This window comes from Halomonas colorata (genome assembly GCF_014897985.1).
GTDB classification, from domain to species: domain Bacteria; phylum Pseudomonadota; class Gammaproteobacteria; order Pseudomonadales; family Halomonadaceae; genus Vreelandella; species Vreelandella colorata.
In genome coordinates this window covers 56,773-113,359 of the sequence record NZ_JABUZA010000010.1, presented here as the reverse complement: position 1 = coordinate 113,359, position 56,587 = coordinate 56,773, and the positions used below count along the sequence as shown (strand labels likewise).

Sequence of the window (56,587 nt, the reverse complement as noted above, 5' to 3'; positions counted from 1 at the left end):
CCCATGGTGTTACAGGTGCCCGCGGAGCGCGACATGCCTGCCTCGGCAGCCATAAAGTCGTGCAGCGAAATTTCACCGGCTTTGACCTGCTCGGAAAGCTTCCAGACCACGGTGCCGGAGCCAATATCTTTGCCCTTGTGCTTGCCGTTGAGCATCGGCCCGCCGGTGACCACAATCGTGGGGATATCACAGCTCGCCGCGCCCATTAATAGTGCCGGAGTGGTTTTGTCACAGCCGACCAGTAGCACCACTGCATCAATCGGGTTACCGCGAATCGCCTCTTCCACATCCATGCTCGCCAGGTTGCGGGTAAACATGGCGGTGGGGCGCAGGTTCGATTCGCCGTTGGAGAACACCGGGAATTCGACCGGGTAGCCTCCCGCCTCTAATACCCCTTTTTTCACATGCTCGGCCAGCTTGCGAAAGTGGGCGTTGCAGGGGGTGAGCTCCGACCAGGTATTACAGATGCCGATGATCGGCTTGCCCTGAAACTCGTGGTCGGGGATGCCTTGGTTTTTCATCCAGCTGCGGTACATAAAACCGTTTTTATCGGCGGTGCCAAACCACTCGGCTGAACGTAGATAAGGTTTATTTTCTTTAGATACGTCGCTCATTATCTCTCCTTTACCACTCGTTGCCAGTCACTAAGTCTTTTTGTCGTTACCGTAAAAACATACGAACTGAATCAGATAATTAGTTAAACCAGAGTGAACACCAGCCAGGATAAGCCGAAGGCCATCAGCGATATGCCAATCGAAATCAGCGTCCAGGTTTTAAGCATGGTTTTAGTATCGACACCTAGAAAGCGCCCCACTAACCAGAATCCTGAGTCGTTAACATGGGAGTAGCCAATTGCGCCCGCAACGATTGCCACCGCAATACAGGCTGTCGCTAATCCTGAAAGAGAAGGGTCAGCCAACACGACGGGGGCCATGATGCCCGCAGCAGTAGTTCCCGCGACGGTCGCAGAGCCTTGCGCAATACGGATGACCGAAGCGATAACGTAACCGGCCAGAATAATCGGCAAACCATAATTTTGAAGGCTCGCCGCTAACGCATCACCGATACCGCTCGCGGTTAGTACGCCACCGAACATTCCCCCTGCACCGGTAATAAGAATAATGCTGCAAACGGGCGAAAGGGCTTTTTCAACGGTTTCATTAATAGAGCCAATGGCCTTGCGCGCTGGCGAGCGAATGACCAGCAGCCACATCGCTACACATGTACTGATCAACATGGCAATCGGTGTTTCACCGATCAATATCAAGCCTTGCAAGACCGGGTTTCCAGCATCAACGACGCCACCTTCAGACAGTGTTGTAAGACCGGTATTGAGGAAGATAAGTACGAGCGGCAATAACAACACTAAAAGTACGGTGCGAAATGCCGGGCGTTTATCGACGGGCATCTCTTCATTACTTTCGCCCATCAGGCTGGGGACAGGTTGAAACGGCATACGGTTAGCGAGCACAAGCGATAGACGGTAGCCCATCAAATACCAGGTAGGTAAACCGACAAGCAGCGCAATAAACAGCACTTTCCCAATATCAACCTGCAGGAAAACCGCCGCGGCTACCGGCCCTGGGTGTGGTGGCACCAGCGCATGCATGACCAAAAAGGCACCTGCCGCCGGTAAGCCGTAAAGCAATAGCGATGCTTTAAGCTCTCTTGCCACGGAATAAATGACCGGCAGCATGACGACGAATGCCGCATCAAGAAAAATGGGGAAGCCAAATAGCAAGCACGCAATTGATAAGCCCAAGGGAGCTCGGCTATGGCCGAATAAGCGAATCAAGGTATCGGATAAAACCTGGGCGCCTCCTGAAACGGCGACGATACGTCCCAGTACCGCGCCAAAACCAATCAATAGTGCAACGTTGCCTAAGGTGTTACCAAAACCACCTAAGAGCGTTGGAACTAAATCTTCCCCTGTAATGCCGGTTGCCAGTGCAGTACCAATACTCACGATCACCAGCGCGAAAAATGGATGAAGGCGTATCCGGATGATCAATACCAGCAAAATAATGATGGCGGAAGCTGCTATCAGCATCAGGGCAAGGGTAGAAGCCCCCAGTGCTTGAGTGGTTTCTAACATGGCGTTTTCCTAAGGTTTGTCGTTATTCATGCTGCGATATATCGCAGCTATCAAAGCAAACGCACTATAAGCAGCCATTCGATAACCAACAAATATATGAAACCTCTAAAATCAATATCATTTTAGTTATCTAGTGAGGCATAAGGCCTGATTTATGGGGCATAGCCGAAGAAGCCAGACATTCTTAGGTGAGACTAAAGTTGCTCCAGATCGAGGATAAATTAATGCCTTTACATCACGGAGTTATGTCTGCCTTGAGCATAGTCAAAGCGTAGTAGGCGATTAAGCAGACTATGGAAGCACGCCTAAGTCTCAGGGTTTGCTATGCACAAGGGCCGGGAAATATTGGACGTACGCCACCATGGCTCTTTGCAAGCACGATGGCGGCGTAAACAAGCGTTTATGAAGAGGTGTTCAGCAAGCTCACCCGGGCTTTATTAATGCAGATCATGCTGATGCCCTTTCTGATTTACGCTTTTGATAGAGATAAGCTTTAATCAACAGCGGTGAGCACCACAGCAAGATGACTGCAATGCCAAGCCCTGCACTGATGGGCCTTGCAAAGAAGCTGGTTAGGTCGCCACCGGTTCGCAGCATGGCGCTCATAAAGTTGTTTTCAACAACCGAGCCCAGGACCAAACCGAGTATGGCGGGGGCCATGGGGAAATCATTGACGGCGAGCAAATAGGCCACCAAGCCAACAATTAGCATTAACCAGATATCCACAACGCTATTGTTGATAGCGAAAGCACCCACAATGCAAAAGCACAATATAATGGGCATCAATACTCGGCTGGGTGTAAGGATGAAAAGTTTTGACAATCTAATGGCTATATAGCCAATAGGTAGCATCATCAAATTAGCCAAGATAAACACAATGAAAAGTGCGTAGATTAGGCCACTCCCATCCATAAAAATGGTGGGGCCAGGGTTCATCCCCTTCATATATAAAACGCCAATCACGATAGCAGTAATGGAGTCGCCTGGAATCCCGAAGACCAGAGCGGGCACCCATGCGCCACTGATTCCGGAATTATTGGCCGAGCTGGCATCAACAATGCCCTCGATATTACCGGTACCATATTTGGAACTGTCTTTTGACCTGCCTTTGCCCACACCATAAGAGATCCAGGCGGCGATATCCGCACCCGCACCGGGTAACGCGCCAATCATTGTGCCGATTGAGCTGCCACGCACCATATTGCGCCAATAACGTTTAATGTGCCTCGGCACATTGTGGAAAACACTATCCTTATCAACAACGCTGATGGTTTTTTTCTCGGATTTTGATCCGTAGTAACTCATCAGTTCATTGAGGGCAAACATACCGATCATAACGGGTATGAAGTTAACGCCAGCCATAAGATCGGGCACTCCAAATGTGAAGCGAGGAGCGCCACTCATCATATCCAGCCCTACCGTTGACAGCAGGACGCCAAACAGCAGTGAAAGAAATGCTTTTGTTCTAGAGCCTACCGAAATAAAAATTGAGCAGCTTAGCCCCAGCACCGCGAGCCAAAAGTATTCGAACGCACTGAACTTGAGCGCTACTTCCGCCAGTGACTGAGCAACAACAATCAAAATGATGGTGCCAAAAATACCGCCAAAAACGGAGCAGACCAGATTAATACCCAGCGCTTCCCTCGCCCTGCCTTTTTTGGCTAACGCATGCGATTCACCCACATAGGCAGCAGAGGCAGGTGTACCCGGTATATTGAGATACGTACCGGGAATATCCCCCGCAAATATTGCCATAGCCGATGTGGTTACAATGGCAGCAATAGCGGGAATAGTGTCCATATAGAAGGTTAAAGGGACTAATAGTGCGACAGCCATGGTTGCCGTAAGACCGGGTACTGCACCAACAAATATGCCAAATAATGAAGCTGCCAAGATAACCAAGATGGTATCAAAATTTAAAACCAGCCCCACTCCATTCATCAAGATATCCATGGCAGGCTACCCCCTAATAAAACCCCTTGCGGCAATGGAATAAGCAAATAGTGCGAGAAAATAAAATAAATAGCGGATGACATAACCACAGAGGTTATCAGGGCCACGTAAATCTTTGTTTTTCTCAACAACATGAGCAAAAACATAATGGCCGTTATGGTAAGCATTGCCCCCAGGTAATCGCTTGCCAGGATATAAAAGACAATCGCCACGGGGGGCAGCACCATCGCCCAGCTCATTTTTTCAGACGGCGAGGTAGCGAGTGTCGGATCGTCCTGTACTTCTTGAGCGGCCGCTTTTCTTCTCTGCCACAGCGCATTTAAGGTAAGTACCGCGCCGCCGATGCAAAATCCCCCTCCAACGAGGGAGGGGAACAGAGAAGGCCCATACTGAAGGCTGGGTAGAGTAGGAAATTGCTGGGCTGTGATAATTGTCACAATCCCTGCAATCATAAACCCTATGCCGGCGAAAACATCTCTCATTGTCATTCCTTAGTTAGCTAAGCCAACTTGTTCAACAATTTCACCGAGAATACCGTCCATCTCTTCCATCATTTGGCCAAACTCTTCCGCATTGCGCCACTCGGTTCCAAACCCTTGTTTATCCATGAATCCTTGATAGGTATCGCTGTTATAAGCGGCTTCCAGGGCTTCTTCTAGGGTTGCGACGACCTCAGGATCCATATTTTTGGGACCGACAATGCCTCGCCACGCACCCGTGTAATAGTCACTGTCAATTACCTCGCCAGCAGTGGGAATATCTGGAAAATTCGGTAAACGCTCTGGCGCCATGACCGCTAAACTTTTAACGCGACCCGCTTCAATCATTGAGCGTGCTTCGGGTACAGAGGTTGATACGACATCAATACCGCCAGATGCCAGCTCTACCATTGCGGGAGCGGACCCTTCACTAGGTATCCAAGTAACGTGGTCGGCGGACATATCCTGGTCCATCAAAAGACCTGCAAAGGCCAAGTGCCAGATACCGCCCTGCCCGGTACCCGAAGCATTAAAAGTACCTTTAGGCTCACTACGCATTGCATCAACCAGCGCTTCGAGGCTTTCATAAGGAGAATCAGTAGCTACCTGTATACCGGGGGAGTCATAATTAATTTGCGCAATTGGCGTAAAATCTTCGTAGGTTAAGTCGGTTAACCCCTGCCAATGCATGATATTCACTTCGACAGTTGCCAGGCCAAGCGTGTAGCCATCCGGCTTGGCATTAAGCATGGCCGTATGCCCAACAACGCCACTGCCCCCTGTTCGGTTAACCACGTTGACGTTCTGACCCAACTCCTCTTCCAAGGCGCGGGCAATAGTGCGCGCGGTTGCATCAGTACCGCCGCCTGCGGCCCAAGGCACAATCAGCGTAATGGGGCGTTCTGGATAGTCTGCCAGAGCTGAACCAGAAGCCACCATAACGGCTGCCGCTAGACTGGACGTAATAAGTGCTTTTAGAGAATGGTTTGTCATTATCATTTTAAATATCCTCTGGTAGTTGCTGGCTTACATTTTTTGGTTATAAAGACGGCTTAAGGCGTCTGAATCAGTACGTTCTGGTTGTCGGCTGAGAAGGCAGCTCTTTATAGCGGGCAAGCGTTGCCAGCGCCCCCTGACGAAGCAGGCTGATATCAATACCTACCGCAATAAACTGGCAGCCTAACGCCTGATAGCGACGCGCATCCTCCTCAAGCGGCGCCAAAATTCCTACCGGCTTGCCTGCTGCATGAACCGTTTTAATCACTTTCTGTATCGCACTTTGGACCTCGGGGTGGCCAGGATTGCCGGGGTACCCCATCCCCACCGAAAGATCTGCTGGACCAATAAAAACCGCATCGACGCCGTCGGTGGCGGCAATGGCTTCTGCCTGCTCAACGCCTTTAGGTGACTCAACCTGAACAATCAGGCAAAGCGACTCATGCGCCTTATTCAGGTAGTCGTCCACGCCATCCCATCGGGTTGCACGCACCAGCCCACCGCCCACACCGCGTACGCCATGCGGCGGGTAACGTGTCGCCCGTACCAGGGCAGCCGCCTGCTCAGCACTTTCCACCATCGGCACCATCAGTGTTTGCGTGCCGATATCCAGCAACTGCTTGATTAATGCGGGGTCGTGATTAACGCTACGCACAACGGGAGCAGATGAGTAAGGCGCCACGGCCTGCAGCTGGGCCAAAATAGTGGGCACCGTATTTGGGGCATGCTCGCCATCGATCAGCAGCCAGTCGAACCCGGTGTTAGCGATTATTTCAGCGGCATACCCCGTTGCAAAGCCAGCCCAGCAACCCCACATGGGTTCGCGCTTGATCAGCATGTTTTTAAACGGATTAGTGGGCAATTGCATGCATTGGCTCCTTTGCAAGGCGGATGAAAACCACTGACAAGATCATCGACATCATTAACTGGCCAAGTGTTATAAGCGCTGGCTGCTTAAACGCGAGATCTTCGCTTACGCCATCGCGCGAAGATGGCCTGTCTAAGACACACTCCCCCGGTGAGAGGGGAAGAAAGCAAGGGCCATCTAAACGTGGCAAATCAGAAAACAGTTACCTAATGGCGGTTTCTACAACAGATTCTCCTGTGAGAAACCGCCTCCATTGTCGTGCCTTAGTTAGCTAAGCCAACCTGTTCAACAATTTCACCGAAGACGCTATCCATCTCTTGCATCAGCTGCCCGAACTCTTCCGCATTACGCCATTCGGTACCAAAGCCTTGCTGATCCATAAAGCCTTGATAGGTATCGCTGTTGTAAGCAGCTTCTAAGGCTGACTCAAGCGTTGCCACTATCTCTGGGTCCATGCCTTTAGGACCGGCGATACCTCGCCACTCACCTACTTGATAGCTGCTGTCGATTAGCTCATTGGTGGTGGGAATATCAGGAAAGCTGGGAATGCGCTCAGGAGACATCACCGCAAAGCTTTTCACCCGGCCAGCTTCCATCATGGAACGGCCTTCGGGCACGGAGCTGGGTACGATATCAATTCCTCCGGATACCAGTTCTACCATCGCTGGCGCCGCGCCTTCGCTAGGAATCCAAGTAACCTGGTCAGCAGGAATATCCTGGTCCATCAAAAAGCCCGCAAAGGCTAAATGCCAAACACCGCCCTGACCGGTACCGGAAGCAGTAAACGTGCCTTTAGGCTCAGTACGTATAGCTTCGAGCAGCTCTTCAAGACTTTCATAAGGGGAATCTGCGGCGACCTGTATACCGGGGAAGTCATAGTTGATTTGCGCAATCGGGGTAAAATCTTCATAGGTAAGATTGGTTAGCCCCTGCCAATGCATCATGTTTACTTCACCGGTCGCCAGGCCAAGCGTATAGCCGTCTGGTTTGGCATTGATCATGGTGGTATGGCCAACAACGCCGCTGCCCCCGGTGCGGTTAACAACGTTGACGTTCTGGCCCAGCTCCTCTTCCAGTGCGCGGGCGATAGTACGCGCTGTCGCATCAGTGCCGCCGCCTGCTGCCCAAGGCACAATCAACGTAATAGGACGTTCTGGATAATCCGCAAGGGCTGCACCAGAGGCCACCAGAACCGCTGCCGCTACGCTGGAAGCGAGGAGTGTCTTGATCTTGAGAGAATGGTTTGTAATTGTCATATCCACTTTCCTTTCGTCGTTAACTGCCTGGATTTGATTATGGTTTTTTGAAACTGCCGGGTTCCATCCTTTATTGCGAACCTGCCAAAAACTTCCTTTATTTCTATTAAGCCGATAAACCTTATCTTTTAAAAAGCCTCATTAAGCATCTTGAAAAAGTCTTCTTTGGAAGGTGCACGTGGGTTGGTAGCCGTAGAGTGGTCTTCCAGTGCCCACTGTGCCACTTGGTTTAGATGTTCTTCTCTAACGCCCATTTCACTCAGGCTGGAAGGCATGCCCAGCTTAATATTGAGCTTTTCAAATGCTTCAGCTAAATCATCATCCTCGGCAAGTCCCATTGCGTCTTTTAGACGAGCAAATTTTTCCTCGCAATCGCGCTGGTTAAACCTTAGAACCGTCGGCATTAACACAGCATTGAGCGTGCCGTGGTGAAGTTTTAGCTCGTGCAGCCCGCCTAACGCATGGGATAGAGAGTGAACCGCCCCCAACCCTTTCTGAAACGCCATCGCGCCTTCCAGAGCCGCCATCATCATTTCATTTCTAGCGGTTAAGTTAGTGCCGTTTTCAACCGCCTCGACCAGATAGGCGCTTGCGCGCTTCAGGCCATCCAATGCAATCGCTTCAGCAGGAGGATTCACTTTAGGGCTTAAAAAGGTTTCAACGCAGTGAGCGATCGCATCCATACCCGTTGCGGCAGTCAGGAAAGGGGGTAAACCGAGCGTCAAACGTGGGTCGCAGATAGCCACAGCGGGAATCAGGTACGGAGAAAGAAACCCTAGCTTTCGGTCATCTTTCATGGTGATCAGAGAGGCTCGCCCCACCTCACTTCCTGTACCCGCCGTTGTCGGTACTGCAATCAGCGGCAGCACATCGGCATTGATCTTAGCGACCCCACCCTCGATCGCCGCGTACTGGCGCAATGGCGCGGGATGGTTAAAAAGTAAAGCGACCGCTTTAGCCAAATCAATGCTGGAACCACCACCTACGGCCACAATGCCATCACACTCATTTTCTCGCAGGAACGTCAGCGCTTGCTCTACGGCGACTTCAGTAGGATTGGAAGGCGTGCCATCGAAAACGCATGCCTGCTCATTAAAATCTACAGAAAGTTTTGCAGATTCAATTACTTGTGCAATAAGAGGAGTACTACTCAGCCCCTTATCAGTTACAAATAAAGGCCTTTTCACCTTAAGCAGCTGCAGCTCATTTGCTAGCTCTGCAATCGCATTCTCACCGAACTGAATTTTCGTTAAGTAGTTGATGATGTAGGGCATTTTCATTTCTCATTATTGTTTTGCTTGAAACCAAATATGCATTTTATTTAAAGGTGTCATACAGCATACCTGCATGACAATAGTTCAATGACATTTTTTTGGCCACTTATGTCTTTTTAAAGAAACATGAACGGATAATTCACATAAAAACATCATTAAATCATTAAGTTGCTCTTCATCCTTAGTAAGCAACAACTAATTCGCTGGCGACCGACCTCCCCTGTTCAAAAAGAGTAAATATTCAATATCTGAAAGCAATCTAGATCAAATGAACATTGCGTTCAATGATCATTATATAGGACGATAGTATAATCGACGTACACCGCTTAGTTGCTAAAGTGCATCAACAATGACCGCTTACTAGCTTGCGCATAGCTTTTACCTAAAAAGCCAATAATAAGTTTGAGGTAAACGATGGATCTCATTAACTCCCCGTCAGTTATTATTCAGCTCAATCCTCGGGATAACGTGGGCGTCGCCTCAAAAGCGGTACCCATAGGATTTCCAATAGATAAAAATGGCACGCTCGCAAAAGAAAATATCGATGCAGGTCATAAAGTTGCGTTAACTAACATCAATAAAGACGACGCCGTTTATAAGTACGGCCAACTTATTGGGATAGCGGCGCAGGATGTACAACCCGGTGAGCATGTACACACCCACAATCTCACCATGATAGAACTCGATTCTTCATTAAAAGATTTTCAGCCCCACCCGCAAACAGACACCACAAGTAGTTCACGCACCTTCCAGGGCTTTCAACGTGATGACGGTAGCGTAGGCACGCGTAACTACATTGGTATTCTATCGACCGTTAACTGCTCCGCAACGGTAGCGAAAGCAGCGGCAGATACACTCAACCAGTCTGACGAGCTAAGCCAGATGGGGTTCGATGGCGTTGTTGCGATTACCCATGGCTCAGGCTGTGCCATGAATACAGACTCAGAAGGCTTTGCCTTTCTTGAGCGCGTCATCGCCGGTTATGCCCAGCATCCCAATTTTGCCTTTGTGCTCATTATCGGCTTGGGCTGTGAGACCAACCAAGTCAAAACGCTCGTCGCAAAAAAAGGGCTAGAAGACGCCTCACGGCTTGCTTACTTCAATATTCAGGATGCGGGAGGAACCCGTACCAGCATTAAAACCGCCTGCGATCACATCATGCAAATGGCTGCTCAGCATGGGCAGATGCGGCGAGAACCTGCGCCCCTAAAGCACCTGGTGGTTGCACTGCAGTGTGGCGGCTCAGACGGTTATTCAGGGATTACGGCGAACCCCGCGCTTGGCCATGCGGCCGACCTTATCGTGCAACATGGGGGCAGCGTGATCCTTGCAGAAACCCCCGAGATTTACGGGGCTGAGAACCTGCTGATAGATCGCTCTATCAATGAAAATGTCGCGCAAAAGCTGCTTGATCGTATTACCTGGTGGAAGCATTACACCGAAATAAATGGCGCTGAATTAAACAACAATCCGTCACCGGGCAATAAAGCAGGCGGGCTTTCAACGATTCTTGAAAAGTCCCTGGGAGCCGTTGCAAAGGGTGGCAGTTCAAGCCTTAACGATGTGCTGCACTATGCCGAAAAGATAACCACTCGTGGGTTTAACTTTATGGATAGCCCGGGCTACGACCCCGTTTCTGTAACCGGGCAAATTGCCTCTGGGTCAACGGTTGTCTGCTTTACTACCGGACGCGGATCGGTTTCAGGTTTTAAACCCGCGCCCTGCCTGAAGCTCGCAACCAATACTTCCATGTATGAGAAAATGCATGAAGATATGGATATAAACTGTGGCGTTATCGTCGATGGCACTGCCAGTGTAGAAGAGGTCGGGGAACAAATTTTTGAGCGTATCATCGCCATCGCCTCAGGCGACATGAGTGCTAGCGAGTCACTGGGTTATGGTAGTAATGAGTTCGTTCCCTGGCTGGTAGGTGCCATTACCTAATATTTATTTAAGGGCAACTAACTACCTATGACACAAACGCTGCGCGACCAGCTCTATACGGCTCTTAAGCAGGGTATTGTTGGAAAGCGTCTGGAACCCGGCCTTGTGCTGCTTGAGGGAAATATAGCCGAGCTTTTTGGTATCAGCCGCTCCCCTGTTCGCCAAACGCTGAGCCGGTTACATGAAGAGCAGTATATCTGCCGCTTTGAGGGGCGCGGCTATCTGGTGGGCGCATCGCCGCAAGAGATAGTACGGCGCTCTCTCAGTGAGGGTGATTTCAAACAGCGCGGCTACGCCCCTAAAGTCGACCGCACCGTCTCCTGGCGGGCCCACATCGACAGCGTCGAGCATGCCATTGTTCTATGCTCGATAAAGGGCACCTTTGAACTCAATGAACTTAAGCTTTCCAAGTCACTGAATGTCAGCCGCACGGTCACCCACCAGATACTGCTCCATTTGCAATCTATCGGCCTGGTCGAAAAGTTTAAATACAATAGCTGGAATGTGGTTCCTTTAGATGACAAGCGGTTACACAATCTTTACGAAGCACGTCGTCAATTAGAGCCTTATATGATTGTACGTGCGACCGATAATATTTCAGAAAGCACACTCAACGGCTATATTGCCAAACTCAAGCATGCCGCCGACAGTTACCCAGATATTAAAGGCGAGTTACTGGATGAGTTGGAAAATGACCTTCATCATACCGCCGTTAGCTTGGGTGATAACCAGGAAGTAATGAATATGTTACGGCGCACGCATCCTATCTTATTAATCAGTAAGCATCTGCTTGGGCGGGTACTTAAACTTCCCGATCAAGATCCTTTTTTTGATGAGCACTTATGGGTATTTGAGAAAATGCGCCTGAAGCAACCCGCCCAAGCTGGAAAGCTATTAATGGCTCATTTGGAGCGCTCAGAATCTACCGTGCTTGATCGGCTTATTAACTTTCGAGATTCAGGAGACATTGAGGTGCCGTCTTATTTACGTGGATAGCTCAAGCTTAATAAAAACAACGTTAATTACATCCATATTAAAGTGTTATTGATATCTCTTTACATTATGAAAAACGGGCACTAACCAAACTAATGAAAACATCTGATAAAGCGGCTGAATAACGGCCACCAAAACTCATTAGCCCCAACCGTTAGAGGAACCAACAATGACAACTTCACGGTCTATCGGCTTTATTGGCACCGGCATTATGGGTGCTCCTATGGCACAGCGCTTGGCCAAAGCAGGCCACCAGGTGCGCGCCTGGAACCGGACAAAAAGCAAAGCCGACAGTCTGGAAACGGTAGGTGTCGAGACAGTAGAAAGGCCTGAACAGGCAGTCACCGAAAGCGATGTTGTGATCGTTATGCTCAGCTCGGGACCGGTGTGCGATGAATTACTGTTAGGTTCAGATGGCCTGCTCAACGCCATGCAGCCCGGCGCCACTCTGATCGTCATGAGTTCCATTCCGGTCGAGACGGCACGTCGCCAAGCTGAGGAGGCCGCAACCTATCAAATTCACTACTTGGACGCGCCGGTATCCGGCGGTGAGCAGGGAGCGATTGACGGCACTCTAGCCATCATGGCGGGTGGAGACGCGGCAAGCTTTAAAGCCGTTGAGCCCATCCTCCTATCGCTCGGCAGGCCGGTCCACGTTGGCCCAGCGGGCAGCGGTGAGCTGGTCAAGCTCGCCAATCAGATGATTGTGGCCAACACCATTGCTACCGTGGCCGAAGCCATCTTACTGGCAGAACAAGGGGGAGCTGACCCTACGCAGATGCTGAATGCGCTTGAAGGAGGCTTTGCCGACTCGACCATTCTGCGTATCCACGGCCAGCGCATGATCAAGGAGGATTTTACCCCCGGCGGGCCGGCGAAATGGCAATTGAAAGATACCCAGACCGCCATGGCCTTAGCCCAAGAATTGCAGCTTAAGCTGCCAGTCTCCTCGATGGTCAACGGGCTTTATGAAGCGCTTATCGCCCAGGGAGAGGGTGATCTTGACCATAGCGCCCTGATACGCCAGCTCAGACGTCATAATCAATAAACCATCTGTCCACCCATAACGCTGGGAAAATAAACACAATGAGCCAACATTACGATGTTCAGGAAATAACGCGATTCAGCACTGCCTTACTCGTAGCCGCAGGGCTTGATGATGATAAAGCCAATGCCGTCGCTGAAGTGCTTGTTGAAGGCGACCTGATGGGGCACACCACTCACGGGCTGCAACTTCTTGCGCCTTACCTTGAAGAAATACAGTCAGGCCGCATGCCGGTTACCGGGGATTATGAGGTCATCTCCAAACGTTCCGCCGTACAGACCTGGGATGGCCGCTACTTGCCCGGGCCGTGGCTGATTCTCAAAGCTATGGAAGCCGCGGAATCCATGGCGCGCGCCTGCGGTACCGGTACGGTGGTGATTCGGCGCTCCAATCATATCGCCTGCCTGGCCGCCTACCTAAAGCGTGCCACCGATCAAGATCTTGTGGTGGTGATCGAATCATCCGACCCGGCGACTAAATCCGTTGCCCCGTATGGCGGGCTAGAGGCGACCCATACGCCCAACCCAATCGCCGTGGGCTACCCGACTGATTCAGGCCCTGTGCTTTTGGATGTCAGTACGTCCATTACCACCAATGGCATGGTCGGGCGGCTTAACAAGCAAAATAGCCGCTTGCCTTATCCATGGCTTAAAGACAACCAGGGCCAGGCGACTGATCGTCCCGAGATACTCTTCGACGAGCCCAAAGGCAGCATTATGCCCATCGGCGGGCTGGACCATGGCCACAAAGGCTACGCACTAGGGCTCATGGTGGAAGCTTTGACCTCTGGCCTGGCAGGGTTCGGGCGCGTGCAGGCGCCTTCGCAGTGGGGTGCCTCGGTCATGGTGCAGGTGCTGGACCCGGAAGCTTTTGGTGGGCTTGAAGCGTTCAAGCGCGAAACCGGCGCGCTGGCCGATGCCTGTCGTAACAACCCTGTTGTCGAAGGTGATCCTCAGGTACGCATTCCTGGAGAGCGCGGGCTCGATTTACACAAGCGCTACTCACAACAAGGCGTTCCGCTTCCAGAGGGCGTTCCCGAAGCGCTTCATGATTGGTCAGAGCGTTTAGGCGTTGCTTTCCCTCAGGCACGCCAATAGCCGCTTTTTGCTTAGCTTTAGCGTCAGGGTCAGACAAGTGAGCGTTATCTAGGATGTCATCAAATAACTGATTGGAGGTCACCATGAAACAGGAACGTATCGGATTCATCGGGCTCGGCTTAATGGGTAAGGAAATGGCCCGCAACATAGTGCGTAACGGCTACCCGCTAAGCGTTATGGCGCATCGCAACCGTTCGCCTTTAGAGGTGCTATCTGCCGAAGGGGCTGTTGAAGTCGCAAGTGCTACCGAGATGGCCAAAAACAGCGATATTGTTTTTATCTGCGTCAAAACATCCGAACAGGTTAGCGAGATAGTAAACGGGGCCGATGGTTTGATGGCCGGGGCCCATGAAGGTCTGATTATCGTCGACTGCTCTACGGCTCATCCTGAATCGACCGAGCGCCTTGCTGAAACTGTCGCAGAGCAGGGAGTCACCCTGGTTGATGCACCGTTAGCCCGTACGCCGCGCGAAGCCCGTGAGGGGCGGCTCAACGTTATGCTGGGGGGCGATGCCTCAACGGTTACGCGCATTACGCCGGTCATCGAAAGCTTCGCCGAGAACATCTTTCATGTGGGTGCGGTCGGGTCAGCGCATAAGCTGAAACTGATTAATAACTTCCTGTCGCTGGGTGCTGCAGCGCTGGTTAGCGAAGCCGCTACCATGGCTGCCGCAATGGATGTCCCGCAGGAGAAGCTGCTGGAAATCTGTTCTCAGGGTGGTGCCAATAGCGCCATGCTGGCTCCGGTTATGGAGTGGGTGCTGCAGAAAGAGTGCACGAAACTGCAGTTCAGCCTTGGAAATGCAGAGAAAGACATGCGCTACCTGGCTGAAACGCTTAGCGATTACCGACTAACGTCCGACATGCTTCCCCCGCTGTGCGAGTTCCTTAAAAAGGCTCGAAATGACGTGGGGGAAGAGAGCTTTGTTCCCCAAGCTTACGACAGTTGCATGCAGCGCAATAAAATGGCTTCAGACGGCAACAAGCACTGAGATAGACCCTCGGCTACCTCGCCATCGCGGCTTAACTTTCCACCGCAACTCTTTCCACCGCGACTTGGTAGCCGTTCATTCTACAAACGCGTCGGTTGCCTCGCGGTGGCCATATAAAAACGCGTCAGCCACCTGGCGTAGTGGCGCGACATCCACGTCACTACGCCCACTAGCAACAAGCTCAACAAAGTGGTTATAAAGGCCGGCATACTCGCGTTCCTCCTCATCCACTATCAACTCGTCGTTAATCATCAGGCGCCGCCCACCCTGGGTCAGGCTCACACGGCCTTTATCCGTATCGACATGGATATCCCAGGTTTGCGGACCGGTTTGGCGAAAATCAAAGACCGCCTCAATCTTGGCACCGCCTGGGTCGGTAAAAGACAGCTCAGCGGCAATCGGGGTCTGGCAGTTAGTCGGCACCCATAACTGAGCCTGGCGCAGAAAAAACGCTTGGGGAAGAATGCTGGTGACGATTGAAAGCGCGTTGATACCTGGATCAAACACCCCCATCCCGCCCGGTTGCCATATCCACGCCTGACCTGGATGCCATACCCGCACGTCTTCTTTCCACTCGATCTCAACGCGCTGTACTTGGCACGCTGCAAGCCACTGTTTGGCTTGTGCAACGCCGGGGGCAAAGCGTGAGTGCCAGGCGGCAAACAGGCTAACGCCCTGCTCGGCAGCCAGCGAGATCAAGCTTTCCACTTCACTGAGTGTGGCCCCGGGTGGCTTTTCTAGCAGCACGTGCTTGCCACGCAGCAACGCCAGGCGTGCCTGAGAGTAGCGCAGGTGCGTCGGCGTACAGATTGCCACAGCGGTTATTTCAGGGTGGGCATCGAGCATCGCGCTTAGGTCTTGATAGGCAGGTACATCCGGCAATGTTGCGTGTGGATCTGCCGTGGCGACAAGCTGGCAATGCGGGATAGTGGCTATCGCCGGAAGGTGTTGGTCGCGAACGATTTTGCCCACACCCACTAGGCCGAGTTTGAAGTCAGACATGTGCTTGCCTTTGTTTTGATGTGAAAGGTTTTGATGTGAAAGCTTAACGAGAAATAGATTCAGGGAGCAGCGTGGGGCAGCTCAACGCTGCGCCCTAATGAGCTGACGCTATGCTCAAGCCCTAGCGCTTCTGCCGTGCCCGCCAATACCGCCTGAGCTGCCAGAAACGCCTCGCGGGGGCGGCGCAGCCGGATGCTTTCCATCAGTTGGCGATGACGCTCCAGGCTCTCTTCCGGGTCAGAGGCGCTTTCGTTCGACATCGAGACCAGCAGGTAGATAGAGGGCCGCAGGATATGCGACAGCTGCGCCCAGACGATATTATGGGTCGCCTTGAAGATTGCCTCGTGAAAGGCAATATCACATTCGCTGTGTAAGCGCCGCTCTTCTTGGCAGGTCGCATTGCGCAGGTTCTGGCCCAGCCCTTCAAAAGCCTCTTCAATGGCCACTAAGTCACGCGCCTTGGCGCGCTTGGCGGCGGTCATTGCCACATAGGGTTCAACATCCAGGCGAAATGCGAGGATTTCGCGCTGAATATCGGGATTGGGGGCCGCATAACGGGTCAGCCAGTCGGTCACCTGGACATCGAGAATATGCCACTCTGAGTACTCACGCACTTTGGAGCCGTGGCCAGAGATACGCTCAATAATGCCCGCCTCCACCAGTTGGCGCAGATCGCTACGCACCGCCGAGCGGTTGATGGCGAAGCGTTCGCATAGATCCAGTTCACGCGGCACAAAGTCGCCGGGGCGATAGCGCCCGCCGAAGATCTCCTCGGCGAGGTGTTCAGCGATACTGGGGCGAGCCGACGGCTTACTGAGAGATGATGTCACTGCGATAAGACCCTATTTCAATTCCAGCCAATCATAACGTACTTGACCGGTCTACGGTGACAGGCGGCGTCGTTTCGGCGACGGCAATAGTTTCAAGCCCGGCGCGCTGCCTAAGCTCCAGCCGCCGTTCATACAGACCTTTAGCGCTTAACGTGCCAAGCACCAGGGCGCCGCCCACCATGGCAACCGGTGCAGGCTGCTCAGCCAGAATCCACCAGGCAAGCAGCGTGCCCACCACGACTTCCAGCAACAGCAGCAAGCCGACTTCAGCGGAAGGCAGATACAACGGCCCGCGCTGCAACAGCGTGACGCCGCAAGGTACAATAAACAGGCAAAGCAATACCACCACCGCTAGCTGGTTCGTGGCAGGTAAGGACGGTTCGCTCCCCGCCAGCCAGAAAATCCCTGCTACGCTTCCCACAATAAGTCCGTTGAATACCAGCATCGGGCTCATATCCACCCCCGGCCGCGTACGGCAGAGGGTAAAGTTAATCGCCAGGGTCGTCGCCGTCACCAAGGCGAAAGCGTTGCCTACCCACGAGCCTGCGCCCGAGTCATCTAACGCAATCATGGCGACACCCGCCATGCACAAACAGATCGCAAGCCACGTGCGTCGAGGCAAGCGCTCTTTAAGAATGACCCAGGAGAGAATTGCTGCGATCAGCGGCGCGCTGGCCAGTATCATCAACACGTTGCCTGCCTTGGTGTACTGATTGCCAAGTACAAAACCGCAGGTGGTCAGGCTGAACAGTAGCGCCACGGCGATGCCGGTCCAACCACAACGGCGATAGGCCGCCAACGTACCGCGGCCATAGCGCGCCAGGGCGATGAGCAAAAACCCCAGTGCGGAGAGAAAGCCGCGCCACATGAGAATCTCGGCATCCGGCAGGTCGGCTACTTTGATCAACAAAGCATCCGGCGCCATGATCATCGCGCCGCCACCGGTCAACAGCAGCCCCTGCTGGCGATGCGCCAAGGCACTAAAGCGGCTCATGCTAGTGATTATCCCTAGGCGGATGCTGGCGGGCCACATCGCGGTACTTGGTCGCAGATTCTAACGTCATGCCGCGATCCAGCGGCTCGACCATGCTGCGCTGAATCTCTTGCCAAGGGGTCTGGTGGCCAGGGTAACGGTAGCCGCCCTGCTCGACCAAACGCTTGCGGCGGGCTTCCAGCTCACTGGCATCAATCAGCAGTTGCACCTCGCCACGTTTAAGATCAACCCGCAGCCGATCGCCGCTCTCAAGCAGCGCCAGCCCGCCCCCGGTGGCCGCTTCCGGAGACGCGTTGAGAATCGACGGCGAGCCGGAAGTGCCCGACTGACGACCATCGCCCAGGCAAGGCAGCGACTCAATCCCCTGTTTGATCAATGCCTCTGGTGGCTGCATATTGACCACTTCGGCGCCGCCGGGATGCCCTACCGGGCCAGCGCCCCGCATCACTAGAATGGTGCGGGCGTCGATATTCAGCGCCGGATCATCAATACGCGCGTGATAATCTTCTGAACCATCAAATACCACTACTTTGCCTTCAAAGGCTTCAGGGTCGCTTGGATCATTCAGAAAGCGCTCGCGGAAATCCCTTGAGATAACGCTGGTTTTCATCAACGCGGATTCGAACAGATTACCCTTGAGATTGAGAAATCCTGCATGAGCCACCAGCGGCTCGGCGTAGCGGCAAATCACGTCAGGGTCCTGGGTTTCCCGGCCCTGCAGATTATCGCCCAAAGAGCGACCATTCACCGTCAACGCAGCGCCGTGCAGCTTGCCGGCCCCCTGTAGTTCATGGAGGATCGCGGGCACGCCGCCCGCACGGTGAAACTCTTCACACAGAAACGCACCGGCGGGCATCACGTTGGCCAGCAGCGGAATCTCGTGGCCCAGGCGCTGCCAGTCATCGTTATTCAGCTCAATACCTGCATGGCGGGCGATAGCGTTAATGTGAACCGGCGCGTTGGACGAGCCGCCCAGCGCCGAGCAGGCCACGATGGCGTTCTCAAATGCTTCGCAAGTCAAAATATCCAGCGGGCGCAAGTCCTCCCAGACCATATCGACAATGCGCACGCCAGTGTCATAGGCCACCATCGCGCGCTCTTTATAGGGCGCGGGGATGACCGCCGAGCCCGGCAGGCTCATGCCCAATACCTCAGCCATGGAGTTCATGGTGGACGCCGTGCCCATGGTATTGCAGTGGCCAATCGAAGGCGCTGAGTCGCTGGCGCGGGAAAGAAACTCTGCGTAGTCAATATCCCCTGCTGCCAGGCGCTTGCGCAGCTCCCAGATAATCGTGCCCGAACCCACCCGCTCGGCGCCCCGCCAGCCGTTTAGCATCGGCCCACCGGACAGCACAATCGCGGGGATATTGACCGTTGCCGCGGCCATCAGTGCGGCGGGAGTGGTTTTGTCACAGCCGGTGGTTAGCACCACGCCGTCCAACGGATAGCCATGAAGCACTTCCACCAGCCCCAGGTAGGCTAGGTTGCGATCCAATGCCGCGGTAGGCCGACGCACATTTTCATGAATAGGATGCATGGGAAATTCGAACGGCACGCCACCCGCCGCGCGAATGCCGTCTTTGACCCGCTTAACCAAGTCAATATGGTGACGGTTGCACGGGGTTAAATCAGACCCCGACTGGCAGATACCAATAATCGGTTTACCGCTCGTCAACTCATCCAAGGTAATGCCGTAATTAAGATAGCGCTCAACGCACAGCGCTGTGGTGCCGGGGTGTTCAGGATTATCGAACCAGTAACGTGAACGTAACTGCTCTGGGGTTATTCGATGAGGGTTGGCCATGGCTACGCTCCACGCCTAAAGTAAAAGTAAAACGTCAGTAAGCATGCCTAAACCACACAATCGGCCCTACTAACATTCTCAATGAAATAATCTCCTTTAAACACAAGGAGAGGGTTGCCATGACGGTACGCGTTCTCCGTCGAATCGTCGATACATACAAAAGTATATGTTGAACATATACTCAAAACGTTAGACATTCAGTACAGGGCTGCGGCGCTTATCTGACAAGGGGGTGCCGCACAAGCATAACAACAACCACGTTGCAGCTCGCTTGCAAGACGTCCTTCGCGAAGCGGACTGCAGTACGCCAGGAGAGTGATAACGATGCATTATCTTTGGAAGCGCACCCTGTTAATGACCGGTGCTACCCTGCTCAGCTCAGGCATGGCTTACGCGCAAACGCCGGATCTTTCTGACCCGCCCGAGATCGAAGGCGGCGTTGTAGGCGACCACGGCAGCGTGACCATACGCATGGGGCTTGGCCTCGCCGAAACCTCGCCTCAGTACATTTCCAGCCAGTACTTTGCGGATATTCTCGACCAGCGCAGCGAAGGAAGAATCAGCGTCAACATCTTCCCCAACAGCCAGCTGGGTGATGACGTGCAGATGATGGAAATGCTCCAGACCGGTACGCTGGACATGACCTACCCATCGTCTTCCCCCGCTACCGGCTACGTTGAAGAGCTGTCAGTTTTCGATCTACCGTTCCTGCTTCCTACTCGTGAGGCCGCCATTGAGGCCATGCGTAGCGACGCCGCTCAAGAGATGCTCGACGCGTTTGACGGCACCGGCATCAAGGCACTGGCCTTTGCTGAAAACGGATTCCGTCAGCTTTCCAATAGTGCACGCGAGGTTGCATCGCCGGAAGACGTAGCCGGCTTAGACGTTCGCGGTCTTTCCGTACGCACCATGGAAAACCCCGTTCACCTGGCTATCTGGCAGGCACTCGGCGCCAACCCGACGCCCATGGCATTCGGCGAGCTTTTTTCGGCCATGGAACAAGGTGTTGTGGATGGCCAGGAAAATCCCTGGAGTACCATCCTGACGTCCAACTTCTACGAAGTGCAGGACTACGGCTCCGAAACACGTCACGTTTACACCCCCTTTATCAAGATGATCTCTCAGCGTACCTGGGATCGCCTTGACCCTGAGTATCAGGAGCTGGTCCAGGAAGCCGCCCTGCAGGCCGCCGATTATGAAATTCAGCTTTCGGCCGAGTACGACGATTGGGCACGCGACCAGCTTGAAGAGCGAGGCATGCAAATCACTCGCCTTAATGACGAACAGATAGGCGCTTTCCAGGAAGCCGTACAGCCGGTTTATGACGAGTGGGCACCACGCATTGGTGAAGACCTAGTGGCAGAGTTCCAGCGGCTCGCCGGTTCGACAGCAGCCCAATAGGTATCCGCTGATACTTCGGATTGCTCTCGTGCGCATTTTCCACGACTAGACCATGCAAGAGGCAAGCGTCTCTTGCATGGTCGTTACCTGTCTTTTCGGAGAGCTCATGGACAAACCTGATACTCCTATTCCGGATACCGCGGCCTTTTTTGACGACCCCCAGCGCGAACCGCTGGAGATCGATACTGAACAGCGCCGCGGTCCTGCACTGTTTCGTTGGTTGACACTGGCAATGGAGCACGCGATTGCGGCTCTGCTGGTAGCGCTCATTGTCTCGGTGTCTGCCAACGTGTTGGGCCGCGCCGTATTGAATCACTCGCTGCCCTGGGCCGATGAACTGGCACGCATGCTGTTTATCTGGCTGATTTTCCTGGGTGCCGCAGCGGCATTCGCCCGCTATGAGCATATTGCGGTGGATATCTTAGTGCGCAGGTTAAAACCGCGCGCCGCCCATGCGCTGTATCTTTTTCAGCATCTGGTGATCACCGCGTTGATGGGGGTCATTGTCTGGGGCGGATTCCTGGTGATGTCGCGTGCTTCCGGGCGCACCGCGATTCTTGGCGTGCCATGGAATATCGTCAATGTTTCGCTGGTACTTTGCGCCGCTTTTATTGCCGCCGTGGCTATCTGGCGCGCCTGGCAAAGTATTTTGCAGATACGCTCACCGAACGTCATGCCCACTGCTGATGGAGACCGCTAGACCATGCTATGGATTTTTCTAGGCATTCTGTTCGCCTCGCTGGCCTTGGGCCTACCCATCGCCTTTGGTTTGGGCGTTGCGGCCGTGGTGATGGCGCTACTTTCGGATATTCCTCTGTCCATCATGATTGAGCAGTCAATCCGTGGAGTAAACAGCTTCCCCCTGTTGGCCATACCGTTCTTTATCCTAGTAGGCGAAGTAATGAGCAACGGCGGCATTGCCCGCCGCTTAATGGAGCTTGCCGGGGCGCTGGTGGGCTTCGTACGCGGTGGCCTTGGCCAGGTCGCGATTACCGGTTCCATGTTCTTTGGCGGGATTAGCGGTTCTGCCGTAGCCGATACTGCTGCGACCGGCGCGATGATGATCCCGTCCATGACCAAGCAAGGCTATACCGCTCCGCAAGCCACAGCGATCAATACGGTCTCCTCGGTTATCGGCATTATTATCCCGCCCTCTATACCGCTTATTTTATTCGGCATCGTGACCGAAACCTCGATTAGCCGTTTGTTTATCGCCGGTATCGTACCGGGAGTATTGATTGGCTTCGGGCTGATGGCCACGACCTTCATTATGGCCACCATCGGCCATGCCGGGCAGACCCGCAAGTTCCGTTTTGATGTGCTGTGGCAGGCGTTCAAGGCGGCCTGGCTTGCCCTGGTACTGCCGGTAATCGTTATCGGTGGGATTATCGGCGGCGTATTTACCGCCACTGAGGCCGCCGTTGCCGCGCTACTCTACTCGCTGTTTATCTCGCTGGTGATCTACCGCGAGTTTCATATCCGCGAGCTGTGGGGCATGTTGATTCGTACCGCGCGATTAACCGGGATGGTCTTGCTTCTACTGGCGTTTGCCACCGTCATCGCCTGGTTTTTGACCATTAACATGGTGCCGCAAACGCTGGTTACCCAGGTCCAGGCAATCACCCAGGACCCCTTCTTACTGCTATTGATCGTTGCGGGTTTACTGCTACTCGTAGGGTTCGTAATGGACCTGACGCCCGCCATGGTAATCATGGCGCCGATGCTGACGCCTATCGTTACCTCGGTGGGCGTTGATCCGGTCTACTTTGGCGTGCTCATGGCGTTCATTCTGGGTATCGGCCTTTTAACACCGCCGGTGGGCACCTGCCTTTACGTTGGTTGTGGGGTCGGCAAGGTCTCCATGGAACAACTGGTCAAGGCCATGCTGCCCTACTACGCTGCCCTACTGGTGGTACTGGTTATCTTGATTGCCTTCCCCGGCATTGTGACGTGGCTACCTGATCTCACCGCTGTGCGCGGCAACTAATCACCGACATTATATAAGGAAATCACATGCGCTTGATCCAGTACCTCAACCAGAACCAAGTCCACGTCGCTCTGGTGGAGGATGCTCAGACCGTACGTCCCATCACGATCGAAGGCGGCACTTATGCATTGGCCAAGGCCGCTATCGCTGCTGGGGAGTCGCTTGAGCAAACCATTAAATCGCGGCTTAGCGACGCCCAGGTTGATTACCAGGCGTTGATCGACGAGCAGCGCCTGTTGCCGCCGCTTACCCACTCCGACCCTGCCCACTGCCTGGTAACCGGCACCGGCCTCACCCATTTGGGCAGCGCCGACACCCGGTCCGCCATGCATGCCAAAACCCAGGTGGCCGAGGAGGAGCTGACCGATTCGATGCGTATGTTCAAACTCGGCGTTGAAGGCGGAAAGCCCTCAGATAACACTGAAGGGTCTCAACCGGAGTGGTTCTATAAAGGCGATGGCGACTGCATCGTCGCGCCGGAAGCAGATATGCCTTCTCCCGCGTTTGCCCAGGATGCTGGTGAAGAACCCGAGCTTGCCGGACTGTATATTGTCGCTGATGATGGCACGCCGTGGCGGATCGGCTACGCTGTAGGCAATGAGTTTTCCGACCACGTTACCGAGCGTTTTAACTACCTGTGGCTGGCGCACTCCAAGCTGCGCGCCTGCAGCATCGGGCCTGAACTTTTGGTCGGCGAGCTTCCCGCACACCTTGAAGGCACCAGCCGCATCGTGCGCGATGGCCAAACGCTGTGGGAAAAGCCGTTTTTAACCGGTGAAGCCAATATGGCCCACAGCCTCGCCAACCTTGAGTACCACCATTTCAAATATCCCGGCTTCCGCCGCCCAGGCGATATCCACGTTCACTTCTTCGGCACCGCTACGCTTAGCTTTGCCGACCAGATCCAAACCCGCAATGGCGACCGCTTCGAGATTACGCTTAACGACTTTGGCCGCCCGCTACGTAACACGCTACGTATGCCAACCAATCACAAGCACGAGAAAACCACCATCAACGCGCTTTAACAGGAGGCTACATGACACTGCAAGGCACACTGCTTATCGGCCAACAGGCCGTCACCGGTTCTCAAGCCGATATTGTTGCCGTCAACCCCGCCACCGGCGAAACGCTGCCGCCGCGCTATCCCGGTGGCAGCCGCGCTGAGGTTGAGAAAGCCTGCCAGCTTGCCGAGACGGCATTCAACCAGTACCGCGAAACGTCCCTTGAAGCGCGCGCTCACTTCCTGGAAACCATTGCCGATGAGATTGAGGCCATTGGTGCTGATTTGACTCAGCGAGGTGTGGCGGAAACCGGCCTGCCTGAAGCACGCCTTGAAGGCGAGCGTGGCCGGACCTGCGGCCAGCTACGACTGTTCGCCTCGGTGGTACGCGCAGGCGAATGGCTGGATTTACGCTTTGATCCGGCGCAGCCTGAGCGCCAGCCCATGCCGCGTGCCGATTTACGCCAGCGCCATATTCCTCTCGGCCCCGTGGCCGTATTTGGCGCCAGCAACTTCCCGCTGGCCTTCAGCGTTGCCGGGGGCGATACCGCCTCGGCACTCGCGGCGGGCTGTCCGGTAGTGGTCAAGGGGCATTCTGCCCACCCCGGTACTTCTGAGCTGGTAGGACGCGCGATTCAACGCGCCGCGGCCAAGTGCAAAATGCCAGAAGGGGTCTTTTCGCTGCTGTTCGGTTCAGGCCGTGATATTGGCCAGGCGCTTGTCTCGGACCCGCGTATTAAAGCGGTCGGCTTTACCGGCTCGCGTAGCGGCGGCATGGCCTTGATGGCGACGGCTCAAGCCCGCCCCGAGCCGATTCCCGTTTATGCAGAGATGAGCAGCATTAATCCGGTATTCCTGTTCCCCGAGGCACTGAAAGCCCGTGGTGCGAAAATTGCCGAAGGCTTTGTGGCCTCGCTGAATATGGGCGCAGGCCAGTTCTGCACCAACCCAGGCTTGGTGATTGGTCTTAAAGGTGCCGATCTGGATGCGTTTGTTACTGCGGCTGGAGAAGCGGTTAAAGCCAGCGGCGCCCAAACGATGCTGACGCCCGGCATTCATGAAGCGTACCAAAGTGGCGTATCCGCCCTTTCGGGCCAGCCAAGCGTGAAGGAAGTGGCGCGCGGCCAGGCAGGCAGCGGCCCGCATAGCTGTCAACCAGGCCTGTTTGTGGCTAGCGCCCAGGATTTTCTGACCGACGACGCCCTACAAGGCGAAATTTTTGGCGCGGCCTCGCTGGTCATTGAGTGCGCCGACGCGCAGGAGATGCAGCGTGTCGCAGAGCAGATCGAAGGCCAGTTGACCATTACCCTGCAAATGGACGATAGCGACCTGGAGGCCGCCAAGGCGTTGCTGCCGACACTCGAACAGCGCGCCGGCCGCCTACTGGCCAATGGCTGGCCTACCGGGGTTGAAGTGGGTCACGCCATGGTGCATGGCGGGCCTTTCCCGGCAACGTCTGATAGCCGCACTACGTCCGTCGGCAGCGCTGCGATTTATCGCTTCCTGCGCCCAGTGTGCTATCAGGACCTGCCTGCTGGCTTACTGCCTGAAGCATTGCGCGACGATAACCCGTTTAACGTTTCGCGACTGGTCGATGGCAAGCGAGAGGGCTAGCCCCGACAACGCTAAGAAGCATCCGATAGGCGTTTTTTAAGCTGCCTATAGGTGCCGTAGTGACGGTCGAGGTGGCGCCGCATGGCCGCCTCGGCCGCATCGGGGTCGCGGGACTCGATAGCTTCGATGATTTCAGTATGAGCAGCAGTGGCCGCCTTATCCTCATCCTTTTGCTGTAATACCAACGCGCGTCGATCATCTAGCCATTCAGAAAGCGCCACGTGAATAGCATCAAAGATCGGGTTACGGCCAATACTCGCCAATACGCCATGAAAGTCGTTATCGGAGCGCTTGAAACGAGCCTCATCACCAATAGCATCACAGTTGGCTGACAGCGCATCGCGCAATCGCGCTAAATCCTCATCGCTTGCGTGGCGCGCAGCATGTCGCGCCAGCGATATCTCGAACATCGCCCGCGCTTCCTGAAAATACTGCTGCCCATCAGGCTTGGAAAGCAATTGTCGGGTAACGCCAGAAAGCCTCGCCATGACGGCTTCGGCGGTAGGTCGGATCACCCTGGCACGCGTACCGCTGTTGATCGCGATTAGCCCAAGCTGCTGCAAATGGAACAGCGCTTCACGCACGGCGGGCCTGCCCACACCAAACTGCTCCATCAATTCCCGTTCTGAAGGCAATTGATCATTTTCGCTTAGCCGCCCCTCAAGAATCTCCGCCTCGAGCTGTTCGGCGACCTGCTCAGACAGCGTTTTACGCTCGATCCGGTATCTGCTCATAGGCAGTTACTCCTGGTTAACCTGGAATTCACCGCCACTTTACTGCATTTCCCGTTGCGATCCTTCAACTGTACCTTCAATCGAGTCGAGATAGCGGCGCTAGCTGGTACTGCTTGGCGATCTCTGCATAGGCCGACTGATTGGCAGAATCCAGTGGAATGCCGTCTGCATCGCGCTGCGCCTGACAGCGCCATTCACGATCACCTGGCGCCATTACCCGCGCGTCTGGTGTAGCAGGCTGGGCCCGGAGATCCGCTAAATATTCAGCCAGCCCGCGTGCAAAAGTGCCTTCTTCCACAAACGCATCGGGTTTCATCGCTAAAAAGAAATGCCCTACGCCCCGTGGCGTCGACATATCCGGCCCGACCATGGGTAAAAGTTTGAAGCCGTGCTGCATTCCCGAGAGCATCGAACTAAGTATCTCGACCATGCCACCCAGCCCTGCGCCTTTAAACCCAAAGCTACTGCCTCCTAACGGTAGCAATGCGGCAACCTCGCCAGGTACGCGGCTCACTTTACCTTCAGCATTAGCAGCAACCTGGTCCGGCAGCTCGCGACCAATCGCCCCGAACTGCCGCACGCGATTCCAGGGAATCGAGCTGGTCGCCATATCCAACAGGTACGGTGCGCTTCCTGCCACCGGTGCCGCAAAGGCGATGGGGTTAGTACCGTGAAAGGGTTTGGCTCCGTCATGGAGCAGCACGAACGGATCCGAGTTACAGAACGCCATGCCCAGGAAGCCCTTTTCGGCCGCCGCCAACGCATAGCACCCCGCTGCGCCAAAGTGCGATGAGTTTCCAACCGCCACAGCCCCCATTCCCACTTCCCCGGCCATCGCCATAGCATGCTCGATGGCGGTGTAACCTGCCAGGTGGCCTAGCCCATCATCGGCATCTAAAAAGCCCGTTGCCGCCAAGCGCTGGTGAAACACCATGTCAGGCGCGCCGTTGATACGTCCACCTTCAAGTGCCTGTAAATAATGCGGCAATAGACGCAGCCCATGGCTATCGGTGCCCATCCGTGAAGCGGTTACCAACGCGCGGCTCACGGCATCGGCAGATGCTTGATTGGCACCGGCTGCGGCAAGGGCCGCTTGCATAAAGCGCGTTAAATCCTCACGGGTAACGCGAAAATCCAATGACGTATCGGTCATCAAACAATACTCCAAAGCTTAATATTGTTGTTAACGGCTAATCAGCCGGTCGTGCTCAACGGTATATCAGCGTGGGAAGCCACATGGAAATAGCCGGAATAAAGGTCACTAATAACAAGCAGATCACCAGGGGAATCAGAAACGGAATGGTTCCTCGCATGCAGCGCTCAAAGCTGACATTGGATACTCGGGAAAGTACGTAGAGCACCATGCCCACCGGTGGCGTCAACAGACCAATCATCAGGTTGAGCACCATGATTACCCCAAAGTGAACGGGATCGACACCCACGGCCACCGCCATGGGCAACAGGACCGGCACCAAGATGGTGATCGCGGCGATGGTTTCCATAAAGCAGCCGACAATGATGAGTACAATGTTGGCCATCATCAGTACGGCGAGTTTGCTATCGGCAAACGGCCCCATTAGAGCAATCACGTTCTGGGTGACTTGGTTACTGGTGAGTATCCAGGCAAATATTGATGCGGAAGAGACAATCAACAAAATGACCGCGGTTGTCTCGATGGTTTCCATACTTACTTTTAATAGCTTACGCCAGGTCAGGGTGCGGTAAACCACGACACCCAGTATCAGCGCATAGAACACCGCAGCGACCGCCGCCTCGGTAGGGGTAAATGCGCCGGTAATAATACCGCCCACGATAATAACGGGCGTCATCAGTGATAGGAAAGCCCGCTTAAAGGTATGCCCAAGTACGCGCATCGAAAATACCGCGTCACGCTGATAGCCCCGGCGGCGCGAGATGATAAAGATCATCAGCATTAACATCACCCCCATTAACAGCCCAGGAATTAATCCGGCTGCAAACAGTTGGCCCACAGAGGCTGATGCCATAACGCCGTAAATGACCATGGGTAAACTAGGCGGGATAATCGGCCCGATGGTGGATGAGGCCGCGGTAATACCCACCGCAAATTCCTCATCGTAGCCCGCATCTTTCATCGCTTTGACTTCAATCATGCCAAGGCCACCGGCATCCGCCACGGCCGCCCCTGACATTCCAGAAAACACGATACTGGCGCCCACGTTCACATGCCCCAGCCCACCGCGCATCCAGCCCATCAGGGCCTTGGCAAAATTGAAGATCCGCTCCGTGATGCCGCCGTTATTCATCAGGCTGCCAGCAAAGATAAAAAACGGAATGGCTAAGAGTGGAAAGCTGTCGATGCCGTTGATCATGCGGTGCGCTATGACGATGTTGGGCACTTGGCCTGTGATTAGTACAAACATCAGGCAGGCGCCCGCCAAGCTAACCGCAATGGGAACCCCGAGCACCAACATTGTGAATAACGCAAAAAACAAGAAGCCGAGGTGATAACCCATCAGCGGTAATATTACGCAACCCAGCACGGCCAGTGCCGAAAGCAGTGGCGACACTAACGGTTTTTGCCAGCGCATCATGGAAATTCGGGACATAGCAGGCCTCTCGATAAAAATGGCGTGACGGGAAACCACTTTTCAAACGACATCGGTACGATCCCGGTACTTCAGATAAAGCCGCTGGATGGTACGTAGCGCCATCAATACAAACGCCGCACAAACCGTGAAATAGATGATGCTCTTGGGCAGGTCGACCGACACCATCAGGCTATTGGTGCGTGATGCCAGCTGATAGGCGATCCACGCCATCACTATATAAAAGCCAAGGCTTACCAGACCCACCAAGCGCTCCAGTAAGCGTGCCTGCCACTCCGGCATGTAATGGTAGAAGAACTCCACCATGATGTGGCTGCCGTTGCGGGCGGCCATTACGCTGCCCAAAAAGCCAACCCCGATCAGCAGATAACGGGCAATTTCCTCGGTCCAGCCGATAGAGCTGCCCAGCACATAGCGGCTAAAAAACTGAGTGAATACCACTAGAATAAGTGCCCAGAACAGCGTCAGGGTCACGAAGTCTTCAATTCGATAATCACTCAGTTTAAAGGGGGAATCGTCGAAGGCGGATTCAAAATCCACCATCGGATCAATGCTGGGCGGTGCATCTTCGCGTGCGTCACTCATGGCACAATACTCCAGACACTTCGCTAAAAAGTTAGCGAAGTGCTCGCTGAGGTTGGATTATTGGCCGATAGCCTGTAGGCGATCGTAGATTTCCTGATCCCAGGTGGCGGCATTGCCGTTATGAGCGGGTACAACGGCCTCCCGGAAGATGTCGCGATCCACTTCGTTGATGGTATTACCCTGCTCCTCAAACCAGGCGACCAACTCTTCCTCAGCCTGCAGGATATCTTGGGTGTTGTTCTCAGCGGCTTCCTGGAATACCTCGCGGAATATTTCCTGATCCTCTTCACTCAGCTGGTTCCAGCGCGGCCCGCCTACGATCGTGATCAGCGAGTCGGTAATATGGCCGGTCAGGTTGATGTAATCCTGTACCTCATGAAACGCCTTGGCGCGGATGGTTGGCAGCGGATTTTCCTGTGCGTCGACCACGCCTTGCTGCAGGGCCAGGTAGACTTCATCGAAAGCAATCGGGGTGGGGTTAGCGCCTACAGCGTTAGGCATCATCATGTACATCGGGGCGTTGGGCACACGTATCTTGAGACCTGCCATATCCTCGGGTGTATTGACCGGTGTATTCGACGTTACATGGCGTTCGCCATAATAATTGAGCGCCAGTGGCACGTTACCGGTGGCATCCTGGTAGCCCTGGGCAATTTCCTGGAACAGGTCACTGTCAGCAAAGGCCTGCCAGTGATCAAAATCACGGAACATATACGCAGCCCCCGCAATGCCGATTGGCCCATAACCGCGGCCAGCAAACTGCGTGCCGGTATAAATGACATCCACCGTGCCTAGCCCAAGCCCTTCGTTAATGTCTTCTTCTTTACCCAAAGAAGAGGCTGCGTATACCTGCATGGTGTAACGACCCTCGGTACGCTCTTCAATTTCATCTGCCGCCCACAGCGCCCATTTATGGAAGGGTTCTGACGTTTCATAAACGTGGGCAAAGCGCAGGTTCTCGGCGGCCTGTACAGCACCGGCCACACTGATACCTGCAGTAATTAGCGTAGCGGTTAACAGGCGAGACATGGCTAGGTGGTATTGGCTTTTGTAGCGCATCTTATTTTCCTCACAACCATTGGATTTATTGTTGGTTATTTGCGAGTAGCACTTGCGAATAGCAATAGCGGATGTAACCGACCATCTTGCTGTATACGTATCATACCAGCAGTTTAAAACCTAGCTGGTGGCCTTCAATTGCGCAACTACCTTCATCTAAACAGATTTGCCTATCGACCCGAAATGTAGCGGTGCGCTAGAGTAAGTTATGCTCTGGTATACCTGTCATACAGAACAACATCTATAACAACCGTCTATAACAACCATCTGTAACAACATAGGCGACACGGTATCAACGGCCGGTCGCCTGAACATCAGGAGGCGCTCATGCAACCACTATCTCTGACCGATACCCTTCCCACCGACCTGGATAACGCCCTGCTTGTGGGCCGCGTATGGCTGGATGGCACACACCCGGGCCCCGCATTGGTTACGGTGCACGAAGGCAACGTCATCGATATTACAGAGTTTGGCCCCACCATGGCTGACCTGCTGGAGCGTGACGATGTGCTGGAGGTAGTGCGACGCGCAGAGGGTGCATCGCTGGGCAGCATCGAGACGCTGCTGGCGAATTCCCAACAGGCTCAACCACAAGCGCCCTACCTGCTCGCCCCATGCGATGTTCAGGCTGTTAAAGCCTGTGGCGTCACCTTCGCCGTCAGCTTACTTGAGCGGGTAATTGAAGAGCAGGCAGGCGGCGACCCGGCGAAAGCCGTTGCCCTGCGCGATGACCTGCAGGCGCTGATTGGCACCGATCTTTCCAAGATTGCCCCCGGGTCTGAAGAAGCCATGGCGCTAAAAACAGCGCTTCAGGCGCGCGGTGGCTGGTCGCAGTATATGGAAGTGGGTATTGGCCCCGATGCGGAAGTGTTTACCAAAGCCCAGCCGCTTTCTTCGGTAGGCTTTGGAGCATCAGTAGGATTGCATGCGTCTTCACAGTGGAATAACCCCGAGCCCGAAATCGTGCTGGCCGTGGACAGCCGCGGTCAGGTACGCGGCGCCACCCTGGGCAATGATGTCAACTTGCGCGACGTTGAAGGGCGCAGCGCCCTACTGCTTGGCAAGGCGAAAGATAACAATGCTTCCTGCTCGATCGGCCCGTTTATTCGCCTGTTTGATGATCACTTTACTATCGATAGCGTGCGCAACTGCCAGGTCTCGTTGCGTATCGAAGGCGAAGACGACGACTTTTTGCTTCAAGGTGAAAGCGATATGCGCGAGATCAGCCGCGACCCGCTGGATCTGGTAAGTCAAACCATCGGTGACCATCACCAATACCCTGATGGTTTCATGCTGTTTTTGGGCACGATGTTCTCACCCATCAAAGACCGTGATGGCAAAGGCCAGGGCTTTACCCATCATCTCGGTGATCGCGTGACCATTTCCACTCCAGCCTTGGGTTCCCTGGTTAACCCGGTGGGCAGAAGCGATCAGCTGCCGCCCTGGACCTACGGCATTCGCGAACTGATGCGTCACTTGGCCCGCCGCTGATCTTCACTGCCTGAATCACACCCTAGGAGAATGCAATGACAACAATTACACACATTGAGATCCAGGATATCCGTTTCCCCACCTCGCGCTCGCTCGATGGCTCGGATGCCATGAATGCTGCACCCGATTACTCAGCCACCTATGTCATTCTGCATACCGATGACGAAAGCCCGGAAGGTCATGGTTTAACCTTTACCATTGGCCGGGGTAACGAGATTGTGGTCACTGCCGTGCACTCCCTGGCGCCGCTGATCGAGGGGCGCACGCTTTCCTCGATTATCGACAATATTGGCACGTTCTGGCGTGAGCTTACCGGCGACAGTCAGCTGCGCTGGATTGGCCCCGATAAAGGTGCGATTCACTTGGCCACCGCCGCTATCGTCAACGCCGTGTGGGATATGTGGGCAAAGCGTGAAGGCAAGCCAGTATGGAAGCTGCTGGTGGATATGACTCCGGAGCAGCTGGTGCGCTGCCTTGATTTCCGCTTTGTCACCGATGCGCTAACGCCTGAAGAAGCAATTTGCCTGCTGCGCCGCCAGGCTCCCGGTAAAGCGGCGCGTGAAGCCGAAATGCGCCGCGATGGCTACCCCGGCTACACCACTTCCGCAGGCTGGCTTGGCTACAGCGATGAAAAAGTGCGCAGCCTGGCCCGGGAAGCGTTAGCAGAGGGCTGGACTCACTTTAAGCAGAAGATTGGCGGCGATATTGAAGAAGATGCCCGCCGTGCAGCGCTACTGCGAGAAGTGATCGGCTGGGACAACGTGCTGATGATGGACGCCAACCAGGTGTGGGAGGTCGACGAAACCGTCGCCAAGATGCGTCGCCTGGCCGAGTTTGACCCACTGTGGATCGAAGAACCCACCAGCCCCGACGATATTCTGGGTCACTCGGAGATCCGCCACCGCGTCGCGCCTATCGGGGTCGCCACCGGCGAACACTGCCACAACAAAGTGATGTTCAAGCAGTTCTTCCAGGCGGACGCCATTGACTACTGCCAGCTGGACGCTGCCCGCCTGGGTGGCCTCAATGAAGTGATTCTAGTCGTGCTGATGGCCGCCAAGTTCGGCGTACCGGTTTGCCCACATGGCGGCGGCGTTGGGTTGTGCGAATACACCCAGCACATCTCGCTGTTTGACTACATCGCCGTATCCGGCGAGCTTGAAGGGCGTGTGCTTGAGTATGTGGATCATCTCCACGAGCACTTTATTGACCCGGTAGTGATCAACCATGGCCGCTATCAGGTACCTGAGGCACCGGGCTACAGCATTGCCATGCATGCCGAGTCCCAGGCACAGCATCGCTATCCAGAGGGTGCTGCTTGGCAGGAAGCGGACCAATGACAGACACTAATACCTTTCTAAATGAACTCACCAGCCTGCTTGGCGAGCGAGGCCTGCTGCGCTCGCCAGATGCCATGGTGCGCTACGTCAGCGACTGGGCGGGCGATACACTGGGCATGCCACTGGCCGTAGCACGCCCGGCAGATACAACAGAAGTCGCCGAGGTTGTCAGGCGCTGCTACGCACAAGGTATCGCGATGACGCCCCAGGGCGGTCATAGCGGTCTGGTGGCAGGCGCCCTGCCCGCCGCAAACGGTCAGGAACTGGTGATTAGCCTGGAGCGCATGAATAGTGTGCGCGCCATTGATCCGATCAATTTCACCATCACGGTGGATGCGGGCTGTATCCTTGAAAACGTCAAGCTGGCAGCCTTTGAGCATGACTGCGAGTTTCCGCTTTCGCTCGGCGCCCAGGGCAGCTGCCAGATTGGCGGCAATATCGCCACCAACGCAGGCGGGCTCAACGTGCTGCGTTACGGCATGATGCGCGAACTGGTGCTTGGCCTTGAGGTCGTGCTGCCGGATGGGCGCGTGCTGGATAGCCTGAATGCTCTGCATAAGGACAACCGCGGTTACGACCTTCAACAGCTGTTTCTGGGTAGTGAAGGCACGCTGGGAATCGTCACGAGTGCTGTACTCAAACTCTCGCCGCGGCCTACCCAGAACCGCACCGCCCTGCTCGGCCTGCCCTCAGTACAGGCGGTGATCGACCTATATGGTTTAGCACGACGCGACTGCTGCGACTTGCTGACGGCTTTCGAGCTCATTCCCCGCCGCTGCATTGAGCTTGCGATAGAGGCAACGCCCGAGCTACGCGACCCGCTGGAAGGCGCTTACCCCTGGTATGTATTGATGGAAGTGGCGGCTACGGGGCGGGTGGATCTAGGCGCCATGCTGGAGCAACTGCTGGAAACCGGTATGGCGCGTGAGCTGGTGCTTGACGGGGCGCTGGCATCAAGCGAGACCCAGTCCACGCAGCTGTGGCAGTTTCGTGAAAGCATGCTGGAAGGTCAGAGGCGACGCGGCGAGCACTTACGTACCGATATCTCGATACCTATCTCAGCCATTCCTGACTTTGTCACTCGCGCCAGCGAAGTAGTAATGAGCGCTTCCCCCGAATGCGAGATTATTGCTTATGGGCACGTGGGCGATGGCAACCTGCACTTCAATATCCTGCCGCCCACTGCGCTTCCTGACGGAGATAAAAAAGCCCATCTGCACGCCCTGGAAGAGCAGCTTTTTGACGTGCTCGATGAGTTTCATGGCAGCATCAGCGCTGAACACGGCATCGGGCGCACCAAGCAGGCGGCCTACCTGGCACGGTTATCGCCTATCGAGCGGGAGTTGATCAGCGGGGTTAAAAACCTGTTCGACCCGAAAGGGCTAATGAATCCGGGGCGTATTCTGCCTACCCCTTCTACCTAAAAGCATCCACCGTAAACGTACACCGCCCCGCAGGTTAACCCTGCGGGGCGGTGTACGTTTATCGATATTCACAATCTTTTAGTAGCCCATCACCCCAGGCAGCCAGGTGGCCAATCCTGGCACAGCAATCAACAATAAAATCGTCGCTATAATAGGCAGCAAAAACGGCAGCACCGCTTTGACCACCTGGCCGTAACGCAGCCGGGTAATGCCCACCATCATGAACAGCACCGTGCCGAACGGCGGCGTGATCACCCCAACCGACAGGGTAATCACCATCACGATACCGAAATGCACCGGATCCAAGCCTGCACTCAACGCCGCAGGCACCACGATAGGGGTAAAGATCAGGATGCTTTCAATCACCGACATAAAACAGCCAATCAGCAAAAAGAACAGCGCAAAGCAGATCAGCAGTACAATAGTAGGCATATCGACACTGGCCACCTGACCGGCCAACGCCTGCGGAATGCCCATACGCACCAGAATCCAGCCATAGAAGCTTGATACCGCAATGATCAGCAGAATGACCGCGCTGAACATCAGCGTACGCCGAAACGCATCGTACAGGTTCTTCAAGCTCAGATCGCGATAGATTACCCCACCTAATATCACCGCATACAGCGAGGCAATTGCGCCTGCTTCGGTGGGAGTGAAGAAGCCTCCCCAAATACCGCCAACGATGATCGCCGGCATCATCAAGGGTAAAATGGCCCGCTTGCCGGTTCGTACAACCTCACCTGAATCAAACGGCACGGGAGCAGGCATTACAACTTTCCCCGTAGCGCCAAGTAAAACGGTCATGCCCATGAGCAACAGCGCCATTAAAATACCCGGCACAAGCCCCGCCATGAAGAGCCCACCGATGCTTACATTGGCAAGCCAACCGTAAACCACCAGCGCAATACTCGGTGGCAGGATTGGGCCAACGACACTCGAAGCCGCGGTAATCCCGGTCGTATAGTCGAGCGCGTAGCCACGCTCCTTCATCGCCTTGATTTCGATACTGCCAAGTCCGGCGGCATCAGCCACCGCAGTGCCGGACATGGTGGCAAAGATGGAGCTCGCCACCACGTTGGCGTGACCCAACCCGCCTTTGGTACAGCCCACCAGAGCCGTTGCAAAATCAAATATCCGAGTCGTGGTCGACCCCAGGTTCATGATGTTGGCCGCCAGGATAAACAACGGAATCGCCATCAAGGTAAAGTTGTTAAGCGTTTGCACCATGCGCAGTGAAAGCAGCTCAACCGGCAAGCCGCCGGCCCCGGTTACCGCCAGCGCAATAAACGAGGTGACCCCGATCGACACCACCACGGGCAGGCCGATCATCATCAAGAACAGCAGCCCGCCGACGAATATCGCAAGTTCCATCATGGCGTTATTTCCTCGTGCTCGGGTTTATTCAACCACGTGACGGGGCCACGCAAGGTTTGCCAGGTGGCAATCAGCGCCATGGCAACAAAACTGAATAACAAGCCGTAATAGAGATAGGAGAAGCTGATACTCAACGAGACCGTTTTATTGTTGGCGCTCATATCGGACATGATCCAGGCGCCCCAGCTGGCCAGCGCAAAAAAACCGACCGAGATAATAGCCGTCAGCCGATACTGCACCTGATGGCCCAGCGCACTCAGCCGATGACTAAACAGATCCACAACCAAGTGGTCGCTGCGTACCCAGGCGGAGATCGAGCCGAAACCAATGGCGTAAATGGCCATCAGCGAAACGACTTCCTCGCTCCAGGGCATGCCCCAGTTGAGCAGATCGCGGGCAATCACGGCGGTCACGATCAAGCCTAAAATGCCGACCAGTAGCGCCACACCCACGGCATCGCATAGGCGGGTGACATAGCGCAGGACATAAAAAGCCAAACGATCGGCTCCGTTTGCGGGTGGCAGTGCTCCATCCACAAGATAACTCCTTACCTAAGACGGTGGCGGCATCACAATGCCGCCACCTGATGATGATCAGTCGCTTACTTGGCTTGCGCTGATTGCGTCGTCGCGTACACCGTCGGCCATTTCTGAAAGCACACGATCAATGGCGGGCATGGCCGCTTCGCGGAAGGCTTCAATATCGGGCTCAACCACCGTCATACCCTCTTCCTGAAGAGCAGTCAGGTAGAAATCATCCAGTTCGCGCTCTTGCTCGGTGCCATAGGCGCGTGCGACATCAATCGCCTCAGAAATCAGCGTCTGATCCTCTTCCTCCAAGCCGTCCCACCAGCGCGCGCTGGCAACCCAGCTCCAGGGGAACTGCACGTGGCTGGTGGTAATGAGGTAGTCCTGCACTTCCCACAGGCGCCTCGTGTAGGGCGAAGAGAGCGAATTCTCATGACCGTCGACCTGACGGGTCTGCATGGCGAGATAGATTTCTGGCGCGGGCACGTTCACCACCTGCGCGCCCAGTTCTTCCCAAACCGCTAGCCAGATCGGCAATGAAGGCAGGCGTAGACGGAAGCCCTGTAAATCCTCAGGCGTATGGATCTCTTTATTAGCCGTCATATGACGCGGGCCACGATGCTGAACACCTAGAAACTTGAGGCCGCCCTGCTGTTCTGCCCGCTCGATTAGGGTTTGACCCGATGGACTATCGATATAGCTATCCACCTCATCCCAGGTCGTGAACAGGAAGGGCACGGTAATGGCGTCGTACTCCGGCGCGTATTGCTGGCGCCAGTTACCCCCGGTAAGTGAAAGCTGAGTCTGGCCCAGATTGAGCAGCTCCAGTACGGAATCTTCACCGCCCAAGGAGCCCGCCAGGAAAGGCCGCACGTTGAAGCGCCCCGGCGCCTGCTCTTCCAGGTACTCCGCAAAGCGTTCGACCGCCGCGCTTTCAGAGCCGCCTTCACTCATGGTGTTGTTAACTTGAATTTCAATCGGGTTGGCCAGCGCGAAGGGAGCAACCGCTAAAATGCCTAACGCAGTCAGCGTGGCAAGCAGTGATTTTTGCATGAGATGTTCTCTCTCAATTTGTCGTTATAGGCAGGAGGTTACGATGTTGTCCATATCGATCTTGAAACAAGCCGCCGATACGCTCAAATCGACGTTCGAGAAGGCAGACTTCGTTAAATACGATGGTTAGAGAACCCATGATAGCGGGCGTTTGCGGGCTTCAACGAATCAGCATACGACTAAAGATTAAGAAGCACCGCCAGCTGTTAGCCAGGTTTACGCAACGGCTAGCCTGTAAGGAAGGACTCAGCACATCAACGAGCTTTCTCCAAACGCGAAACCTAACGGTGTGCGCCGTGTTAACAAGGCGTTGCCTCAGCCTTAACCAAGTGATCCACTAAATGACGGGCAGTGGCCGGTAGCGTGGCGTAGCGGCGCATACCGATCACCAGCTCACGCTGCGCCCAGGGGTCACTAAGCGGAATGCTTTTTAACTCCAGATCGCCCAGTTCACGATAGATGGTTTGTTCAGGCAGTATGCCCACGCCCATCCCGTGATGAATCATGCGGCAAATGGCATCGAAGCTACGCACCTGAATACGCATCCGCAGTGCCTTGTCAGCAATATTGGCTTGCTCGTGCAGCAGCGCTTGCAGCGAGGCATCCTGCTGGAGGCCGATAAAATCGAAGTCGAGCGCTTCATTAAAGGCAATGCTTTCACGCGTGGCGAGCGGATGGCTGCCAGGCGTCACCAACACCAGACGATCATGCCGGTAAGAAAGCTTCTGAAGGTCAGGTGCCGCGACATGCCCCGCGAAGATGCCGATATCGGTCAATCCATCGCGCACGGCGGCCACAATTTCACTACTTACCCGTTCCTGAAGGTCAATTTTGATATCGGGGTAATGGCGCGAGAAGGTGCTGAGATCCTGGGGGAGAAACGCAATAATGGCCGAGGTGTTGGAGTGGATACGCACATGGCCGCGCACTCCTTCACCATATTCGCTCAGTTCCGCTTCCAGGCGCTCGATATTATCCATAATGCGCCGCGCATGGTGCAGAAATGCCTGACCTGCGGGGGTTAGCTCAACGCCTCTGGGACGACGATACAGCAGTGTTGCCCCCACTAATGCCTCAAGGTCGCTAATCCGTTTGCTTACCGCAGCAAGCGCCAGATGCTCACGCGCGGCGGCGGCGGTGAGACGCCCTTCGTCGGCCACAGAAATAAACAGTTTAAGGGTGACAAAGTCGAAGCGGCGCATGGTGATATCTCTTAACTAACGGTCTGCCCATGCTAGCGTATACCTTCGCAAGCCACGAACCCTTTGTTGCCCATTGCCTAATTGTCGCCTCTAAACAGCTACCCCATGCTGGCGCTCACCGCGAATAACGATAAGTAGAGGAGAGCCTTAATGAATGCTCCTGAAGCACGCAAGCTTCCCTTACAGGGCCTAAAGGTGCTTGAGCTAGGCCAACTGATTGCCGGCCCCTTCGCCACCAAGCTGCTGGGTGAATTTGGCGCTGACGTAATCAAGATTGAGCCCCCCGGCACCGGCGACCCGCTTCGCAAATGGCGAATGATCGAAGACGGCACCTCGCTCTGGTGGCACGTGCAGACCCGTAACAAGCGCTCAGTAGCGCTGGATTTACGCAGCGAAGAGGGCCAGGCCCTGGTGCGCCAGCTTGCCGCCGAGGCAGACGTGGTCGTGGAGAATTTTCGCCCCGGCACGCTGGAAAGTTGGGGGCTGGGTTGGGAAGCGTTATCTACCCTCAACCCACGGCTGATCATGGTGCATATTTCAGGTTACGGGCAAACCGGCCCCTACCGCGATAAGCCTGGCTTTGGCGTGATTGGCGAGGCAATGGGCGGGCTGCGCTACCTTACCGGCCAGCCGGATGAGCCATCCGTGCGCGTAGGTGTCAGCATCGGCGACTCGCTTTCCGCGCTCTACGCGGTGATCGGCACCTTGCTGGCCCTTCAGGAGCGCAACCGAAGCGGCCTGGGCCAGGAGATCGACGTCGCGCTTTATGAGTCGGTGTTTGCCATGATGGAAAGCCTGCTGCCGGAATTTGATGCCAGCGGCCAAATCCGTGAGCCCAGCGGCAGCGCCCTTCCCGGCATTACGCCATCCAACGCCTATCGCTGCCTGAACGGCGACTATGTGCTTATCGCAGGCAATGGTGACAGCATCTTCAAGCGCTTGATGGGCGTGATTGGCCGCGAAGATTTAGCCAATGACCCCGCGCTTGCCCATAACGATGGGCGCAGCCAGCAAGCCGCCATGATCGATGCAGCCATTGAAGCCTGGACGCTAGAGCGCCCGCGCGATGCCATTCTACAGGCCCTGGACGATGCCCGGGTGCCCGCTGGCTACCCCTACACTGCTGAAGATATCGCCGTTGACCCCCACTACCTGGCGCGGGAGATGATCCAAACCTTTACCCGCCCCAATGGCCAGCCGCTCAAAGTGCCCGGCGTACTGCCCAAGCTGAGCGCCACGCCCGGGCGTCTGGGCAATGGCGGTCCGAGCCTCGGTCAGCATACCGACGACGTATTGGACGAGCTGGGGATAGATCAGGAAACCCGCACCAAACTGCGCCAAGCAGGCATCATTTAAGGAGTTTGTTATGAGCCAGTTATCACCATGCCCTTTGAAAATCGAAATCAATGAAGTCGCCCCGCGTGACGGCCTGCAAATCGAGGCGCGTTTTGTACTCACACAGGACAAGATCCGCTGGATTGACGCGCTCTCCACCACGGGCCTCAAGCGCATCGAAGCGACGTCGTTTACCTCCCCCAAGGCGATTCCTAACCTGCGCGATGCTGCCGACGTTGTTACCGGCATTCAGCGCCGGGAAGGTGTGGACATCACCGTGCTGGTACCCAACGTAAAAGGTGCCGAACGCGCGCTTGCCTGCAACGTTGATGAGATCAACCTGGTGATGTCGGCAAGCGATAGCCATGGCCTGGCCAACCTGCGCATGACGCCCGAGCAATCCCTCGAGCAGTTCGCGGCTATTTTGGACGTGACTCAGGGCAGCGGCGTGTTTATCAACGCCTCACTCTCAACCACGTTTGGTTGCCCCTTTGAAGGCGAAGTGCCCGAAGCGCGGGTGCTGGAACTGATTGAAAAGCTGATTGCGCTGGGCATCCAGGGTGTCACGCTGTGCGACACCACCGGCATGGCCAACCCGGCCCAGGTCAAACGCCTTTGTGAAGCGGTGCTTGAACGCTGGCCCGAAACGCCGTTTACCCTGCATTTTCACAACACCCGCGGCATGGGGCTGGCCAATGCTCTGGCAGCCTGGCAGGCAGGCATTAGCCGCTTTGACTCAGCGCTCGGTGGCCTGGGCGGCTGCCCCTTTGCCCCCGGCGCCACCGGCAACGTATGCACCGAGGATCTAGTACATATGTTTGAAGCCATGGGCGTGGACACCGGCGTTGATCTGGATGCCCTGCTGGACGTCGCCGCCGCCCTCCCCGAACTTATCGGCCATGAGGTGCCCGGACAGGTGGTGAAAGCGGGTAAATCTACCCGGCGTTATCCGATGCCAAACGCCCGTGCCTGAACATAGAGCCTACGCAGGTCCCACTACGTGCTTCACCTCAAGGTAAGCGCTTAACCCCCAAGGACCGAGTTCGCGGCCGATGCCACTTTGCTTGAAACCGCCCCAGGCGGTTTCGGGCAGTACCAGCTGTTCGCTGTTGTACCAGATGCTTCCCGCCTTGAGCTTCTTGCCAATACGCTTTGCCCGCTCGGCATCACCACTAATTACCGTGGCTGCCAAGCCATAGGCACTATCATTGGCGAGTGTAATAGCCTCTTCTTCACTGGTAACGCTGCGTGCGCAGAGTACGGGGCCGAAGATCTCCTCCTGCCATAGGCGGCTCTCGACCGGTACGTCGCGGTAAAGCGTCGGCGCTAGAAAGTAACCTTGGTCAGGCAGCGTGCGGTGTTGCCTATCGCGTACCGCGGTTAGCCCTTCCTCTACCGCAGTGTCCAAATAACGTTGCACCGCGTCGCGCTGCTTGGCACTGGTCAGCGGGCCAAGATCAGTGCCCTCGACCAGCGGGTCGCCTAGGGTTAAAGCATCCATACGCTCGGCGAGCGCTGCATAGAGCGCTTCGGCGACGTTTTCGTGAACCAGTAAACGTGAAGTTGCGGAGCATATCTGCCCGGCGTTGAAGTAAATACCCGCCATTACCCAATCAGCGGCTTGGTCGGGGTCGGCATCTTCCATCACGATAATCGGTGATTTTCCACCGAGTTCCAGGGATACGCTGGCGGTGCGAGCGCTGGCGGCGTGCATGACCGCCTCGCCCACCCGGTTGCTGCCGGTAAAGGAAATTTTATCCACGCCTGGATGATTCGTTAGCGGTACGCCGATGCCTTCGCCGTCACCGTTAAGTAGGTTCAAGACACCAGCAGGCAGACCAATTTCCAACGCGATCTCAGCCAGCGCCTGCTCGGGCAACGGCACCACCTCTGAAGGTTTCAAGATGACCGTACAGCCAGCGGCTAACGCAGGTGCGAGCTTCCAGGCGCTGGTGACCAAGGGAAAATTCCACGGAGTAATCAGCCCGACCACGCCCACAGGATCATGGTAAGTGCGTGCTTCAACACCCTCCATTTCTACATCTACTCGCTCGCCTTGGCGGGCGTCCAGCGCGTTTGCCCGCTTGGCGTAATAGCGGTAACAGGCAATCGCATCTTCCAAGTCGATTCCGGCTTCCGCTAACGGCTTACCGTTATTAGTCGCTGAAAGGGTGATTAACGACGCTCGACGGGCTTCCAGTGCATCGGCAAACCCTTCTAGATACTTTGCACGTGCGGCACCACCCAGCGATTGCCAAGCAGGCTGCGCCTGTTGGGCAGCGTGCACCGCTGCATCGACATCGGCCTCATCCCCAGCGGTTACTTGGGCAATACGCTCTTCACGGTAGGGGTTCATCACGTCGAGCAGGCAGGTGCCCTTGGAAGCAACCCACTGATTATTTATAAACTGCTGTTTGAGTAGCTGCATGGAAATGTCCTAGTCAGAAATCGCACGCTGCCAGGCAGCGGCATCTATTTCGATCAGTAGTGGTCCGTTGGGTACGCGGTCAATTAAGGCCTGGACAAGCTCGGCAGGGCTTTCTACCAGTACGCCAGGGCAACCAAAACCTTCAGCCAGGGTGAGAAAGTTAGGCGCCTGAATATCCACGCCTAGACGCGCCACGCCATTGGCGTCCATATAGCGGCGAATCTCTTCGTAACCGGCGTTGTGCCACAGCACGATCACTACCGGGAGGCGCTCTTCTACGGCGGTTGCAAGTTCTGAGAGGGTAAACATCACCCCGCCGTCTCCCACTAGCGCTATCACCGGCAAATCAGCTCTCGCTAGCTGTGCACCTAATGCGGCAGGCAACCCGTACCCTAAGGTGCCGTACCCCGTTGACGCGTTGAAATAGCGCCTCGGCTCTGGCTGGCTGACCAAATGGTTGCCTGCGTATACAGGCGCGGTGGAGTCACCTACCAAAATAGCGTCAGGCAGATGCTCGGCTAGCGTGTGATAAAGCGGCACAAAGTCGCTAAACGCCGGATCATTGACAAGGTCGAGCGCATTCAGTGCAGCGGCAGTTCGCTCAGCGCCGTTACACTTCAACGGTTCAGGGATATGGCTAAGCAGCAGCTCCAGACTGCGCCCGGCATCGCCCACCAAGCCAAGCGTCGTTCGCTGGTTACGCACCAGCTGTTCGGGGTCGAGATCGATCCGAATCAGCGCGCCGTTAAGATGAAAGCCATCATCAAACACTACGTCGTAGTCGGTTTCACCCAACTCAGTGCCCACCGCCAGAATCACATCCGCGTTTGCGGCAAGCTCACGCACCGCAGGCAACGCGGCGTTAGCGCCTAAATCCAACGGGTGATTACGGCCCAGCAGGCCTTTAGCGTTAATCGTGGTCACCGTGGGCGCATCCAACTGCTCAACCAGGGCGCGTGCGGCCTGCGGTGCTGAAACACAGCCGCCGCCCAGTAGCACCAAAGGCTGTTTCGCCGTTTGCAGTAAGCGAGCGGCCTCGCCAAGCCCCTCGGGGTCGGGCGCGGCGCGATAAAGCATTGGCGCCTGCCACGTGAGCGGCGCATTAACCGGGGCGTTAAATAAATCGATGGGGATTTCAATGTGCACCGGCCCCGGTCGCGCGCCGTTAAAGACGGCGAAGGCGCGGGCCAGCACGTCGGGCAAAGTCTTGGCATCTAATAACGTATGGCTAAAGCGTGCCACACCGCTGATCATTTGCTGCTGGCTGGGCAGCTCATGCAGCCGCCCTTGGCCAAGACCCAGCGTATCGCGGCGGTTAACGCTTGAGATCACCAGCATCGGAATTGAATCCGCCAGGGCCTGGCCCATGGCGGTGGCGATATTGGTCATACCTGGCCCGGTTATAATCAGGCAAACGCCGGGCTTGCCGCTTGCCCGGGCATAGCCGTCGGCCATAAAGCCTGCGCCCTGCTCGTGACGCGGAGTAACGTGCTGTACATCGCTACCTTCCAGGCCTCGATAAAGCTCGACGGTGTGCACGCCGGGAATACCAAACAGTGCACGTACGCCATAAGTGTCGCGCAGCAGGTGGATTAGCAGCTCGGCACAGGTCAGTGTCTTGCTAACGCTCATAAATAGTCCCTTAAAAGAAGAACGTATGGGCCATAAAGGCGATGATCGGCAGTGTGATTGCAGTGCGCAGTAAAAACACCACGACCAGCTCCCAGAATTTGATAGGAATCTTGGACTTGAGCAGCAGCGCGCCGATTTCAGACATGTACACCAGCTGCGTCATGGAGAGGCAGGCAATCACAAAGCGGGTCAGCTCGCTTTCAATATTGGTGGCCAGCACGGCGGGCAGGAACATATCGGCAAAGCCTACTAAGGTCGCCGGGACAGCGGCCTGTGCTTCAGGAATGCGCAGCAGTTCAAGCACCGGCACCATCGGATAGGAGAGCCAGGTAAACAGCGGGGTAAACTCAGCCAGAATCAGCGCCACGGTGCCGATAGCAAACACCAAGGGAAGCAACGTCAGGAAAATATCGATCACGTTGATCAGCGCTAATTTCGCAAGCGCTTGAGGTCCAGGAGCGCCAGCGGCACGGCGGGTAGCTTGCAGAAGGCTATAGCGGAAAAGGCCGACGTTTTCGGTACGCTCTTCGCTTATCTGACAGCCTACCGGCTCGTAGTAGTCATTGGATTTAAGCGATAGTGGAGGAATACGCGCCACCACCACCGCCGCGATTAACCCAGAAACCACCACGGTAAAGTAAAAGGGTACGAAGAGGTGGTTAATGCCGACAAAGTTAGTGACCAGCAGGCTAAAGGCGATAGAGGCAACGGAAAAGTTGGTCGCAATCACCGATGCTTCGCGGCCATTGTAGTAGCCCTGCTCATACTGCTGGGCGGTGATTAAAACGCCCACGGTTCCAGAGCCCATCCAGGACGCTGTTGCATCAATGGCACTGCGCCCCGGCAGGTTAAAAATCACCCGAAACGGTTTACGCACGATGCTGCCAATAAACTCCATAAAACCAAACTCGACCAGAAACGGCAGCAGAATGGCGGCGAAGAAAAAGAAGGTTAGTAGCACTGGCGCCAGGTCATTGAGCATGACACCGCCCGTAAACGAGGCGGTGACAAATTCCGGGCCGACCTGGAAATAGGTCATCACCACAAAGACGGCCCCTAATAGACGCATGGCGACCCAGATAGCGCCCACATCGAACATATCCTTAAAGTGGCCATTTTGAGCCCACGCTGGTTTTGCTGCTTTAACATATAGCGTCACTGCGACCGACAGGAGTAGTACCGCCATGGCAATGGCAGGTAATGCCTCACCCAGCAATGACTGCAGACCATCGGCCAACACTCCCATGCCGATATTGACGGAATCGCCTATCTGAAAAGGAATGAGAAACAGCAAAACGCCGATGACCGAGGGGATCAGGAACTTCAGCAAATGGTTACGAGGTATTGGCGCCGACGACGCGGGGCCATCTGATTTCACTTGGGAATACGACATACGGTTCACCTGTTGGATGTGATTATTGGAGGTGGGCTGGCGGCGTCCTGAAGGGAGGCGAGGCCTCCCTTGCTGTCTCTTGTCATAGCGCATTTATTAGATAGCGCTTTTAAATCACTAGCTAAGCGGTAGTTCAATCGCCCTGCTTGACGCCCGGCAACACGCAGAGCATTTCATACAGCAGCGTGGCGCCCATTAGCGCGGTGTTACCGCTAGCGTCATACGGTGGGGAAACCTCCACCAAATCGCCGCCGACGATGTTCAAACCTGCGGCACCACGAACAATTTCAAGCCCTTGGGCCGAGGTCAGCCCGCCCATTTCCACCGTGCCGGTTCCGGGGGCAACCGAGGGGTCCAGACCATCGATATCGAAGCTGATATACACTGGTGTATCCCCCATCTGTTCACGCACCTCTTCCATTAGTGGCGCCAACGAGCGGTACCAGCACTCCTCTGCCTGCACCACACGAAAGCCCTGGTCACGGCACCAGTCAAAATCTTCGGCGGAGTAGCCCGTGCCCCGCAGACCAATCTGGACAACCTTGTTAGCCGCTAACAATCCCTCTTCCTGAGCGCGGCGGAAGGTAGTGCCGTGGGCAATCGGCTCATTAAACATGTGTTCATTCACATCCGCGTGGGCATCGATATGAATCAGCCCGACCGGCCCATGCTTCTTGGCCATGGCGCGCAGAATCGGCAGCGTCATGGTGTGATCACCGCCCAGGGTCAGCGGAGTACAGTTGTGGCTAAGTACGTCATCAAAAAACGCAGTGATGATGTCGATGCTTTTGGGAAGATGAAAGGTGTTGATCGGCACATCGCCAATATCCGCCACCTGCAGGCTTTCAAAAGGTGCTGCACGAGTCGCCATGTTATAGGGGCGAAGCATGCGAGACTCATCACGAATCTGGCGGGGTCCAAGACGTGTCCCGGGGCGGTTAGAGGTGCCAATATCCATTGGAATGCCAATAAACGCCGCATCCAGGCCAGCCGCACTCTCTTGCGTGGGTAGGCGCATCATCGTGGCAGGCCCGCCGAAACGCGGCACGCTGTTACCGCCCAATGGCTGATTGAATTCAGACATGCTTATCTCCTTGGCTTTATGAATATTGGCGCGTTACCAAACGCCTTGTTTGAAAAACCTGCTTATTTATAAAGCTTGGCTGTAAAACTGATTGGTAAAGACACTGCATATGGCATGCCAAGTCGATAAAGCCAGTAAACAGGCGGCTGCTTACATCTCTTAATGCAAAAGTGAATCCAAAGAGCGTAAAATTAATTCAATAATGAATCGACAATACAAAAATGAATCAGCAAAGGGCCTTCTGATGAGCGACATCGACAGGCATGTACTGCAAACTATTGTGGAAACCGCTAACGATCACTTCTTTATCGTCAGCGGCAATGGGCAAATAGTGGATATCAGCCCAGGGGCAGAAGCTGTTTATGGGGTATCACGGGAAGAGCTGCTTTCCAGTAGCGTTCAGCAGCTACAAACCGCTGGCGTGCTCAAACCGTCTATCAGCATGGAAGTAATGCGGACACGCAGACCTGCGCAACTTATGCAGGTAACGGGAACAGGACGCCGCGTTATCGCTGAAGCCTACCCCGTTTTCGTCAAAGGCAAGCTAGAGCGCATTATCAGCCGCTCACGGGATCTAACGGATCTACAGCTGTTACAAGATGAGTATGCGCTGCTTCAAAAACGCTTTAGCGAACACTTAAAGCGCAGCCAGATAGCACCGGATGCGGATGAACAGGCCTTGGATGACGCGCTGGATAATCTACAGGTGCGCAGTAACGTAATGCGCGAAATCGCTTTACTGCTTAAGCGCGTTGCTCCGTCAGATGCCAATGTGTTGATGCTCGGTGAATCCGGCGTAGGGAAATCGGCCTTTGCCAAACAGCTACACCGTTGGAGCCAGCGCTGCGATGGGCCTTTTATCGACGTTAACTGTGCCGCTATCCCTGAGAACCTTTTTGAATCCGAGATGTTCGGCTACCAGCCTGGCGCATTCAGCGGTGCAGCGCGGCAGGGTAAAGCCGGCTTGTTGGAGCAGGCCGAAGGCGGCACGCTGTTTCTCGATGAAATTGGTGAGCTACCTCTATTGATGCAGACCAAGCTGCTCAAAGTAATTCAGGATGGCAGCTTGACGCGATTAGGCGATACACGACCACGTCGCGTGGACTTCCGCTTGGTGGTTGCCACGAATCAGGATTTGGCTAAGCAAGTAGAAGCTGGCCTATTCCGTCTGGACCTCTACTACCGCCTTAACGTGATTCCGGTGACATTGCCGCCGCTTCGCGACCGCCGTGAAGATATCCCCGACCTTGTCGAAGCCTGTTTGAAACGACTTAATCAACGCTATGGTCGCCATAAAATCCTCGATACCCGCGCTTGGTCAACCCTGATGGGTAGCGAATGGCCGGGCAACGTGCGTGAACTCGAAAACTGGCTGGAAAGAGCTTGGCTTTCAAGCCCCACCGATCAAATCGAGACACCCCATGTTTATCCTCCCACCGAGCAGCCTCTGGCAAACGTAACGAATACCTCTGTCTCTTCGTTAACGTCGCCCATTGAATCTCACGAAACACTCAAAGAGTATTTAACACGGCTGGAACGGGAAACGCTGCTGCAGCTTAGCGCTACGTTACCCAGCACCTACGCCATCGCGGATCGCCTAGGAATCAGCCAATCCAGCGTGGTACGACGAATGCAGCGGTATGCCATTAAAATCAGCAAGTGATTTTGCCTGACACAGTCCCGCCATATAAACGTCACACAACAGCAACATTTTCACCGCAAGCTGGCCAACAATAGATAACCGCTGGTGGTATAGATATGAGCCTGTGTGTATGAGCCAATCGCGTATCCGCCTGGAGCGCGTTACTAAACGCTAGGGTGCGACGGCCGCTGTCGATGAGATTTCTTTTGAGGTGACGCCCGGGCAGTTTGTCATTCTGCTCGGGCCGTCAGGCTGTGGAAAATCTACCACGCTGCGCATGATTGCGGGCCTGGAGGAAGCAAGCGACGGGCAGATCCATATCGGTGAGCGCGACGTTACGCGCCTGCCGCCGGGTGATCGCGGTTTAAGCATGGTATTTCAGTCTTATGCCCTGTTCCCACATTTAAACGTTGCCGACAACATCGTGTTTGGCCTACGCAGTCGCAAGGTGCCCAAAGCTGAACAGCGCGATCGGCTGGCCAAGGTGGCCGAGCTTGTCGACCTTACCGATTATCTGAACCGTAAACCGGCTCAGCTTTCCGGTGGCCAGCGTCAGCGGGTGGCGCTTGCCCGCTCGATTATTTCTGAACACCCGATCTGTTTGATGGATGAGCCGCTCTCCAATCTGGATGCGCGGCTGCGCAGCGATATGCGCCGGGAAATCAAGGCGCTACAAAGCCGCCTGAATATGACGGTGATTTACGTGACCCACGATCAGGTCGAGGCCATGAGCATGGGGGACCGCGTGATTCTTATGCAGCACGGCCGCATCGTTCAGGATGGGTCGCCTGACGAGCTTTATAACCAGCCTGCCAGCGCCTTTGCCGCTAGCTTTATAGGGAGTCCTGCCATGAACTTGTTACCACTTGTCCAAGGCGATCAGGGTGCTGTTATCGACGGCGAACCGACCACCACGGTCGCGCCGCTGGAAGCCGCTGGTGGGCAGTTAGGCATTCGCCCTGAAGATATTGAGCTGCGCCCAGCATCAGAGCCCGGTGTTCCGGCCACCGTACTTAGCGAGGAGTATCTGGGCGCCGATACCATCGCCCACGTCACCGTAGGTACCCATACCCTAAGGGTTCGGCTAAGTGGCAAGCATGCGCTAACCGGCCAAGCGTGCCGCCTGCACTGGCTGGCGGAAAGTACCCATCTGTTTGGTAGCGATGGGCTGCGGCGTCATGACCTGTCGCCGGTTCAACTGTTGTCTGCACATCGCTCAATTCCCCGTCCACCTTTCGTGGGCTCTTTCCAACATTGATGTTCGTGGAGTCTTTTATGCGTTTGCGTACCCCTTTTGCGACCACAGCCCTGGTGGCCGGACTACTAAGCGCCGCCCAGGCAAGCGCTGATCCCGTTGACCTGACCATGTACTACCCCGTATCGGTCGGCGGTGCCCTAACGGACGTGATCGATAATCTCGTCGATGAGTTTGAGAGCGAACACCCCGATATCTCGGTAGAAGCCATCTACGCGGGCAACTACGACGACACCCGCGTGCGCACGATGTCGGCAATTGAGTCAGGCGATACGCCGCAGCTATCGGTGATGTTCTCCATCGGCCTTTACGAACTGATCGAGCAGGACGCCATTGTGGCGTTCGATGATCTGGTAAAAACCGATGAAGAGCGCGAATGGCTCGACAGCTTCTACCCAGGCCTGATGGAAAACGGCCAGTTGGATGGCAACACCTACGGCATTCCTTTCCAGCGCTCCACCATTGTGCTTTTCTGGAACAAGGATGCCTTTGAAGCGGCCGGTTTAGACCCTGAAACCCCGCCGGAAAACTGGCAGGAAATGGCCGAGATGGCGGCGACGGTTCGCGAAGCCTCCAACGGTGAGCAGTGGGGCGTGATGGTGCCGTCTACCGGCTACCCCTACTGGATGTTCCAGGCATTCGCGTTTCAGAACGGCCACCGATTGATGAGTGAAGACGGCACCGAGGTCTATTTTGATGACCCCGCCGCCGTTGAAGCCCTTGAGTACTGGGTATCGCTAACCACCGAACATGACGCCATGCCGGATGGCACCATTGAGTGGGGCACGCTGCGCCAGAACTTCCTTGAACAATCTACCGCTATGATGTGGCACACCACCGGCAACCTGACCGCCGTGCGCAATGAGGCCGGTTTTGATTTCGGCGTTGCCATGCTGCCCATGAACACCCAGCGCGGCAGCCCCACCGGCGGCGGCAACTTCTATGTCTTTAAAGATGCCTCAGAGGAAGAGCAGCGCGCTGCGATGACGTTTATCCGCTGGATGACCGCACCCGAGCGCGCCGCCGACTGGTCGATTGAAACGGGCTACATGGGCGTTAGCCCAGCCGCTTACGAGACCGATGCGCTGCGCGAATACGTGGAGAGCTTCCCGCCCGCCGCCGTTGCCCGCGACCAGCTGGAATACGGTACTGCCGAGCTTTCCACCTACCAGGGCGGCCGCATTCGTCGCACGCTGGATAACGCCGTTCAGGCAGCGTTAACCGGCCAGCTGGAACCGGAAGCTGCGCTTAACCAGGCCCAGCGTGAAGCGGAAGCCATACTGCGTCGTTACGCACGTTAAGTCTTTTCTTACCTATTCGCCGGGGTTCGCCCCGGCGTTTTTTCACTTGCGGTAGTTACCTATGGCATTAACCGCCCACCACAAAATGCAGATGTATGGCGCGCTGCTGTTATTGCCCGCCGCCGTGCTGTTAGCCGCTTTTGCGTATTTACCCACTATTACTACCGTGATTAATAGTTTGTTTCTGCCCGGCTTTCGCGGTGCACCGCCGGAATTCGTCGGGCTTGAGAATTACCGTTTCCTGTTCGATGACGCCAAGTTCTGGAAGGTAGCGCGCAATAACCTGATTTACGCGTTAGGCACAATCCCCGCCTCTATCGCGTTGGCGTTGGGTATGGCGCTGTTTGTTAACGGCAAACTGCCGGGGCGTGGCCTTGTGCGTATGGCCTACTTCACACCGACTATTTTGCCCATGATTGCCGCGGCCAATATCTGGATGTTTTTCTACGCCCCGCAAATTGGCCTGTTTAACAAGCTGCTTGGAGCGCTGGGGTTCTCCGGGGTGAATTGGCTGGGCGACCCAAGCGTTGCGCTGGGCTCGGTGATCGTGATGTCGGTCTGGAAAGAAGCCGGCTTTTTTATGATTTTTTATCTCGCGGCGCTGCAAGGCATTCCCCCTGAGCTTAAAGAAGCCTCAGACCTTGAAGGCACCAGCCGCTGGAGCTACTTCTGGCGGGTGACGTTTCCACTATTGATGCCGACCACGCTGTTTGTGCTGATCAACGCGTTAATCAATGCGGTACGCGTCGTTGATCATCTGTTTATCCTGACCAAGGGCGGCCCCAATAACGCGACCAACCTGTTGCTGTATTACGTCTACGAAAATGCCTTCTCGTTTTTTGATCGCACCACAGCGGCCACCATTACGGTGGTGATTCTACTGGTACTTGCAGTGGTCGCCACGCTGAAGTTCACGATTCTGGATCGCAGGACGCACTACCAATGAGTTCACCCACCGCTATCTCAAGTACTCAAGACTCAAACACCCGGAACCCAACGGCGGGTGCGCCTCGATCTCGTCGACTGTCACTTCCATCGCTTGAAACTGTGGCGGCGTGGCTATTGGCGGTGATTTGGATTTTCCCGCTGCTGTACGCTTTTTGGGCGGCCTTCCATCCCAGCGAATTTATGGTGCGCTTTGATCTGTTCGCCCCGCTGACGCTGGATAATTTCGTTAACGCCTGGTCACAGGCGCCCTTTGGCCGCTATTACCTCAACACCTTTGCGTTGGTGACAGGCGTAGTACTCGCTCAGTTTGTGGTGTGTACGCTGGCGGCCTTTGCCTTTGCGCGGTTTCCCATTCCGGGTAAAAACCTGCTGTTCATGCTGGTACTGATTCAGCTGTTTGTATTTCCCGAAGTGCTGATCGTGGAGAACTACCGCATCGCCAGCGAGCTGGGGTTAATTAACACTATCACCGGTATTGGGCTGCCTTATGTGGCCAGCGCCTTCGGTATTTTCCTGTTGCGCCAGACGTTCAAGACCATCCCCCGCGAGCTTGAAGATGCCGCTCGCATTGAGGGCTGCAGCTGGCTGGAAATTCTCTGGAAGGTCTACGTGCCGTTGGCCAAGCCTACCTACCTGGCTTATGGGCTGGTTTCCATCAGCCACCATTGGAACAATTTTTTATGGCCGCTGGTGGTCACCAACTCGGTGGAAAGCCGTCCGTTAACCGTGGGCCTGGGCGTATTTTCTGCCCCTGAAACCGGGGTTAACTGGGCCACGGTCAGTGCGGCCACGCTGTTAAGCATCGCGCCGCTGTTGATCGCATTTCTGCTCTTTCAGCGCCAGTTTGTGCAGTCGTTTCTGCGTGCAGGAATTCGCTAGGCAAACGCGTAAGAGGCTTTTTCGTGCGACAATCCCCGCTCGGTAAAAAGGAGAGCGAGGATGCACGGCGAACCCAACCCGGCGGCCCTCAAGGTGCTGCAGGAAGTCTTTGGCTACGACAGCTTTCGCGGCCCGCAGCAGGCGATTATTGATCATGTGGTGGCCGGTGGCGATGCGCTGGTATTAATGCCCACCGGCGGAGGCAAATCACTGTGCTATCAGATTCCTGCGCTGTTACGCGACGGCACCGCCATCGTGGTTTCTCCGCTGATCGCGTTAATGCAGGATCAGGTGGCAGCGCTTGTTCAAAACGGTGTGCGCGCGGCGTATCTGAACTCAAGCCTCGACTACCATGAGGCGGTCGCGGTGGAGAACCGCCTGCGGGAAGGCACGCTGGATCTTTTATACGTAGCCCCCGAGCGGCTTGCCACGCCGCGTATGCAGGCGCTTCTAGAGCAGGCCCGGATTGCCCTGTTTGCGATTGATGAGGCCCACTGCGTCTCCCAATGGGGCCATGACTTTCGCCCCTAGTATCGCCAGCTCTCCCAGCTTCATCAGCGCTTTCCCCAGGTACCGCGCATTGCGCTGACGGCTACCGCCGATGTACCCACGCGAGGCGATATCGTTGAGCATCTGCAATTGGGTGCGGCGGCGCTTTATAACAGTGGCTTTGACCGCCCCAACATCCGCTACCATATCGCTGAAAATCAGGGCAACGCCCGTGATCAGTTGCTGCGCTTTATCCGCGACAACCACGCAGGCGAAGCCGGGATCGTTTACTGCCTATCTCGGCGCAAGGTGGACGACACCGCCGCCTGGCTTGAGCGCCAGGGGCTAACCGCATTGCCCTACCATGCGGGGCTTCCCCCGGAACAGCGCCAGCATCACCAGACCCGTTTTCTGCGTGAAGAGGGGGTAGTGGTGGTTGCCACCATCGCCTTTGGTATGGGCATCGATAAGCCGGACGTGCGCTTTGTCGCCCATCTCAATCTGCCCAAAAGTATTGAAGCCTACTATCAGGAAACCGGCCGCGCCGGGCGTGATGGTCTGCCTGCCGATGCATGGATGTCCTATGGCCTACAGGATGTCATCACGCTACGCCAGATGCAGCAGGACTCCAGCGCTGCCGACCAACAAAAGCGCATCGAGCACCAGAAGCTCGACGCCATGCTGGGGCTTTGCGAAATCATCAGCTGCCGCCGCCAGGCGCTTTTGCACTACTTCGGCGATCATCTGGAAGCACCCTGCGGCAACTGCGATAACTGCCTGACTCCGCCGGAAACCTGGGACGCCACGGTGGCGGCGCAAAAGGCGCTGTCGTGCGTTTACCGCACCGAGCAACGCTTCGGCGTCACGTACCTGATAGATGTATTGCTGGGCAAAAACAACGAGCGCATCACCCGCTTTGGTCACGACAAGATCAGCACCTTTGGCATCGGTAAGGATCTCTCGGCCAACGAATGGAAGGCGCTGTTTCGCCAATTGATTGCCAGCGGCTTTCTAAGCGTGGATATGGAGGGTCATGGTGGGATTCGCTTAACGGCAGACGCCAAGCCGGTGCTGCGCGGCGAGCAGTCACTGACCCTGCGCAAACCCAGCAAAACCAAGACCGCCCGGCGCGGCAGTAAGAGCAACTCGGCAGCACCCGGCCACGGCCCTTTGTGGGAAGCCCTACGCCAGCACCGCAAGGCGCTTGCCGAAGCCCAGGGCGTGCCTGCTTACGTTATCTTCCACGACGCCACGCTTGCTGAAATGGCCGAACAAAAGCCGCAGAACCTGCAGGCGCTTGGCGATATTTCCGGCGTTGGCGCACGCAAGCTTGAGGATTACGGCGAAGGCTTTCTTATGGTGATTCAAACCCACGCCGACGCCACGCTTTAAATCTAAAGGCCGCTACCGGCAGTGTTCGCCACGGGCAATAGCGGCTTGGTCAAACACGCCGGTATCCAGCACCCAACCGGTGACTAGCGACGCGGGCGTAACGTCAAACGAGGGATTCCACACCGGTGCATTTTCCGGCGCCCAAACGACATCCCCGAAAGCACCGGTGGCTCCGCGTATTTCCGCGGCGTCGCGCTGTTCGATCGGAATGTCATCGCCGGTAGCGCAAGCTTTATCTACCGTGGTGTAGGGCGCCACGACGTAGAACGGCACCTGATGGTAATTGGCGACCACCGCCAGCATGTAAGTACCCACTTTATTGGCAAAGTCGCCGTTGGCACAGATGCGGTCGGCACCCACCATCACTTTATCCACTTTGCCAGCGGCCATCAGGCTTGCGGCCATGCTGTCGGCAATCAACTGATACGGAATATTCAGGTCGGCCATTTCCCAAGCGGTTAACCGGCCGCCCTGAAGCAGCGGGCGGGTTTCGTTGACGTATACATGCAGCGTTACGCCGCGTTTCTTGGCCACCGCCAGCGCGCCAATCGCCGTGCCGACACCGGCTGTTGCCAGGGCACCGGTATTGCAGTGAGTAAGCACTCGCTCGCTGTCTTTCAGTAAGTCCGCACCGCGCTCGGCCATCCGCAAACACAGCTCGCGGTCCTCTTCAAACAGTGCGGCGGCGCGTTCAGAAAGCGCAGCCGGCCCTTGAGCAAAGCAGGCTTCCATAGCGTCCAGGCAGTACATCAAGTTAACTGCCGTGGGGCGCGTTGCCCGTAAGCGGTCACTTACCAACTGCCACTCGCTTTCCTGGCCGGGATGCTGCGCGGCATACTGTGCCAACACAAAGGCCGCGCTCAGACCAATTAACGGCGCACCGCGAATCGCCAAGCTTTTGACCGCTACCTGCCAATCCTCCGGGCTTGCACAGCGCACCCATGTTTCGGCCTGCGGCAAGCGGGTTTGATCCAGGTACTCAAGCGAGTCGGCATACACCCGTAAACTACGTGACTGAAGATGAGGCATCAGGGGCTCCTTGAGTACTGAGATAAAGAACGGATGGGAAAGCACTTAATTGGAAAGCACGTATGCAATGCACTTATGGAACGCACGAATACAGCGCGCGACTTATCAGCCGCGGAGCATATCATATAGAATGAAGGCCTTTGAAAGCGACGCGATGCTGATCCTACGATGACCTCACAAGACGAACTGCTAGCGGCTATTGCCTGGGCGGCCCAGCAAGGCTGGACGCCCGCCACGGGCGGCAACTTTTCTGCCCGCGCACCGCAAGGTTACCTGGTGACCGCTTCCGGCCGCGATAAAACCCGTATTCAGGCCGGCGATTTACTGCTTTGCGACCTTGAAGGCCGCGTGCTTGAAGGCAGCGGAAAACCCAGTGCGGAAAGCGATCTTCACGCGGCGCTCTATCGCTTGGACCCAACGATTGGCTGCGTGTTGCATACTCACACCGTGGCCAGCACCGTACTTTCGCGCCGTTTCCCGGATGGTATTGCGCTAAACGGCTTTGAAATGCAAAAGGCGTTACAGGGTAATAGCACGCATGACGCCACCATCTGCCTGCCGGTCGTGCCCAACTCACAGGACATGAGCGAGCTGGCCGACCACGTGCGGGCTGGCTGGCCGATGCCGTGGGGCTTTCTGGTGGTGGGCCACGGTATTTATGCCGTGGGCAGCAACGTTGCCGAATGTCGTCGTCACCTGGAAGCCATTGAGTTTTTACTTGCCTGTGTCCTTGAAGAGAGCCGGTGGCCCAAATGATCAATCATTCAGATGTTAGTACC

47 protein-coding genes and 2 pseudogenes (1 of these 49 cut by a window edge) are annotated in these 56,587 nt (G+C 55.5%); 23 read left to right on the top strand and 26 right to left on the bottom strand.

Annotated features, from left to right (window positions below):
* The 8 genes from INT33_RS07765 to INT33_RS07730 form a co-directional block, all read right to left on the bottom strand.
* Positions 1-614, bottom strand: a 614-nt coding sequence (locus INT33_RS07765) for a dihydroxy-acid dehydratase domain-containing protein (protein WP_193091553.1), incomplete at its 3' end; no start/stop codon positions are given.
* A gap of 83 nt (positions 615-697) precedes the next feature.
* Positions 698-2,095, bottom strand: coding sequence for a GntP family permease (locus INT33_RS07760; RefSeq protein WP_192538166.1), 1,398 nt, complete (start codon positions 2,093-2,095; stop codon positions 698-700).
* A 447-nt stretch (positions 2,096-2,542) separates the two neighbouring features.
* Positions 2,543-4,048 carry a tripartite tricarboxylate transporter permease gene (locus tag INT33_RS07755; RefSeq protein WP_193091552.1) on the bottom strand — a complete coding sequence of 502 codons (1,506 nt, stop codon included), beginning with the start codon at positions 4,046-4,048 and terminating at the stop codon, positions 2,543-2,545.
* Positions 4,036-4,530 carry a tripartite tricarboxylate transporter TctB family protein gene (locus INT33_RS07750; protein ID WP_192538164.1) on the bottom strand — a complete coding sequence of 165 codons (495 nt, stop codon included), beginning with the start codon at positions 4,528-4,530 and terminating at the stop codon, positions 4,036-4,038. Before INT33_RS07750 ends, INT33_RS07755 begins: the two co-directional genes overlap by 13 nt.
* Positions 4,531-4,539: 9 nt before the next feature.
* Positions 4,540-5,526, bottom strand: a complete 987-nt coding sequence (locus tag INT33_RS07745; protein WP_193091551.1) for a tripartite tricarboxylate transporter substrate binding protein — start codon at positions 5,524-5,526, stop codon at positions 4,540-4,542.
* A gap of 67 nt (positions 5,527-5,593) precedes the next feature.
* Positions 5,594-6,391, bottom strand: a complete 798-nt coding sequence (locus tag INT33_RS07740; RefSeq protein WP_193091550.1) for an HpcH/HpaI aldolase family protein — start codon at positions 6,389-6,391, stop codon at positions 5,594-5,596.
* Between the two features lie 263 nt (positions 6,392-6,654).
* Positions 6,655-7,647: a tripartite tricarboxylate transporter substrate binding protein gene (locus tag INT33_RS07735; RefSeq protein WP_193091549.1), complete on the bottom strand. Its 993-nt coding sequence runs from the start codon at positions 7,645-7,647 to the stop codon at positions 6,655-6,657.
* A 128-nt stretch (positions 7,648-7,775) separates the two neighbouring features.
* Positions 7,776-8,921 carry an iron-containing alcohol dehydrogenase gene (locus tag INT33_RS07730; protein WP_193091548.1) on the bottom strand — a complete coding sequence of 382 codons (1,146 nt, stop codon included), beginning with the start codon at positions 8,919-8,921 and terminating at the stop codon, positions 7,776-7,778.
* A gap of 414 nt (positions 8,922-9,335) precedes the next feature.
* Here INT33_RS07730 and INT33_RS07725 point away from each other — a divergent pair, with 414 nt between their 5' ends.
* The 5 genes from INT33_RS07725 (at position 9,336) to INT33_RS07705 (ending at position 14,992) form a co-directional block, all read left to right on the top strand.
* Entirely contained in the window at positions 9,336-10,865 is a 1,530-nt protein-coding gene (locus tag INT33_RS07725) for a UxaA family hydrolase (protein WP_193091547.1), read from the top strand.
* Positions 10,866-10,892: 27 nt separating this feature from the next.
* Positions 10,893-11,861 (top strand): GntR family transcriptional regulator, encoded by a 969-nt coding sequence (locus INT33_RS07720; protein ID WP_193091546.1) that lies wholly within the window; start codon positions 10,893-10,895, stop codon positions 11,859-11,861.
* Positions 11,862-12,027: 166 nt separating this feature from the next.
* The gene (locus tag INT33_RS07715) at positions 12,028-12,906 is read left to right on the top strand and encodes an NAD(P)-dependent oxidoreductase (protein WP_193091545.1); all 879 of its coding nucleotides are present in this window, start codon (positions 12,028-12,030) and stop codon (positions 12,904-12,906) included.
* 38 nt (positions 12,907-12,944) lie between these two features.
* Entirely contained in the window at positions 12,945-14,000 is a 1,056-nt protein-coding gene (locus tag INT33_RS07710; RefSeq protein WP_193091544.1) for an Ldh family oxidoreductase, read from the top strand.
* 83 nt (positions 14,001-14,083) lie between these two features.
* Entirely contained in the window at positions 14,084-14,992 is a 909-nt protein-coding gene (locus INT33_RS07705) for an NAD(P)-dependent oxidoreductase (RefSeq protein ID WP_193091543.1), read from the top strand.
* Positions 14,993-15,067: 75 nt separating this feature from the next.
* Here the strand turns inward: INT33_RS07705 and INT33_RS07700 are convergent, their stop codons facing one another.
* From INT33_RS07700 to INT33_RS07685, 4 genes are read right to left on the bottom strand one after another with little or no spacing between them, the layout of a single operon-like run.
* Positions 15,068-15,994 carry a Gfo/Idh/MocA family protein gene (locus INT33_RS07700; RefSeq protein WP_192538155.1) on the bottom strand — a complete coding sequence of 309 codons (927 nt, stop codon included), beginning with the start codon at positions 15,992-15,994 and terminating at the stop codon, positions 15,068-15,070.
* A gap of 59 nt (positions 15,995-16,053) precedes the next feature.
* Entirely contained in the window at positions 16,054-16,824 is a 771-nt protein-coding gene (locus tag INT33_RS07695) for a FadR/GntR family transcriptional regulator (RefSeq protein WP_192538154.1), read from the bottom strand.
* A gap of 31 nt (positions 16,825-16,855) precedes the next feature.
* Entirely contained in the window at positions 16,856-17,818 is a 963-nt protein-coding gene (locus INT33_RS07690; protein WP_192538153.1) for a DMT family transporter, read from the bottom strand.
* A 1-nt stretch (position 17,819) separates the two neighbouring features.
* The gene (locus INT33_RS07685) at positions 17,820-19,622 is read right to left on the bottom strand and encodes an IlvD/Edd family dehydratase (RefSeq protein ID WP_193091542.1); all 1,803 of its coding nucleotides are present in this window, start codon (positions 19,620-19,622) and stop codon (positions 17,820-17,822) included.
* A 324-nt stretch (positions 19,623-19,946) separates the two neighbouring features.
* Here INT33_RS07685 and INT33_RS07680 point away from each other — a divergent pair, with 324 nt between their 5' ends.
* The 5 genes from INT33_RS07680 (at position 19,947) to INT33_RS07660 (ending at position 25,624) form a co-directional block, all read left to right on the top strand.
* Positions 19,947-21,023, top strand: coding sequence for a TRAP transporter substrate-binding protein (locus INT33_RS07680; RefSeq protein ID WP_193091541.1), 1,077 nt, complete (start codon positions 19,947-19,949; stop codon positions 21,021-21,023).
* Between the two features lie 106 nt (positions 21,024-21,129).
* Positions 21,130-21,723, top strand: coding sequence for a TRAP transporter small permease (locus INT33_RS07675; protein ID WP_193091540.1), 594 nt, complete (start codon positions 21,130-21,132; stop codon positions 21,721-21,723).
* Between the two features lie 3 nt (positions 21,724-21,726).
* Complete coding sequence (locus INT33_RS07670; protein ID WP_192538149.1) at positions 21,727-23,010, top strand: TRAP transporter large permease; 1,284 nt, start codon at positions 21,727-21,729, stop codon at positions 23,008-23,010.
* Between the two features lie 26 nt (positions 23,011-23,036).
* Positions 23,037-24,035: an AraD1 family protein gene (gene araD1 / locus INT33_RS07665; RefSeq protein WP_192538148.1), complete on the top strand. Its 999-nt coding sequence runs from the start codon at positions 23,037-23,039 to the stop codon at positions 24,033-24,035.
* 11 nt (positions 24,036-24,046) lie between these two features.
* A complete protein-coding gene (locus INT33_RS07660) occupies positions 24,047-25,624 on the top strand; it encodes an aldehyde dehydrogenase (NADP(+)) (protein ID WP_192538147.1) in 1,578 nt (525 codons plus the stop codon).
* A gap of 11 nt (positions 25,625-25,635) precedes the next feature.
* On the opposite strand, the gene nanR is transcribed toward INT33_RS07660, so the two are convergent.
* From nanR to INT33_RS07635, 5 genes are all read right to left on the bottom strand, one after another.
* Entirely contained in the window at positions 25,636-26,358 is a 723-nt protein-coding gene (gene nanR, locus INT33_RS07655) for a transcriptional regulator NanR (RefSeq protein ID WP_192538146.1), read from the bottom strand.
* Between the two features lie 76 nt (positions 26,359-26,434).
* Positions 26,435-27,511: an Ldh family oxidoreductase gene (locus tag INT33_RS07650; protein ID WP_192538145.1), complete on the bottom strand. Its 1,077-nt coding sequence runs from the start codon at positions 27,509-27,511 to the stop codon at positions 26,435-26,437.
* 55 nt (positions 27,512-27,566) lie between these two features.
* On the bottom strand, positions 27,567-28,946 hold the full coding sequence (locus INT33_RS07645; protein WP_225736159.1) for a TRAP transporter large permease: 1,380 nt from the start codon (positions 28,944-28,946) through the stop codon (positions 27,567-27,569).
* Positions 28,947-28,988: 42 nt separating this feature from the next.
* Positions 28,989-29,531 carry a TRAP transporter small permease gene (locus INT33_RS07640; RefSeq protein ID WP_192538144.1) on the bottom strand — a complete coding sequence of 181 codons (543 nt, stop codon included), beginning with the start codon at positions 29,529-29,531 and terminating at the stop codon, positions 28,989-28,991.
* 57 nt (positions 29,532-29,588) lie between these two features.
* Positions 29,589-30,590, bottom strand: coding sequence for a sialic acid TRAP transporter substrate-binding protein SiaP (locus tag INT33_RS07635; RefSeq protein WP_192538143.1), 1,002 nt, complete (start codon positions 30,588-30,590; stop codon positions 29,589-29,591).
* 327 nt (positions 30,591-30,917) lie between these two features.
* On the opposite strand from INT33_RS07635, the gene INT33_RS07630 reads away from it, so the two are divergent.
* Genes INT33_RS07630 through INT33_RS07620 form a run of 3 tightly spaced genes read left to right on the top strand, consistent with a single transcriptional unit; the run spans position 30,918 to position 34,845 of the window.
* Positions 30,918-32,081 (top strand): fumarylacetoacetate hydrolase family protein, encoded by a 1,164-nt coding sequence (locus INT33_RS07630; RefSeq protein WP_193091539.1) that lies wholly within the window; start codon positions 30,918-30,920, stop codon positions 32,079-32,081.
* A gap of 35 nt (positions 32,082-32,116) precedes the next feature.
* Complete coding sequence (locus tag INT33_RS07625; RefSeq protein WP_193091538.1) at positions 32,117-33,421, top strand: L-fuconate dehydratase; 1,305 nt, start codon at positions 32,117-32,119, stop codon at positions 33,419-33,421.
* Positions 33,418-34,845, top strand: a complete 1,428-nt coding sequence (locus tag INT33_RS07620) for an FAD-binding oxidoreductase (protein WP_193091537.1) — start codon at positions 33,418-33,420, stop codon at positions 34,843-34,845. The genes INT33_RS07625 and INT33_RS07620 overlap by 4 nt, the downstream gene beginning before the upstream one ends.
* A 78-nt stretch (positions 34,846-34,923) precedes the next feature.
* Here the strand turns inward: INT33_RS07620 and INT33_RS07615 are convergent, their stop codons facing one another.
* The 4 genes from INT33_RS07615 to INT33_RS07600 form a co-directional block, all read right to left on the bottom strand.
* On the bottom strand, positions 34,924-36,219 hold the full coding sequence (locus INT33_RS07615) for a TRAP transporter large permease (RefSeq protein ID WP_193091536.1): 1,296 nt from the start codon (positions 36,217-36,219) through the stop codon (positions 34,924-34,926).
* Positions 36,216-36,755 carry a TRAP transporter small permease gene (locus INT33_RS07610; RefSeq protein ID WP_193091535.1) on the bottom strand — a complete coding sequence of 180 codons (540 nt, stop codon included), beginning with the start codon at positions 36,753-36,755 and terminating at the stop codon, positions 36,216-36,218. The genes INT33_RS07615 and INT33_RS07610 overlap by 4 nt, the downstream gene beginning before the upstream one ends.
* A gap of 57 nt (positions 36,756-36,812) precedes the next feature.
* Positions 36,813-37,799, bottom strand: coding sequence for a TRAP transporter substrate-binding protein (locus INT33_RS07605; protein WP_193091534.1), 987 nt, complete (start codon positions 37,797-37,799; stop codon positions 36,813-36,815).
* 299 nt (positions 37,800-38,098) lie between these two features.
* Positions 38,099-39,001, bottom strand: coding sequence for a LysR family transcriptional regulator (locus tag INT33_RS07600; protein ID WP_193091533.1), 903 nt, complete (start codon positions 38,999-39,001; stop codon positions 38,099-38,101).
* A 150-nt stretch (positions 39,002-39,151) separates the two neighbouring features.
* On the opposite strand from INT33_RS07600, the gene INT33_RS07595 reads away from it, so the two are divergent.
* Positions 39,152-40,357, top strand: coding sequence for a CaiB/BaiF CoA transferase family protein (locus tag INT33_RS07595; RefSeq protein ID WP_018917143.1), 1,206 nt, complete (start codon positions 39,152-39,154; stop codon positions 40,355-40,357).
* Between the two features lie 10 nt (positions 40,358-40,367).
* Positions 40,368-41,309 (top strand): hydroxymethylglutaryl-CoA lyase, encoded by a 942-nt coding sequence (locus tag INT33_RS07590; protein WP_193091532.1) that lies wholly within the window; start codon positions 40,368-40,370, stop codon positions 41,307-41,309.
* Between the two features lie 9 nt (positions 41,310-41,318).
* Here INT33_RS07590 and INT33_RS07585 read toward each other — a convergent pair whose 3' ends face one another.
* The 4 genes from INT33_RS07585 to speB form a co-directional block, all read right to left on the bottom strand.
* Positions 41,319-42,764, bottom strand: coding sequence for an aldehyde dehydrogenase family protein (locus INT33_RS07585; protein WP_193091531.1), 1,446 nt, complete (start codon positions 42,762-42,764; stop codon positions 41,319-41,321).
* A gap of 9 nt (positions 42,765-42,773) precedes the next feature.
* Positions 42,774-44,396 carry a 5-guanidino-2-oxopentanoate decarboxylase gene (locus INT33_RS07580; protein ID WP_193091530.1) on the bottom strand — a complete coding sequence of 541 codons (1,623 nt, stop codon included), beginning with the start codon at positions 44,394-44,396 and terminating at the stop codon, positions 42,774-42,776.
* Positions 44,397-44,406: 10 nt separating this feature from the next.
* A complete protein-coding gene (locus INT33_RS07575; protein WP_193091529.1) occupies positions 44,407-45,789 on the bottom strand; it encodes a YjiH family protein in 1,383 nt (460 codons plus the stop codon).
* A gap of 133 nt (positions 45,790-45,922) precedes the next feature.
* Complete coding sequence (speB, locus tag INT33_RS07570) at positions 45,923-46,873, bottom strand: agmatinase (RefSeq protein WP_193091528.1); 951 nt, start codon at positions 46,871-46,873, stop codon at positions 45,923-45,925.
* Positions 46,874-47,117: 244 nt separating this feature from the next.
* Between speB and INT33_RS07565 the strand changes: the two genes are divergently transcribed.
* The 6 genes and pseudogenes from INT33_RS07565 (at position 47,118) to recQ (ending at position 54,779) form a co-directional block, all read left to right on the top strand.
* Entirely contained in the window at positions 47,118-48,536 is a 1,419-nt protein-coding gene (locus INT33_RS07565) for a sigma-54 interaction domain-containing protein (RefSeq protein ID WP_193091527.1), read from the top strand.
* 109 nt (positions 48,537-48,645) lie between these two features.
* Positions 48,646-49,773, top strand: a pseudogene (locus INT33_RS21445) (ABC transporter ATP-binding protein).
* Positions 49,774-49,790: 17 nt separating this feature from the next.
* Positions 49,791-51,071 (top strand): ABC transporter substrate-binding protein, encoded by a 1,281-nt coding sequence (locus tag INT33_RS07555; RefSeq protein WP_193091526.1) that lies wholly within the window; start codon positions 49,791-49,793, stop codon positions 51,069-51,071.
* A gap of 61 nt (positions 51,072-51,132) precedes the next feature.
* Positions 51,133-52,017 carry a carbohydrate ABC transporter permease gene (locus tag INT33_RS07550; protein WP_193091525.1) on the top strand — a complete coding sequence of 295 codons (885 nt, stop codon included), beginning with the start codon at positions 51,133-51,135 and terminating at the stop codon, positions 52,015-52,017.
* A complete protein-coding gene (locus tag INT33_RS07545; protein WP_226940108.1) occupies positions 52,014-52,898 on the top strand; it encodes a carbohydrate ABC transporter permease in 885 nt (294 codons plus the stop codon). The genes INT33_RS07550 and INT33_RS07545 overlap by 4 nt, the downstream gene beginning before the upstream one ends.
* Before the next feature lie 60 nt (positions 52,899-52,958).
* Positions 52,959-54,779, top strand: a pseudogene (gene recQ, locus INT33_RS07540) (DNA helicase RecQ).
* A gap of 12 nt (positions 54,780-54,791) precedes the next feature.
* Here the strand turns inward: recQ and mtnA are convergent.
* On the bottom strand, positions 54,792-55,808 hold the full coding sequence (mtnA, locus tag INT33_RS07535) for an S-methyl-5-thioribose-1-phosphate isomerase (protein WP_193091524.1): 1,017 nt from the start codon (positions 55,806-55,808) through the stop codon (positions 54,792-54,794).
* A 168-nt stretch (positions 55,809-55,976) separates the two neighbouring features.
* Here mtnA and mtnB point away from each other — a divergent pair, with 168 nt between their 5' ends.
* Positions 55,977-56,564, top strand: a complete 588-nt coding sequence (gene mtnB, locus INT33_RS07530; RefSeq protein WP_193091523.1) for a methylthioribulose 1-phosphate dehydratase — start codon at positions 55,977-55,979, stop codon at positions 56,562-56,564.
* Positions 56,561-56,587, top strand: the 5' end (the start) of a protein-coding gene (gene mtnC, locus INT33_RS07525; RefSeq protein WP_193091522.1) for an acireductone synthase. 699 nt of this gene lie beyond the right edge of the window; 27 of the gene's 726 nt are visible here — the first part of the coding sequence; its start codon is at positions 56,561-56,563; its stop codon lies off the right edge, out of view. The genes mtnB and mtnC overlap by 4 nt, the downstream gene beginning before the upstream one ends.

Coding starts and splice junctions, on each gene's coding strand:
- speB (WP_193091528.1), bottom strand. CDS start 46,873: ATGTCTGAATTCAATCAGCCATTGGGCGGTAACAGCGTGCCGCGTTTC.
- INT33_RS07650 (WP_192538145.1), bottom strand. CDS start 27,511: ATGACCGATACGTCATTGGATTTTCGCGTTACCCGTGAGGATTTAACG.
- INT33_RS07620 (WP_193091537.1), top strand. CDS start 33,418: ATGACAGACACTAATACCTTTCTAAATGAACTCACCAGCCTGCTTGGC.
- INT33_RS07575 (WP_193091529.1), bottom strand. CDS start 45,789: ATGTCGTATTCCCAAGTGAAATCAGATGGCCCCGCGTCGTCGGCGCCA.
- INT33_RS07680 (WP_193091541.1), top strand. CDS start 19,947: ATGCATTATCTTTGGAAGCGCACCCTGTTAATGACCGGTGCTACCCTG.
- INT33_RS07580 (WP_193091530.1), bottom strand. CDS start 44,396: ATGAGCGTTAGCAAGACACTGACCTGTGCCGAGCTGCTAATCCACCTG.
- INT33_RS07660 (WP_192538147.1), top strand. CDS start 24,047: ATGACACTGCAAGGCACACTGCTTATCGGCCAACAGGCCGTCACCGGT.
- INT33_RS07630 (WP_193091539.1), top strand. CDS start 30,918: ATGCAACCACTATCTCTGACCGATACCCTTCCCACCGACCTGGATAAC.
- INT33_RS07750 (WP_192538164.1), bottom strand. CDS start 4,530: ATGAGAGATGTTTTCGCCGGCATAGGGTTTATGATTGCAGGGATTGTG.
- nanR (WP_192538146.1), bottom strand. CDS start 26,358: ATGAGCAGATACCGGATCGAGCGTAAAACGCTGTCTGAGCAGGTCGCC.
- INT33_RS07585 (WP_193091531.1), bottom strand. CDS start 42,764: ATGCAGCTACTCAAACAGCAGTTTATAAATAATCAGTGGGTTGCTTCC.
- INT33_RS07590 (WP_193091532.1), top strand. CDS start 40,368: ATGAGCCAGTTATCACCATGCCCTTTGAAAATCGAAATCAATGAAGTC.
- INT33_RS07730 (WP_193091548.1), bottom strand. CDS start 8,921: ATGCCCTACATCATCAACTACTTAACGAAAATTCAGTTCGGTGAGAAT.
- INT33_RS07745 (WP_193091551.1), bottom strand. CDS start 5,526: ATGATAATGACAAACCATTCTCTAAAAGCACTTATTACGTCCAGTCTA.
- INT33_RS07705 (WP_193091543.1), top strand. CDS start 14,084: ATGAAACAGGAACGTATCGGATTCATCGGGCTCGGCTTAATGGGTAAG.
- INT33_RS07640 (WP_192538144.1), bottom strand. CDS start 29,531: ATGAGTGACGCACGCGAAGATGCACCGCCCAGCATTGATCCGATGGTG.
- mtnB (WP_193091523.1), top strand. CDS start 55,977: ATGACCTCACAAGACGAACTGCTAGCGGCTATTGCCTGGGCGGCCCAG.
- INT33_RS07605 (WP_193091534.1), bottom strand. CDS start 37,799: ATGCAAAAATCACTGCTTGCCACGCTGACTGCGTTAGGCATTTTAGCG.
- INT33_RS07615 (WP_193091536.1), bottom strand. CDS start 36,219: ATGATGGAACTTGCGATATTCGTCGGCGGGCTGCTGTTCTTGATGATG.
- INT33_RS07550 (WP_193091525.1), top strand. CDS start 51,133: ATGGCATTAACCGCCCACCACAAAATGCAGATGTATGGCGCGCTGCTG.
- INT33_RS07735 (WP_193091549.1), bottom strand. CDS start 7,647: ATGACAATTACAAACCATTCTCTCAAGATCAAGACACTCCTCGCTTCC.
- INT33_RS07635 (WP_192538143.1), bottom strand. CDS start 30,590: ATGCGCTACAAAAGCCAATACCACCTAGCCATGTCTCGCCTGTTAACC.
- mtnA (WP_193091524.1), bottom strand. CDS start 55,808: ATGCCTCATCTTCAGTCACGTAGTTTACGGGTGTATGCCGACTCGCTT.
- INT33_RS07625 (WP_193091538.1), top strand. CDS start 32,117: ATGACAACAATTACACACATTGAGATCCAGGATATCCGTTTCCCCACC.
- INT33_RS07555 (WP_193091526.1), top strand. CDS start 49,791: ATGCGTTTGCGTACCCCTTTTGCGACCACAGCCCTGGTGGCCGGACTA.
- INT33_RS07565 (WP_193091527.1), top strand. CDS start 47,118: ATGAGCGACATCGACAGGCATGTACTGCAAACTATTGTGGAAACCGCT.
- INT33_RS07700 (WP_192538155.1), bottom strand. CDS start 15,994: ATGTCTGACTTCAAACTCGGCCTAGTGGGTGTGGGCAAAATCGTTCGC.
- INT33_RS07710 (WP_193091544.1), top strand. CDS start 12,945: ATGAGCCAACATTACGATGTTCAGGAAATAACGCGATTCAGCACTGCC.
- INT33_RS07760 (WP_192538166.1), bottom strand. CDS start 2,095: ATGTTAGAAACCACTCAAGCACTGGGGGCTTCTACCCTTGCCCTGATG.
- INT33_RS07670 (WP_192538149.1), top strand. CDS start 21,727: ATGCTATGGATTTTTCTAGGCATTCTGTTCGCCTCGCTGGCCTTGGGC.
- INT33_RS07690 (WP_192538153.1), bottom strand. CDS start 17,818: ATGAGCCGCTTTAGTGCCTTGGCGCATCGCCAGCAGGGGCTGCTGTTG.
- INT33_RS07545 (WP_226940108.1), top strand. CDS start 52,014: ATGAGTTCACCCACCGCTATCTCAAGTACTCAAGACTCAAACACCCGG.
- INT33_RS07600 (WP_193091533.1), bottom strand. CDS start 39,001: ATGCGCCGCTTCGACTTTGTCACCCTTAAACTGTTTATTTCTGTGGCC.
- INT33_RS07720 (WP_193091546.1), top strand. CDS start 10,893: ATGACACAAACGCTGCGCGACCAGCTCTATACGGCTCTTAAGCAGGGT.
- INT33_RS07715 (WP_193091545.1), top strand. CDS start 12,028: ATGACAACTTCACGGTCTATCGGCTTTATTGGCACCGGCATTATGGGT.
- INT33_RS07675 (WP_193091540.1), top strand. CDS start 21,130: ATGGACAAACCTGATACTCCTATTCCGGATACCGCGGCCTTTTTTGAC.
- INT33_RS07755 (WP_193091552.1), bottom strand. CDS start 4,048: ATGGATATCTTGATGAATGGAGTGGGGCTGGTTTTAAATTTTGATACC.
- INT33_RS07645 (WP_225736159.1), bottom strand. CDS start 28,946: ATGTCCCGAATTTCCATGATGCGCTGGCAAAAACCGTTAGTGTCGCCA.
- INT33_RS07685 (WP_193091542.1), bottom strand. CDS start 19,622: ATGGCCAACCCTCATCGAATAACCCCAGAGCAGTTACGTTCACGTTAC.
- INT33_RS07725 (WP_193091547.1), top strand. CDS start 9,336: ATGGATCTCATTAACTCCCCGTCAGTTATTATTCAGCTCAATCCTCGG.
- araD1 (WP_192538148.1), top strand. CDS start 23,037: ATGCGCTTGATCCAGTACCTCAACCAGAACCAAGTCCACGTCGCTCTG.
- INT33_RS07595 (WP_018917143.1), top strand. CDS start 39,152: ATGAATGCTCCTGAAGCACGCAAGCTTCCCTTACAGGGCCTAAAGGTG.
- INT33_RS07740 (WP_193091550.1), bottom strand. CDS start 6,391: ATGCAATTGCCCACTAATCCGTTTAAAAACATGCTGATCAAGCGCGAA.